The 56,719-nt window shown below is 71.6% G+C and carries 53 protein-coding genes and 2 rRNA genes (1 of these 55 cut by a window edge); 39 read left to right on the forward strand and 16 right to left on the reverse strand.

The window, feature by feature from the left end:
* Positions 1-591, forward strand: a 23S ribosomal RNA gene (locus AB0D85_RS10280); the annotation flags it as partial.
* A gap of 90 nt (positions 592-681) precedes the next feature.
* Positions 682-798, forward strand: a 5S ribosomal RNA gene (rrf, locus tag AB0D85_RS10285).
* Positions 799-828: 30 nt separating this feature from the next.
* Here the strand turns inward: rrf and AB0D85_RS10290 are convergent.
* Positions 829-1,878 carry a hypothetical protein gene (locus AB0D85_RS10290; protein WP_362318023.1) on the reverse strand — a complete coding sequence of 350 codons (1,050 nt, stop codon included), beginning with the start codon at positions 1,876-1,878 and terminating at the stop codon, positions 829-831.
* 216 nt (positions 1,879-2,094) lie between these two features.
* On the opposite strand from AB0D85_RS10290, the gene AB0D85_RS10295 reads away from it, so the two are divergent.
* Positions 2,095-2,940 carry a hypothetical protein gene (locus AB0D85_RS10295; RefSeq protein WP_362317965.1) on the forward strand — a complete coding sequence of 282 codons (846 nt, stop codon included), beginning with the start codon at positions 2,095-2,097 and terminating at the stop codon, positions 2,938-2,940.
* Between the two features lie 87 nt (positions 2,941-3,027).
* On the opposite strand, the gene AB0D85_RS10300 is transcribed toward AB0D85_RS10295, so the two are convergent.
* Positions 3,028-4,311, reverse strand: a complete 1,284-nt coding sequence (locus AB0D85_RS10300) for a DUF1015 domain-containing protein (RefSeq protein ID WP_362316642.1) — start codon at positions 4,309-4,311, stop codon at positions 3,028-3,030.
* An 85-nt stretch (positions 4,312-4,396) separates the two neighbouring features.
* Between AB0D85_RS10300 and AB0D85_RS10305 the strand changes: the two genes are divergently transcribed.
* The 4 genes from AB0D85_RS10305 (at position 4,397) to AB0D85_RS10320 (ending at position 8,481) form a co-directional block, all read left to right on the forward strand.
* Positions 4,397-5,425 carry an HAD-IIA family hydrolase gene (locus AB0D85_RS10305; RefSeq protein ID WP_362316645.1) on the forward strand — a complete coding sequence of 343 codons (1,029 nt, stop codon included), beginning with the start codon at positions 4,397-4,399 and terminating at the stop codon, positions 5,423-5,425.
* Positions 5,426-5,519: 94 nt separating this feature from the next.
* Complete coding sequence (locus AB0D85_RS10310; protein WP_362316647.1) at positions 5,520-6,563, forward strand: iron chelate uptake ABC transporter family permease subunit; 1,044 nt, start codon at positions 5,520-5,522, stop codon at positions 6,561-6,563.
* On the forward strand, positions 6,560-7,597 hold the full coding sequence (locus AB0D85_RS10315) for an iron chelate uptake ABC transporter family permease subunit (RefSeq protein WP_362316649.1): 1,038 nt from the start codon (positions 6,560-6,562) through the stop codon (positions 7,595-7,597). Before AB0D85_RS10310 ends, AB0D85_RS10315 begins: the two co-directional genes overlap by 4 nt.
* Positions 7,594-8,481 (forward strand): ABC transporter ATP-binding protein, encoded by an 888-nt coding sequence (locus tag AB0D85_RS10320; protein ID WP_362316652.1) that lies wholly within the window; start codon positions 7,594-7,596, stop codon positions 8,479-8,481. Before AB0D85_RS10315 ends, AB0D85_RS10320 begins: the two co-directional genes overlap by 4 nt.
* Here AB0D85_RS10320 and AB0D85_RS10325 read toward each other — a convergent pair.
* On the reverse strand, positions 8,465-8,812 hold the full coding sequence (locus tag AB0D85_RS10325) for an SCP2 sterol-binding domain-containing protein (protein ID WP_362316655.1): 348 nt from the start codon (positions 8,810-8,812) through the stop codon (positions 8,465-8,467). The two genes, AB0D85_RS10320 and AB0D85_RS10325, sit on opposite strands and share 17 nt — an antisense overlap.
* 42 nt (positions 8,813-8,854) lie before the next feature.
* Between AB0D85_RS10325 and AB0D85_RS10330 the strand changes: the two genes are divergently transcribed.
* The 5 genes from AB0D85_RS10330 to AB0D85_RS10350 all read left to right on the forward strand — a co-directional run bounded on the left by AB0D85_RS10330 (position 8,855) and on the right by AB0D85_RS10350 (position 14,238).
* Positions 8,855-9,178, forward strand: a complete 324-nt coding sequence (locus tag AB0D85_RS10330) for a hypothetical protein (RefSeq protein ID WP_362316658.1) — start codon at positions 8,855-8,857, stop codon at positions 9,176-9,178.
* Positions 9,179-9,185: 7 nt separating this feature from the next.
* Positions 9,186-10,001 (forward strand): TlyA family RNA methyltransferase, encoded by an 816-nt coding sequence (locus tag AB0D85_RS10335; RefSeq protein WP_362316662.1) that lies wholly within the window; start codon positions 9,186-9,188, stop codon positions 9,999-10,001.
* Positions 9,998-10,903, forward strand: coding sequence for an NAD kinase (locus AB0D85_RS10340; RefSeq protein ID WP_362316665.1), 906 nt, complete (start codon positions 9,998-10,000; stop codon positions 10,901-10,903). The genes AB0D85_RS10335 and AB0D85_RS10340 overlap by 4 nt, the downstream gene beginning before the upstream one ends.
* A 204-nt stretch (positions 10,904-11,107) precedes the next feature.
* Positions 11,108-12,835: a DNA repair protein RecN gene (recN, locus tag AB0D85_RS10345; RefSeq protein ID WP_362317968.1), complete on the forward strand. Its 1,728-nt coding sequence runs from the start codon at positions 11,108-11,110 to the stop codon at positions 12,833-12,835.
* 266 nt (positions 12,836-13,101) lie between these two features.
* Entirely contained in the window at positions 13,102-14,238 is a 1,137-nt protein-coding gene (locus AB0D85_RS10350; protein WP_362316668.1) for a glycosyltransferase family 4 protein, read from the forward strand.
* Here the strand turns inward: AB0D85_RS10350 and AB0D85_RS10355 are convergent, their stop codons facing one another.
* The 4 genes from AB0D85_RS10355 to AB0D85_RS10370 form a co-directional block, all read right to left on the reverse strand.
* A complete protein-coding gene (locus AB0D85_RS10355) occupies positions 14,239-15,882 on the reverse strand; it encodes a PucR family transcriptional regulator (RefSeq protein ID WP_362316671.1) in 1,644 nt (547 codons plus the stop codon).
* A gap of 43 nt (positions 15,883-15,925) precedes the next feature.
* A complete protein-coding gene (locus AB0D85_RS10360) occupies positions 15,926-17,317 on the reverse strand; it encodes an FAD-binding oxidoreductase (RefSeq protein WP_362316673.1) in 1,392 nt (463 codons plus the stop codon).
* Between the two features lie 33 nt (positions 17,318-17,350).
* The gene (locus AB0D85_RS10365; RefSeq protein ID WP_362316676.1) at positions 17,351-18,319 is read right to left on the reverse strand and encodes an alpha/beta hydrolase; all 969 of its coding nucleotides are present in this window, start codon (positions 18,317-18,319) and stop codon (positions 17,351-17,353) included.
* Positions 18,320-18,480: 161 nt separating this feature from the next.
* Positions 18,481-20,283 (reverse strand): glycoside hydrolase family 15 protein, encoded by a 1,803-nt coding sequence (locus tag AB0D85_RS10370; RefSeq protein ID WP_362316679.1) that lies wholly within the window; start codon positions 20,281-20,283, stop codon positions 18,481-18,483.
* A gap of 518 nt (positions 20,284-20,801) precedes the next feature.
* Here AB0D85_RS10370 and AB0D85_RS10375 point away from each other — a divergent pair.
* The 12 genes from AB0D85_RS10375 (at position 20,802) to AB0D85_RS10430 (ending at position 34,299) form a co-directional block, all read left to right on the forward strand.
* Positions 20,802-22,448 carry a CTP synthase gene (locus AB0D85_RS10375; protein ID WP_362316682.1) on the forward strand — a complete coding sequence of 549 codons (1,647 nt, stop codon included), beginning with the start codon at positions 20,802-20,804 and terminating at the stop codon, positions 22,446-22,448.
* 110 nt (positions 22,449-22,558) lie between these two features.
* Complete coding sequence (locus AB0D85_RS10380; RefSeq protein ID WP_362316685.1) at positions 22,559-23,185, forward strand: NUDIX hydrolase; 627 nt, start codon at positions 22,559-22,561, stop codon at positions 23,183-23,185.
* A 173-nt stretch (positions 23,186-23,358) separates the two neighbouring features.
* Entirely contained in the window at positions 23,359-25,425 is a 2,067-nt protein-coding gene (locus AB0D85_RS10385; protein ID WP_362316687.1) for a tetratricopeptide repeat protein, read from the forward strand.
* A 134-nt stretch (positions 25,426-25,559) separates the two neighbouring features.
* A complete protein-coding gene (ald, locus tag AB0D85_RS10390; RefSeq protein ID WP_362316690.1) occupies positions 25,560-26,684 on the forward strand; it encodes an alanine dehydrogenase in 1,125 nt (374 codons plus the stop codon).
* Between the two features lie 392 nt (positions 26,685-27,076).
* Positions 27,077-28,204: a ParA family protein gene (locus tag AB0D85_RS10395; RefSeq protein WP_362316694.1), complete on the forward strand. Its 1,128-nt coding sequence runs from the start codon at positions 27,077-27,079 to the stop codon at positions 28,202-28,204.
* On the forward strand, positions 28,189-28,806 hold the full coding sequence (locus AB0D85_RS10400) for a hypothetical protein (RefSeq protein ID WP_362316697.1): 618 nt from the start codon (positions 28,189-28,191) through the stop codon (positions 28,804-28,806). Before AB0D85_RS10395 ends, AB0D85_RS10400 begins: the two co-directional genes overlap by 16 nt.
* An 18-nt stretch (positions 28,807-28,824) precedes the next feature.
* Entirely contained in the window at positions 28,825-29,826 is a 1,002-nt protein-coding gene (locus AB0D85_RS10405; protein WP_362316699.1) for a segregation/condensation protein A, read from the forward strand.
* Entirely contained in the window at positions 29,823-30,473 is a 651-nt protein-coding gene (gene scpB, locus AB0D85_RS10410; protein ID WP_362316702.1) for an SMC-Scp complex subunit ScpB, read from the forward strand. Before AB0D85_RS10405 ends, scpB begins: the two co-directional genes overlap by 4 nt.
* 11 nt (positions 30,474-30,484) lie before the next feature.
* Positions 30,485-31,609, forward strand: a complete 1,125-nt coding sequence (locus tag AB0D85_RS10415) for a pseudouridine synthase (RefSeq protein ID WP_362316704.1) — start codon at positions 30,485-30,487, stop codon at positions 31,607-31,609.
* Positions 31,610-31,785: 176 nt separating this feature from the next.
* Positions 31,786-32,505, forward strand: a complete 720-nt coding sequence (locus tag AB0D85_RS10420; RefSeq protein ID WP_362316707.1) for an NUDIX domain-containing protein — start codon at positions 31,786-31,788, stop codon at positions 32,503-32,505.
* Positions 32,502-33,524 (forward strand): ADP-ribosylglycohydrolase family protein, encoded by a 1,023-nt coding sequence (locus AB0D85_RS10425; RefSeq protein ID WP_362316709.1) that lies wholly within the window; start codon positions 32,502-32,504, stop codon positions 33,522-33,524. Before AB0D85_RS10420 ends, AB0D85_RS10425 begins: the two co-directional genes overlap by 4 nt.
* A 4-nt stretch (positions 33,525-33,528) precedes the next feature.
* Positions 33,529-34,299 (forward strand): nucleotidyltransferase domain-containing protein, encoded by a 771-nt coding sequence (locus AB0D85_RS10430; RefSeq protein WP_362316711.1) that lies wholly within the window; start codon positions 33,529-33,531, stop codon positions 34,297-34,299.
* Here the strand turns inward: AB0D85_RS10430 and AB0D85_RS10435 are convergent.
* Genes AB0D85_RS10435 through AB0D85_RS10450 form a run of 4 tightly spaced genes read right to left on the reverse strand, consistent with a single transcriptional unit; the run spans position 34,225 to position 36,701 of the window.
* Complete coding sequence (locus AB0D85_RS10435) at positions 34,225-34,968, reverse strand: nucleotidyltransferase domain-containing protein (protein ID WP_362316714.1); 744 nt, start codon at positions 34,966-34,968, stop codon at positions 34,225-34,227. The two genes, AB0D85_RS10430 and AB0D85_RS10435, sit on opposite strands and share 75 nt — an antisense overlap.
* Positions 34,969-34,990: 22 nt before the next feature.
* On the reverse strand, positions 34,991-35,425 hold the full coding sequence (locus AB0D85_RS10440; protein ID WP_362316717.1) for a Rieske (2Fe-2S) protein: 435 nt from the start codon (positions 35,423-35,425) through the stop codon (positions 34,991-34,993).
* A complete protein-coding gene (locus AB0D85_RS10445) occupies positions 35,422-36,006 on the reverse strand; it encodes a DUF6529 family protein (protein WP_362316720.1) in 585 nt (194 codons plus the stop codon). The genes AB0D85_RS10440 and AB0D85_RS10445 overlap by 4 nt, the downstream gene beginning before the upstream one ends.
* A gap of 29 nt (positions 36,007-36,035) precedes the next feature.
* Complete coding sequence (locus AB0D85_RS10450; RefSeq protein ID WP_362316723.1) at positions 36,036-36,701, reverse strand: hypothetical protein; 666 nt, start codon at positions 36,699-36,701, stop codon at positions 36,036-36,038.
* A gap of 126 nt (positions 36,702-36,827) precedes the next feature.
* Here AB0D85_RS10450 and AB0D85_RS10455 point away from each other — a divergent pair, with 126 nt between their 5' ends.
* From AB0D85_RS10455 to der, 6 genes are all read left to right on the forward strand, one after another.
* Entirely contained in the window at positions 36,828-37,235 is a 408-nt protein-coding gene (locus AB0D85_RS10455; protein ID WP_362316726.1) for a YidB family protein, read from the forward strand.
* A gap of 97 nt (positions 37,236-37,332) precedes the next feature.
* A complete protein-coding gene (aroH, locus tag AB0D85_RS10460) occupies positions 37,333-37,695 on the forward strand; it encodes a chorismate mutase (RefSeq protein ID WP_362316729.1) in 363 nt (120 codons plus the stop codon).
* Positions 37,692-38,777: a prephenate dehydrogenase gene (locus tag AB0D85_RS10465; protein WP_362316732.1), complete on the forward strand. Its 1,086-nt coding sequence runs from the start codon at positions 37,692-37,694 to the stop codon at positions 38,775-38,777. Before aroH ends, AB0D85_RS10465 begins: the two co-directional genes overlap by 4 nt.
* 96 nt (positions 38,778-38,873) lie before the next feature.
* Positions 38,874-39,560 carry a (d)CMP kinase gene (cmk, locus tag AB0D85_RS10470; RefSeq protein WP_362316734.1) on the forward strand — a complete coding sequence of 229 codons (687 nt, stop codon included), beginning with the start codon at positions 38,874-38,876 and terminating at the stop codon, positions 39,558-39,560.
* 53 nt (positions 39,561-39,613) lie between these two features.
* Complete coding sequence (locus AB0D85_RS10475) at positions 39,614-40,201, forward strand: lysophospholipid acyltransferase family protein (RefSeq protein ID WP_362317971.1); 588 nt, start codon at positions 39,614-39,616, stop codon at positions 40,199-40,201.
* A 76-nt stretch (positions 40,202-40,277) separates the two neighbouring features.
* Positions 40,278-41,762, forward strand: a complete 1,485-nt coding sequence (gene der / locus AB0D85_RS10480) for a ribosome biogenesis GTPase Der (RefSeq protein WP_362316737.1) — start codon at positions 40,278-40,280, stop codon at positions 41,760-41,762.
* Positions 41,763-41,815: 53 nt separating this feature from the next.
* Here der and AB0D85_RS10485 read toward each other — a convergent pair whose 3' ends face one another.
* Complete coding sequence (locus AB0D85_RS10485; RefSeq protein ID WP_362316739.1) at positions 41,816-42,220, reverse strand: hypothetical protein; 405 nt, start codon at positions 42,218-42,220, stop codon at positions 41,816-41,818.
* A 64-nt stretch (positions 42,221-42,284) separates the two neighbouring features.
* Positions 42,285-43,067, reverse strand: a complete 783-nt coding sequence (locus tag AB0D85_RS10490) for a hypothetical protein (RefSeq protein WP_362316742.1) — start codon at positions 43,065-43,067, stop codon at positions 42,285-42,287.
* A gap of 542 nt (positions 43,068-43,609) precedes the next feature.
* Between AB0D85_RS10490 and AB0D85_RS10495 the strand changes: the two genes are divergently transcribed.
* A complete protein-coding gene (locus tag AB0D85_RS10495) occupies positions 43,610-44,287 on the forward strand; it encodes a transglycosylase family protein (RefSeq protein ID WP_362316745.1) in 678 nt (225 codons plus the stop codon).
* A 416-nt stretch (positions 44,288-44,703) separates the two neighbouring features.
* A complete protein-coding gene (locus AB0D85_RS10500) occupies positions 44,704-44,919 on the forward strand; it encodes an I78 family peptidase inhibitor (RefSeq protein WP_362316748.1) in 216 nt (71 codons plus the stop codon).
* Positions 44,920-45,035: 116 nt separating this feature from the next.
* On the opposite strand, the gene AB0D85_RS10505 is transcribed toward AB0D85_RS10500, so the two are convergent.
* Together AB0D85_RS10505 and AB0D85_RS10510 are read right to left on the reverse strand one after the other, a co-directional pair.
* Positions 45,036-46,058, reverse strand: coding sequence for a phosphatase PAP2 family protein (locus tag AB0D85_RS10505; protein ID WP_362316751.1), 1,023 nt, complete (start codon positions 46,056-46,058; stop codon positions 45,036-45,038).
* Positions 46,059-46,296: 238 nt separating this feature from the next.
* Positions 46,297-47,547 (reverse strand): mannosyltransferase family protein, encoded by a 1,251-nt coding sequence (locus AB0D85_RS10510; protein WP_362316754.1) that lies wholly within the window; start codon positions 47,545-47,547, stop codon positions 46,297-46,299.
* 260 nt (positions 47,548-47,807) lie between these two features.
* Between AB0D85_RS10510 and AB0D85_RS10515 the strand changes: the two genes are divergently transcribed.
* Together AB0D85_RS10515 and AB0D85_RS10520 are read left to right on the forward strand one after the other, a co-directional pair.
* Positions 47,808-49,415 (forward strand): MFS transporter, encoded by a 1,608-nt coding sequence (locus tag AB0D85_RS10515; protein ID WP_362316757.1) that lies wholly within the window; start codon positions 47,808-47,810, stop codon positions 49,413-49,415.
* 86 nt (positions 49,416-49,501) lie between these two features.
* A complete protein-coding gene (locus AB0D85_RS10520) occupies positions 49,502-50,695 on the forward strand; it encodes an acyl-CoA dehydrogenase family protein (RefSeq protein ID WP_362316760.1) in 1,194 nt (397 codons plus the stop codon).
* A gap of 36 nt (positions 50,696-50,731) precedes the next feature.
* Here the strand turns inward: AB0D85_RS10520 and AB0D85_RS10525 are convergent, their stop codons facing one another.
* Complete coding sequence (locus AB0D85_RS10525) at positions 50,732-51,172, reverse strand: cell division protein SepF (protein ID WP_362316763.1); 441 nt, start codon at positions 51,170-51,172, stop codon at positions 50,732-50,734.
* 648 nt (positions 51,173-51,820) lie between these two features.
* Between AB0D85_RS10525 and AB0D85_RS10530 the strand changes: the two genes are divergently transcribed.
* From AB0D85_RS10530 to AB0D85_RS10550, 5 genes are all read left to right on the forward strand, one after another.
* Positions 51,821-54,130: a nitrate- and nitrite sensing domain-containing protein gene (locus AB0D85_RS10530; protein WP_362316766.1), complete on the forward strand. Its 2,310-nt coding sequence runs from the start codon at positions 51,821-51,823 to the stop codon at positions 54,128-54,130.
* Positions 54,127-54,555 (forward strand): roadblock/LC7 domain-containing protein, encoded by a 429-nt coding sequence (locus AB0D85_RS10535; RefSeq protein WP_352363571.1) that lies wholly within the window; start codon positions 54,127-54,129, stop codon positions 54,553-54,555. The genes AB0D85_RS10530 and AB0D85_RS10535 overlap by 4 nt, the downstream gene beginning before the upstream one ends.
* Entirely contained in the window at positions 54,552-54,911 is a 360-nt protein-coding gene (locus AB0D85_RS10540; RefSeq protein ID WP_362316770.1) for a DUF742 domain-containing protein, read from the forward strand. Before AB0D85_RS10535 ends, AB0D85_RS10540 begins: the two co-directional genes overlap by 4 nt.
* Entirely contained in the window at positions 54,895-55,491 is a 597-nt protein-coding gene (locus AB0D85_RS10545; protein ID WP_362316773.1) for an ATP/GTP-binding protein, read from the forward strand. The genes AB0D85_RS10540 and AB0D85_RS10545 overlap by 17 nt, the downstream gene beginning before the upstream one ends.
* A gap of 581 nt (positions 55,492-56,072) precedes the next feature.
* A protein-coding gene (locus tag AB0D85_RS10550; RefSeq protein WP_362316776.1) for an FAD/NAD(P)-binding protein crosses the window boundary here: on the forward strand, positions 56,073-56,719 show its 5' portion. The gene runs 1,111 nt beyond the window's last position; only the first 647 of its 1,758 coding nucleotides appear in the window; it begins with the start codon at positions 56,073-56,075; its stop codon lies off the right edge, out of view.

Genomic DNA, 56,719 nt, shown 5'->3' on the forward strand with positions numbered 1-56,719 from the left:
AATCAGGTGTTGAGTGTAAGTGCACAAGGGAGCTTGACTGTGAGACCGACGGGTCGAGCAGGGACGAAAGTCGGGACTAGTGATCCGGCGGTGGCTTGTGGAAGCGCCGTCGCTCAACGGATAAAAGGTACCCCGGGGATAACAGGCTGATCTTCCCCAAGAGTCCATATCGACGGGATGGTTTGGCACCTCGATGTCGGCTCGTCGCATCCTGGGGCTGGAGTCGGTCCCAAGGGTTGGGCTGTTCGCCCATTAAAGCGGTACGCGAGCTGGGTTTAGAACGTCGTGAGACAGTTCGGTCCCTATCCGCTGTGCGCGTAGGAGTCTTGAGAAGGGCTGTCCCTAGTACGAGAGGACCGGGACGGACGAACCTCTGGTGTGCCAGTTGTTCTGCCAAGGGCATGGCTGGTTGGCTACGTTCGGGAGGGATAACCGCTGAAAGCATCTAAGCGGGAAGCCTGCTTCGAGATGAGGACTCCCACCTCTATAAGAGGGTAAGGCTCCCAGTAGACGACTGGGTTGATAGGCCGGATCTGGAAGCCAGGTAACTGGTGGAGGTGACCGGTACTAATAGGCCGAGGGCTTGTCCTCAGTTGCTCGCGTCCACTGTGTTGGTTCTGAAACCACGAACAGCCCCATGCCATGGTCACGGTGTGGTGCGGCTGGACAGTTTCATAGTGTTTCGGTGGTCATAGCGTGAGGGAAACGCCCGGTTACATTCCGAACCCGGAAGCTAAGCCTCACAGCGCCGATGGTACTGCAGGGGGGACCCTGTGGGAGAGTAGGACGCCGCCGAACAATCTTTGGAGGACCCCTGGTCACCAGCGTTCAGCTGGGACCGGGGGTCCTTTTGTTTTTACAATGCTTGCGGTACCGAAGACAGGAGTCACCATGTCCACCAACTCTCCCGACGAGCGACCGGAGCGCGACCAGCGGCGACGGGACAGTGGTGACCGCGGTGATCGTGGCGGGTACCGCGGAGACCGCAACGACCGTGGAGACCGCGGCGGTTACGCCCGTCGCGACGACAACCGCGGCGGTGGCGGCGGCTACGGTCGCCGTGACGACCGCCGCGATGACAACCGCGGTGGTGGTTACGGCCGGCGTGACGACCGGCGCGATGACCGCCGCGATGACCGCCGTGACGACAACCGGCGTGATGACAGCCGTGGTGGCGGCTATGGCCGGCGTGACGACAACCGCGGCTCTCGCCCGTCGTTCCAGCGCGACGACCGCGGTGACCGCGGCGGTTACGGCCGTCGTGATGACAACCGCGGCGGTGGCGGCGGCTACGGTCGCCGCGATGACCGTGGCGGTGACCGTCCTCCCTTCCGTCGTGACGACCGCCGTGACGACAACCGCGACAACCGCACCGGCGGCGGCTACGGCCGTCGTGACGACAACCGTGCTGGTGGTGGCGGCTACGGTCGCCGCGATGACCGCGGTGGCGACCGTCCTCCCTTCCGCCGCGATGACCGCCGCGACGATCGTGGCGGTGACCGTCCCCCGTTCCGTCGCGACGACCGCCGTGACGATCGTGGCGGTGACCGTCCTCCCTTCCGCCGCGACGACCGTCGTGATGACCGCCGTGACGACAGCCGTGGCGGCGACCGTCCCCCGTTCCGCCGTGACGACAGCCGTGGTGGCGACCGTCCCTCCTTCCGGCGTGACGACAGCCGTGGTGGGGACCGTCCTCCCTTCCGCCGTGACGACCGGGGTGACCGTCCCGCTTTCCGTCGCGACGATCGTGACGACCGCGGCGGGTACGGCCGCCGTGACGACAACCGGCGTGATGACAGCCGTGGTGGCGGCTACGGCCGACGCGACGACAGCCGTGGCGGCGACCGCGACACCCGCGGCGGCGGCTTCCGCGGTCACGACGACCGTGGCCGTGGCCCCCGGCGCGACGACCGGCGTGATGACCGCCCCGGCTTCCGTCGGGACGACAGCCGGGGTGGCGGTTACCGAGGCCGTGACGACCGGCGCGACGACCGGCGTGATGACCGCGGTGGCTACCGTCGGGACGACAACCGCGGCGGCGGCCGCTTCCGTGACGAGCGGGAGCGCGACCGCGACCGCGAGCCGATCAAGCGGCTGCCGATCCCGGAGGACGTCACGGGCGACGAGATCGACAAGGACGTACGGCAGGAGCTGCAGAGCCTGCCCAAGACGCTCGCCGAGGACGTCGCCAAGAACCTGGTGATGGTCGCCCGGCTCATCGACGAGGACCCCGAGGGTGCCTACGGCTACTCCAGGGTGGCCCTGCGGCTGGCGTCCCGTGTCGCCGCCGTACGAGAGGCCGCCGGGTTCGCCGCCTACGCGAACCAGAAGTACTCCGAGGCACTCGCCGAGTTCCGTGCCGCGCGGCGGATGACCGGCACGGTCGAGCTGTGGCCGGTGATGGCCGACTGCGAGCGCGGTCTCGGCCGTCCGGAGAAGGCGCTGGACATGGCCGGCGCCCCCGAGGTGCACAAGCTGGACAAGGCCGGCCAGGTCGAGATGCGGCTGGTCGCCGCCGGCGCCCGGCGTGACATGGGGCAGCTGGACGCGGCGATCGTGACGCTGCAGAGCCCCGAGCTGGCGTCCAGCTCCGTACAGCCGTGGACCGCGCGGCTGCGGTACGCCTACGCCGACGCCCTGCTGGCCGCGGACCGTACCGGCGAGGCGCGGGAGTGGTTCGCGAAGGCCGTCGAGGCCGACCGGGACGGCAGCACCGACGCCTCCGACCGGCTGGCCGAGCTGGACGGGGTCGAGTTCGTCGACGCCCTGGACGAGGACGAGGCCGGGGACGAGAACCAGGTTCAGGACCAGGTCCAGGTCCGAGACCAGGTCGACGTTGAGGACGACGGCGACGACCAGGACGAGGACGAGGAGGACGAGGTCGAGGAGACCTCCGACGAGGCTGCGGCCGCGGCCGAGGCCGACTCCGAGAAGGACTGATCTCGGCGGGTGACACAGAGGGCAGGCTCCGACCGGGGCCTGCCCTCTTCCTTTTGGGCCCTTCCTTTTCGGCCCTTCGCAGGGTGTTCAGACGTCCAGCGCCCGCAGCACCAGCCCTGACGCCGGCTTCGGGCCGAAGGACGTCGACTTGCGGGGCATCGTCACACCCTGGCGGGCCAGGTCGAGGACGACCTCCTCGCGGACCGGGTGCAGCAGGACGGCCGTGCCGCCATGCCGTTCGGCCTTGGCGACCGTCGCCGCCGTGTCGTGGATGTACGCGATGTGCGCGGGCGAGTCCTCGGGGATGCGCCAGACGTGGTCGAGGAGGGTGGCGTGCAGGACGGTGGCGTCCAGGGTGCGCCAGGCGGCCGGGCGGTCGGCGGGGATCGTGCGGGCCAGCAGGTCCGGGTCCGGGCGGTCGATGAGGTGGAAGGTGCCGTCGCCGGCCAGCAGGAAGGCGTTGCCGGCGCAGGCCGCGTCCGCGAGCGCCTCCTGGGCCTTGGGCAGGGGGACGTCGAGCCGTCGTACCCGGAACTGGCCCTCGACGGCCCTCAGGGCGTCCGCGACCGGCAGGCCGTGCAGCAGGCGGTGGATGGCGCGGACACGCAGCGGGTAGCGGGCGGTGTCGACCAGGAGGACCAGACCGTAGTCCCAGGGGCTGGGGGAGGCGTGCTCCGCGCGTAGACGCAAGTAGGTGGCCCAGCGGTGGTGGCCGTCGGCGATCAGGGCCTGGCGGTGGGCCAGGTCGGACTGGACACGTGCCACCTCCGCCGGGTCGGTGATCGACCAGAGGCGGTGGTGGAAGCCGTCCTCCGTGGTGGTGGCGAGGAGCGGGGGGCGGCCGGCGGTCGCTTCGACGACCTCGGCGGCCGTGCCGTTGCCCCGGTAGGTGAGCAGGAGGGGTTCGAGGTTCGCGGCGGTGGCGCGCATCAGGGCCGCGCGGTCGGCGACGACCGGAGGCATGACCTCCTCGTGCGGCAGCACCACGCCCTCCGACGGCTCCGAGACCCGCAGGGCGCCGATGACCCCGCGCTGGAGCATGCCGTTGCCGTCGTGCTGCTCGTAGACGTACAGGCCGGGTTCGGGATCCGCGGCGAGGATGCCCTCGGCCTGCCAGCGGTGCAGGGTGTCGGCGGCCTGTTCGGTGCCGGCGCTGGGGGTGCCGGCCTGGGGCAGGATCAGGCGGACGATGTTGTGCGGGTCGGCGGACTGGAGGTGGTGTACGCCGTCGGGGCGTACCACGACGTCGTACGGCGGGGAGGTGACGGCGGCCAGACTGCCGACCCGGTCGGGGTCGTAGCGAAGGCCTCGGAACGGGGTGAGTTCCAGGCCCCGGCGCTCCGTTGCTTCCGAGTGACCTGCAGTGTTCATCCAGGCATCGTACGTGTGTCAGTGGCGTGCGGGATGATCGGTGGGGAAAGGCGGGTCAACAAAGAGTGACGAGGAGCGATGGGGAATGAGCCAGGGCGCCAGGACTGGTCCCGAGGGCAGCGGACAGGCCCTGAGCACGGCGTACGACACGGCGCTGCTCGATCTGGACGGGGTGGTGTACGCGGGCGGCAGTGCCATTGCGCACGCCGTGGAGTCACTGGAGGTGGCGCGCGCGGGTGGCATGCATCTGGCGTACGTCACCAACAACGCGCTGCGGACGCCGGACGCGGTGGCCGAGCATCTCACGGAGCTGGGGATCCCGACGGGCGCCGGTGATGTCATCACCTCGGCGCAGGCGGTCGCGCGGCTGATCAGCGAGCAGGTGCCGGAGGGGGCCCGGGTGCTCGTCATCGGCGGGGAGGGGCTGCGGGTCGCGCTGCGGGAGCGCGGGCTCGAGCCGGTGGAGTCCGCCGACGACGATCCGGCGGCCGTGGTGCAGGGGTTCGGCGGCCCGGATCTGACGTGGGGGCGGTTCGCCGAGGCGTCGTACGCCGTCGCGCGCGGGGTGCCGTGGTTCGCGTCCAACACCGATCTGACGATTCCCAGCGGGCGCGGGATCGCGCCGGGCAACGGCGCGGCGGTGGAGGTGGTCCGGATCGCGACGGGGGCCGAGCCGCAGGTGGCCGGCAAGCCGCTGCCGCCGATGCACAAGGAGACGATCCTGCGGACGGGCGCGAAGCGGCCGTTGGTGGTCGGGGACCGGCTGGACACCGACATCGAGGGCGCGTTCAACGGCGGGGTCGACTCGCTGCTCGTGCTGACCGGTGTCACCGACGGGCGTCAGCTGCTCGCCGCGCCGCCGCAGCACCGGCCGACCTATGTCGACGCCGATCTGCGCGGGCTGCTCACCGGCCAGCCGGAGGTCACGCCGGACGGGGCCGGGTTCCGGTGCGGTGGCTGGACGGCGACGGCGGGTGCGGACCGGCTGGAACTCAACGGCGAAGGAGAACCGCTGGACGGGCTGCGGGCGCTGTGCGCGGCGGCCTGGACGGCGGCCGGGGAGGGCTCCTGCGAGCTGGACGGGGGCAAGGCGCTGGCGCGGCTCGGACTCTGAATCGCCGAGTTCTCCGAATCCGTGGGGCTGATGGAGAGCGGTTCACAGGGACAGGGCATCGAGATCGAATGCGAGGGTAGGCTAACCTAACCTCGTGTTGGTCGACAGTCCTCCCGAACAGCGCGCGGAGACCGCCCCCGCGCCCCCAACCCGCCGGGCGATACGGGCCCTTGGGCTCCTCGGCTCCGTCGTGATCCTGGTGCTCGTCGCTCTGGCGAGCATCGCGATCGGGGCGAAAGAGCTGCCGTTGGACCAGGTCTGGCACGGTCTGTTCCACGACACGGGGACCTACGGCGACGTGGTCGTCGGGGAGCGGCTGTCGCGGACCGTCCTCGGACTGCTCGCCGGGGCCGCCCTCGGCCTGTCCGGAGCGGTGCTCCAGGCGCTCACCCGCAACCCGCTGGCCGACCCCGGCCTGCTCGGCATCAACGCGGGCGCGTCGGCCGCCGTCGTCACCGCCATCACCTTCTTCGGCGTCACGACCCTCGACGGCTATGTGTGGTTCGCCTTCTTCGGCGCGGCCGCGGTGGGCGCGCTGGTGTGGTTCCTGGGCGGCAGCCGGGGCGCCACGCCGGTGCGGCTCGCGCTGGCCGGTACGGCGATCAGCGCCGCGCTCTACGGCTACCTCCAGGCCGTGATGATCACGGACGACGCGGCGCTCGGCAAGATGCGTTTCTGGACGGTCGGTTCGCTGGCCTCGGCCTCCAACTCCACGATCCTCCAAGTGCTGCCCTTCCTCGCGGTCGGCACCCTGCTCGCCCTGGGCCTCGCCCGGCCGCTGAACGCGGTGGCGATGGGTGACGACACCGCCCGCGCCCTCGGCGCGAACCTCACCCGCACCCGGGGCCTGGCCATGCTCGCCGCCACCGTGCTGTGCGGCGCGGCCACCGCCGCCTGCGGCCCGATCGCCTTCGTCGGCCTCATGGTCCCGCACGTCGTGCGCTCCTTCACCGGCCCCGACCTGCGCTGGATCCTGCCGTACGCGACGGTCCTGTCACCCGTGCTGCTGCTCGGCGCCGATGTCATCGGCCGGGTCGTCGCCCGCCCCTCGGAGCTCCAGGTCGGCATCGTCACCGCGGTCATCGGCGGGCCGGTCTTCATTCTTCTCGTACGACGGCGGAGGACGGCCCAGCTGTGAGGAACACGCGTACCCTGCGCACCCCCGGCGGGCTCTCCCTGCGGACCGACGTGCGCGCGCTGACCGTCGTGGCCGTGCTGCTGCTGGCCGCGTCCGCCGCGAGCGTGGTGCTGATCGGTACCGGCGACTTCCCGATCTCCTTCGGAGACGTGCTGAAGACCCTGGCCGGCAACGGCACGGCCGGTCAGGACTTCATCGTCAACGAACTGCGGCTGCCGCGCGTCCTGGTCGGCCTGCTGGTCGGCGCCTCGCTGGGCCTCGGCGGCGCCCTGTTCCAGGCCATCTCCCGCAACCCGCTGGGCAGCCCGGACGTGCTGGGTCTCTCGCAGGGCTCGACCTCGGGCGCGCTCGTCGTCATCGTGCTGATGTCCGGGAGCGCCACCCAGGTCACCGTCGGCGCGTTGATCGGCGGCCTGCTGACCGGCCTGGCCATCTACCTCCTCGCCTGGAAGCAGGGCGTGCACGGCTATCGCCTGGTCCTCGCCGGTATCGGCGTCTCCGCGATCGTCACCGCCGTCAACGGCTATCTGCTCACCAAGGCCGATCTGGTCGACGCGACCCGCGCGGTCGTCTGGATGACCGGCTCCCTCAACGGCCGTGACTGGAGCCAGGTCTGGCCGCTGCTCGCGCTGTGCGCCGTCCTCGTGCCGTTGGTCCTCGCCAACGCCCGCGGCCTGCGCATGATGGAGATGGGCGACGACGTGTCGTACGCGCTCGGGGTACGCGTGGAGCGGGTGCGGATGCTGCTCATGGTGTCCGCTGTCCTGCTGACCGCGGCCGCCACCGCCGCCGCGGGACCCGTCAGTTTCGTGGCGCTCACCGCCCCCCAGCTGGCCCGGCGCCTCACCCGCTCGCCCGGCCCCAACCTGGTGCCCTCCCTCTGCATGGGCGCCACCCTGCTCGTCACCGCCGACTGGGCCTCGCAGCGTGCCTTCGGCGCCGACCAGCTGCCCGTGGGCGTGGTCACCGGCGTGCTCGGCGGTGTCTATCTGCTGTGGCTGCTCGTCACCGAGCGCAAGGCGGGCCGGATATGACACCGCGAAGCGGGCCGGACACGACCACGACCGCCACCGGCGCGACGAACAACCCGAGGAGCACTGTGAACCGCCTGTCCGCCGAGAACGTCACCCTCGCCTACGACCAGCGGGTCATCGCCGAGCAGCTGTCGGTGGAGATCCCCGACAACTCCTTCACGGTGATCGTCGGCCCCAACGCCTGCGGCAAGTCGACGCTCCTGCGCGCGCTGTCCCGGATGCTCAGGCCCAGCCAGGGCCGGGTGCTGCTCGACGGGCAGGTCATCCAGTCGATGCCCGCGAAGAAGGTCGCCCGCGTCCTCGGCCTGCTGCCCCAGTCGTCCATCGCGCCCGACGGCATCACCGTCGGCGACCTGGTCGGCCGCGGCCGCTACCCGCACCAGGGCATCCTGCGCCAGTGGTCCGCCGAGGACGAGCGGGTCGTCCAGGAGTCGATGGCGCGGACCGGGGTCGCGGAGCTCGCCGAGCGGTACGTCGACGAGCTGTCCGGCGGTCAGCGGCAGCGCGTCTGGATCGCCATGGCGCTCGCCCAGCAGACCCCGCTGCTGCTCCTCGACGAGCCGACCACCTACCTGGACATCCAGCACCAGATAGACGTCCTCGACCTGTGCGCCGAACTCCACGAGGAGCAGGGGCGCACGCTGGTCGCCGTGCTGCACGACCTCAACCACGCGGCCCGGTACGCCACTCACCTGATCGCGCTCAAGGGCGGCCGGGTCATCGCCGAGGGCGCCCCGAACGACATCGTCACCGCAGAGCTGGTCGAGGAGGTGTTCGGGCTGCGCTGCCAGGTCATCGACGATCCGGAGACGGGCACTCCGCTGGTGGTGCCGGCCGCCCGGAAGGCACGGGTCGCAACGACGGTGGTCACAACAGCTTCCTGAGCCGGAACAGGTCCAGCAGGTTCGCCTCCAGCCTCACCCTGCCCTGGCCCCAGGCCCCGGCGAAGTTCAGCTCGCCGTCGACCAGCGCCACCAGGTCGTCGCCGGCCATCGCCAGTCTGATCTGCGCCTTCTCCCGAGGCGGTCCGGGAAACGTCTCCTCCACCTCGATCCGGCCGCCGGTGAGACGGCCGGCGAAGGTGACCTCCAGGTCGGTGATGTGGCAGCTCACCGTGCGGTCCATCGCGGCGGCCGCGCGGACGTCGCCCTCGGCGCCGCCCATGGTGTGCGAGAGCTTGTCGAGTGCGGCGCGGCACTCCTCGGTCGTGGCCATCGCGATCGACGGTACCCCAGTGGTTCGGGGTAGCGTCGGGGCATGACCGACTCCGTACCCGCGGGCCCGGCGGCGGAGGCGCAGGAAAACGCCGAGGTCGAACCCGAGTACGACCCCGCCGCCCCCGCCCCGATCGACGCCCCCCGCACCCCCACCGGCAATGCCGACGTCGACGCCCAGCTCGACCGCCTCGCCGACGCCGACCACCTCGCCACGGACGGCCATCTGGAGGTGTACGAGGATGTACACAGGGGGCTGCGCGACGCGCTGACCGCGCTCGACGCCCGCCCCGGACCTCCGGCGCCCGCACCGCCGCCGTACGGCGACAGGACGCCGTCACCGTCGTACCACCAGAGCAGGAGCTGAACCCACCGTGGCAGGAGTCGCACGTCGCCGTCTGGACGCGGAGCTGGTCCGCCGGAAGCTCGCGCGCTCGCGCGAGCACGCCAGCCAGCTGATCGCCGACGGGCGGGTCTCCGTCGGCAAGACCGTCGCGACCAAACCGGCCACCCAGGTGGAGACCGCCGCGGCCATCGTCGTGCAGGCCGACGAGGGCGATCCCGAGTACGTGTCGCGGGGCGGGCACAAGCTCGCCGGCGCGCTCGCGGCCTTCGTACCGCAGGGGCTGGTGGTCGAGGGGCGGCGGGCGCTGGACGCCGGGGCGTCCACCGGCGGCTTCACCGATGTGCTGCTGCGCGCGGGGGCCGCGCACGTCGTCGCCGTCGACGTCGGATACGGCCAACTCGCGTGGTCTCTGCAGAGCGATGAACGCGTCACCGTCAAGGACCGTACGAACGTACGCGAGTTGACGCTTGAAGCGATCGATGGGGAGCCTGTGGATCTTGTCGTGGGTGATCTGTCCTTCATCCCGCTCGGGCTGGTGCTGCCGGCCCTGGCGCGGTGTGTGAAGCCGGACGCCGACCTGGTGATGATGGTCAAGCCGCAGTTCGAGGTGGGCAAGGAACGACTGGGCAGTGGTGGTGTCGTACGGAGTCCGCAGCTGCGGGCGGAGGCCGTGCGGGGGGTTGCCGGGAAGGCGTGGGAGCTGGGACTCGGGGTGAAGGATGTCACCGCCAGTCCGCTGCCCGGGCCGTCCGGCAATGTCGAGTACTTTCTGTGGCTGCGGGCCGGCGCACCCGAGTTGGATCCGGCCGACGTTGACCGTGCAGTGGCGGAGGGGCCGCGTTGACACAGAACCGAGCTCGTACTGTTTTCCTCCTCGCTCACACCGGGCGGCCTGCCGCGATCCGCAGCGCCGAGCTCGTGGTGAAGGGGCTGCTGGCGGCGGGGGTCGGGGTCCGGGTCCTGGACTTCGAGGCCCGCGACCTGCCGCTGCCCGACGAGGTCGAGCTGGTCGAGGAGGCCTCGCCGCACAGCCTCGACGGCTGCGAGCTGCTGATCGTCCTCGGCGGTGACGGCACGCTGCTGCGCGGCGCCGAGTTCGCGCGCGCCTCCGGGGTGCCGATGCTCGGCGTCAACCTCGGGAGCGTCGGGTTCCTCGCGGAGGCCGAGCGGGACGACCTCGACAAGGTCGTCGACCGGGTGGTGAGCAAGGCGTACGAGGTCGAGGAGCGGATGACCGTCGACGTCGTCGTGCACCGCAACGGGGACATCGTGCACACGGACTGGGCGCTGAACGAGGCGGCCGTGCAGAAGGCGGGCGCCGAGAAGCTCCTCGAAGTCGTGCTGGAGATCGACGGGCGGCCGGTGACGGGGTTCGGCTGCGACGGCATCGTGCTGTCGACGCCGACCGGGTCCACCGCCTACGCCTTCTCCGCCGGTGGGCCCGTGGTGTGGCCGGAGGTGGAGGCGCTGCTGATGGTGCCGATCTCCGCGCACGCGCTGTTCGCGAAGCCGCTGGTGACGTCGCCGGACTCGGTGCTGGCGGTGGAGGTGCTGCCGCACATCCAGCCGGGCGTCCTGTGGTGCGACGGGCGCCGGACCGTCGAGCTGCCGCCGGGGGCTCGGGTCGAGGTGCGGCGGGGGGCGGTGCCGGTGCGGCTGGCGCGGCTGCATCACGCGTCGTTCACGGACCGGCTGGTGGCGAAGTTCGCGCTGCCCGTTTCCGGATGGCGGGGGGCGCCGCACTAGCGGTTCGAAGGGGGTGGCGGGGAGCGTCGGCGAGTGCGGGTGGTTCGTGGCTTGTCGCGCAGTTCCCCGCGCCCCTTTGGGTAGGGACACTCGTCGGTGTATCGACGCGGCCGCGCGTCCCTGGGGAGGTCCACTCGCCCGGGTGACAGGGTGCCTCGCGCTTTTCCTGCCCTACCTCGTAAGGTCTTCCCCGTGCTGGAAGAAATGCGGATACGGTCCCTCGGAGTCATCGACGACGCCGTCGTCGAGTTGTCGCCGGGGTTCACGGCCGTCACCGGTGAGACCGGTGCGGGCAAGACCATGGTGGTCACCAGCCTGGGGCTGCTGCTCGGCGGGCGGGCCGATCCCGCGCTCGTGCGGATCGGCTCCGAGAAGGCGGTCGTCGAGGGACGGGTGACCGTGCCTCCGGGCACCTCCGCGGTCGTACGGGCCGAGGAGGCCGGTGCCGAGCTGGACGACGGGGCGCTGCTGATCAGCCGTACCGTTTCCGCCGAGGGGCGCTCCCGGGCGCACCTGGGCGGGCGGAGCGTGCCCGTGGGGCTGCTCGCCGAGCTCGCCGACGACCTGGTGGCCGTGCACGGGCAGACCGACCAGCAGGGCCTGCTGAAGCTGAACCGGCAGCGCCAGGCCCTCGACCGGTACGCGGGCGACGGGGTCGCCGTACCGCTCGCCAAGTACGGCGAGGCCTACCGGCGGCTGCGGGCCGTGGCGGTGGAGCTGGAGGAGATCGTCACCCGCGCGCGTGAACGGGCTCAGGAAGCCGACATGCTGCGCTACGGGCTCGACGAGATCGCGGGCGTGGAGCCGAGGGCCGGCGAGGACGTCGAGCTCGCCGAGGAGGCCGAGCGGCTCGGGCACGCCGAGGCGCTGTCGTCGGCCGCGACCGCCGCGCACTCCGCGCTCGCCGGCAACCCCGAGGACCCCGAGGGCATCGACGCGGTCACCCTCGTCGCGGGCGCGAACCGGGCCCTGGAGGCCGTACGGTCGCACGACCCGGCGCTGGCCGCGCTGGCCGACCGGATCGGCGAGGTCGGGATCCTGCTGGGCGATGTGGCGGGGGAACTGGCCGGGTACGCCGACGACCTGGACGCCGATCCGCTGCGGTTGGCGGCCGTGGAGGAGCGGCGCGCCGCGCTCACCGCGCTCACCCGCAAGTACGGCCAGTACGGCGACAGGATCGATGCCGTGCTGGCGTGGGCCGAGCAGGGTGCCGCCCGGCTCACCGAACTCGACGGCGACGACGAGCGGATCGACGAACTCACCGCCGAGCGGGATGCCCTCCGTACGGAACTGGGCGGGCTCGCCCAGGCGTTGACGGACGCGCGCACCGAGGCCGCCGACCGGTTCGCGGCCGCCGTCACCGCCGAGCTGGGCTCCCTCGCGATGCCGCACGCGCGCGTGTCCTTCGCCATCCGGCAGACCGAGGACCCGGAGGGCGTGGAGGTCGGCGGGCGGACGGTGGCGTACGGGCCGTCCGGCGCCGACGAGGTCGAGCTGCTGCTCGCACCCCACCCCGGTGCCCCGCCCCGCCCGATCGCCAAGGGCGCCTCCGGCGGTGAGCTGTCCCGTGTGATGCTCGCCGTGGAGGTGGTCTTCGCGGGCACCGACCCGGTCCCGACGTATCTCTTCGACGAGGTCGACGCGGGCGTGGGCGGCAAGGCGGCGGTCGAGATCGGGCGCCGGCTTGCCAAGCTCGCCAAGTCGGCCCAGGTGGTCGTCGTCACCCATCTTCCGCAGGTCGCCGCGTTCGCCGACCGTCAGTTGCTGGTCGAGAAGACCAACGACGGCACGGTCACACGGTCGGGCGTGAAGGTCCTGGAGGGCGAGGAACGGGTCCGCGAGCTGTCCCGGATGCTGGCGGGCCAGGAGGACTCGGAGACGGCACGGGCACACGCGGAAGAACTGCTGGCGGCTGCAAGAGCGGACGGCTGAACCACGCGCCCCGTCAGGGGCGCGGGGAACTGCGCGAGCGACCACGAATCACCCGCACCCGCCGACGCTCCGAAACCACCCCCCACGGCGGCCCCCCACCGCACTCATCTCAGCATTTTCATCACTCTCTCGGGTGACACACTCCGGCGCATGCCCCGCCCCGCCCCGGTATGCCCCACCCGGAGCTCCGCACTGCGCCCCTCGGCCCGATACCTTCTGTACGTACCCTCGTACCCATCCCGAAGCCGAACCAGGAGCCCGGCCGCGTGAGCCCCGTGAGCAGCACCGCACCGCTCGGTCAGTCGCCCCTGCGCACCGTTCAGGTGCTCGGCGGCGGCAACGCCGGCAGCAGCGCGCACGTGCGTTCGCTCGCCGCCGGCCTCGTCGCGAGGGGCGTGCGCGTCACGGTGTGCGCCCCCGTTGAGGCCGACCGCGCCTACGACTTCTCCGGCGTCGGCGCCGACCATGTGCACGTGCCGCGCAGCAGCGACCCGGGGTCGGTCGCCGCGCTGCGGGCGGCCTGCACCGGCGCCGACCTGGTGCACGCCCACGGCCTGCACGCCTCCTTCCGCGCGGTGCTGGCCCTGAGCGGCCGCAGCACCCCGCTCATCGTCACCTGGCACGGCCGCGCGCAGGCCGAGGGCGCCCGGGCGCATCTGCTGAGGATGCTGGAGCGGCGGGTGGTGCGGACGGCCGCCGTGGTGCTGGGGACGACCTCCGACCTGGTGGACCGGGCCCGCCGTACCGGCGCCCGGGACGCCCGGCTCGCGGCGGTCGCGCTGCCCGGACTGCGGCGGCCCGCGGAGCAGGAGGAGGCGGAGCGGCTGCGGCCCAAGGTGCGGGCCGAACTCGGCGCCATGGGGCGGCCGTTGCTCATCGCCGTCGGCTCCCTCGACCGGCACCGGGGGTATGACGTCCTGCTGGACGCGGCGCGTACCTGGCGTCGGCTCGATCCGGTACCGCTGCTCGTCGTCGCGGGGGAGGGGCCGCTGCGCACGGAGTTGCAGCGGCGGATCGAGGACGAGGAGCTGCCCGTCCGGCTCATCGGGCGCCGCGACGACGTCGCCGAGTTGCTCGCCGCCGCCGATCTGGCGCTGCTGCCCAGCAGTTGGGAGTCCCGTTCGGTCCTCGCCCAGGAGGCCCTGCACGCGGGCGTGCCCCTTGTCGCGACCGCCGTCGGCGGTGTCCCCGACCTCGTCGGCGACGCGGCCGAACTCGTCCCGTACGGCGACGCGACCGCCCTCGCCGACACCGTCGTACGACTGCTCGGCGACCCCGAGCGCTGCGAGGAGCTGCGCGAGAGGGGCACCCGGCAGGCGGCGAGCTGGCCGACGGAGGACGAGACCGTGGCCCAAGTGCTCAGCGTGTACGACGAGTTGACCCAGCCCAGGCCGCTGCCGTAACTAGGGCGTGTGCCGGCGCGCCCGCAGTGCCAGGCTCAACGCCAGGACCACCTGCGGGTCGTCGAGGTCGGTGCCCAGCAACTCCCCGATGCGGGCGAGGCGGTTGTAGAGGGTCTGGCGGTTGAGATGGAGTTCCCGGGCCGTCTCCGCCTTGCGGCCGGCGTGGGCCAGGTAGGTCTCCAGGGTGGGTAGCAGCGGCGGCTTGGAGCGGTTGTCGTGGTCGCGGAGCGGGCCGATCGCGCGCTCGACGAAGGCCGCGAGGTCGGGGTGGTCGCGCAGCCGCCACAGGAGGAGGTCGATGTCGAGGCGGCGGGCGTCGTACCAGGGGCGGTCGGAGAGGCCCTGGGCGGCCGTCGCCGTCTCGGCCGCGTGCCGCAGCCCTGCCGAGGCCGCCGCCCAGCCGCCCGCCATGCCGACCACCACCACGGGCGGCGCGGATCCGGGGCGCTGCATCCCGGCGCGCTCCACCCCCGACCGCAGCGTCGCCGCGACCCGGTCCGCGACCGTCGCCCGCTCCGCCTCCGAACGCAGGCCCAGCAGGAGGGGAACGCGGCCCTCGACCGGTCGTACGCCCAGCAGGACCGGGACGCCCACGGCCGCCAGCTCCTCGCCGACCGCGCGGGCCAGCACCGCCCAACCCCCGCCCGGGGAAAGGGAGTCGCCCACCCGCATGACCACCGGCAGCAGCGGGCTGTTGCCGGGCTTGAAGCCGAGGACACGGGCCTGGGCCGGGGCGTCCTCCGCGCTGATGCGGCCCTCGGCGAGGTCGGTCAGGAAGTCACCGCGTCCGCGGGCCGCCAGCTCCTCCTCCTGGCGGGCCTGCATCAGGACGACGGCCAGGATGCCCGCGGCCCGCTCGGCGGCGATGCGGTGGACGGGGGCGAGGGGACCGCGCACGGGAAGCAGAACCAACCGGGCGCGCACGGAACCCGTGCCCGGCCCGCCGCCCGGCACGTCCACCAGGACCGCCCCGGTCGGCGGCGGCGCGTCCCCCCGCTGGCCGCGCAGCCCCTCCCACACCTGGAGCGGATCCGCGCCCTCGGGCCCCGACCCGGCGGCGTACAGCAGCTGGCCGTCGGTCGTCTCCAGGAAGACCGGGTTGCCGCTGAAGTCGGCCAGGATGGCGAGCACCTGGGGGACCCCGCCGCCGCCCAGCAGGGCCTCGGTACAGCGGCGGTGCACTTCCTCGGCGCGCTGCAGAAGCGCGAAGTGGTGGTTGACGATCTCGGTGTGGATCTCCTCCGTCACCGTCACGAAGGGCACCTCGCGGTGCAGCACGACGAGCGGCAGCCCGGTCGTCCGGGCGGTGTCGACGAGGGTGGCGGGCAGCCGGGAGAAACGCGCGCCCAGCTCCACCACCAGGGCGGCGATGCCCCGTTCGGCGAGCGTGCGCACGAACGCCCGCTGGTCGGAGGGCCGGGTGCCCAGGCCGTAGCCGGTGGTGAGCAGCAGCTCGCCGCCCTTCAGCAGCGAGGCGATGTTCGGCACCTCGCCCGCGTGCACCCAGCGCACGGTCCGGCCCAGCCGGTCGGCGCCCGCCAGGATCTCCGGGAGCCCGCTGCGCAGCCCGGGCAGCTCCAGCGCCCGCTGCACGGTGATCCCGGCGCCCTGAGAGTCGAATCCGCTGCCCGTACCGCTGTCCATGGGGCGGACGCTACCTGGGCGGACGCCTTCACGGCACCTTCGGTCACAGCGGTTCGATGTTGTGGTTGAAACGGAACACGTTGTCCGGGTCGTACCGCCGCTTCACCTTGGCGAGCCGCAGCGCGTTCTCCGCGCCCAGCCCGGCCCGCACCCGCTCGGGGCCCTCGTCGCCGATGTAGTTGAGGTAGACCGCGCCGGTGGACCAGGGCCGGACACCGGCGCGGACGCCCCGCACCCAGGCGATCGCCCGCTCGTCGTCGGCCGGGTCCGCCCAGATGCCGAAGGGGTGCACCACCCAGGACGCGCCCCGGTACGGCACCGGGTACCCCGAGGACGCGGCCGGTTCCGAGGCGATCGCGCCGCCCTGCGGGAACAGCACATGCTGGCTGCCGGACGGCAGCGGCATGCCCTCCGCGTGGCCGCAGTAGGCGTCCACCGCCTCGTCGGGCAGCGCGGTCAGGTACTCGGCCGACCAGTAGTTCCGCAGCCCGGCCGGCAGGTCGAGCATGCACTGCACCTCGCTGTACGGCATCGGGCCGACGACCTCCGCCTCGTGCGGCAGCGCGAGCATCGGCCCGGCGGTCCCGCGCAGGTCCTCCGCGCCGCCCACGTAGGTCACCAGCGCGGCGCACACCGGCCGGCCCACCAGGTGCCCGGGCACGAACGGCAGCGGCGGGCCGGTCAGGTACAGCACCGCGCCGCTCGCCTCGTCGGGGCCGGCGCGGATCACCTCGCGGAAGGCGCGGACCGCGTCCGGGCCGAACCGCGGCAGGTACAGCAGCAGCGCGACGCAGAACTCCGGCAGTTCGTGCAGGGCGAGGGTGAGCGAGGTGGCGACGCCGAAGTTCCCGCCGCCGCCGTGCAGGGCCCAGAACAGCTCCGGGTTCTCGTCGGCGTTGGCGTGGACGCGCTCGCCGTCGGCGGTGACCAGCTCGACGGCGATCAGGTTGTCGACGGCCAGCCCGAAGACGCGGTCCAGCCAGCCCGAGCCACCGCCCAGCACGAACCCGCCGACTCCGGTGGTGGAGGCCCGGCCACCGGTGGTGGCGAGGCCGTAGGGCTGGGTCGCCCGGTCCAGATGGCCCATGGTGGCCCCGCCCTGCACCCGTACCGCCTCCGCCGCCGGGTCGACGGTCACCTCGTGCATCCGGCGCAGGTCCACCACGAGCGCGCCGTCGGCGGTCGCCGAGCCCGCCACGCCGTGGCCGCCGCCGCGCACCGCGATCTTCAGGTCCAGCTCCCGGCCGAACCGCACGGCGCGGACCACGTCGGCGTCGTCCGCGCACCGGGCGATCACGGCCGGACGCCGGTCGATCCTGCCGTTGAAGACGGCGCGGGCCTCGTCGTACCCCGCGTCCCCCGGGGCGAACACCTCGCCGACGAGATCCTCGCGGAGCGCGGCGAGGGCCGCGCCCGCCTTCGAGGAGGGAGCCATGGCCGCCCCTTCCGCCAAGGCGGACCTGCTCCGTCAGTCCTGACCGGTTCCCAGGGCGTTGCGCAGGAACAGGGTGGCCTGGTCGATGGCTCCACGGGCGGCCTTGGACTGGCTGAGCGAGTTGAGCATCATGAAGTCGTGGACCGTGCCGTCGTAGCGCACCGTGGTCACCGGAACGCCGGCCGCCCGGAGCTTGGCGGCGTAGGCCTCACCCTCGTCGCGCAGGACGTCGGCCTCGTCGACGATCAGCAGGGCGGGCGGCAGGCCGGCGAGCTGCTCGACGGTGGCCTGGTTGGGGGACGCGGTGATCTCCGCGCGCTGGTCCGGGTCGGTCGTGTAGGCGTCCCAGAACCACTCCATCAGCTTGCGGCTCAGGTAGTAGCCGGTGGCGAACTCGTCGTAGGAACCGGTGTTCATCGCCGCGTCGGTGACCGGGTAGTACATCGACTGCTGGACGAACTCGACGTCACCGCGCTCCTTGGCCATGAGGGCGAGCGCGGCGGTCATGTTCCCGCCGACCGATTCGCCGGCCACCGCCATGCGCCGCGCGTCCAGTCCCCTGGACGCTCCCTCGCGGGCGATCCACTGGGCGGTGGCATAGCCCTGCTCGATGGCCACGGGGTAGTGCGCCTCGGGCGACGGCGTGTACTCCACGAAGGCCACTGCCGTCTGCGCGCCGACCGCCAGCTCCCGTACCAGGCGGTCGTGGGTGCCGGCGTTGCCCAGCACCCAGCCGCCGCCGTGCATGTACAGCACCACGGGCAACGTCCCGGTGGCGCCCTGCGGCCGGACGATGCGTACCCGTACATCGCCCACGGCGGCCGGTACGGTGACCCACTCCTCGTCGACCGGCAGCTTGTCGACCGGGGCGGCCTGGAGGTCGTCGAGGACCTTGCGCGCCGCGGTCGGATCCAGCTCGTACAGGAACGGGTGGTGCGAGGTCGCCTCGGCCAGTTCCTGTGCCTCGGACTCAAGGACGATTGACGCGGTCTGAGCAGCCATGGGAATGCTCCCTGGAAAGTGCGAGAAGGGTGCGCCCTGGTCAAAGCCCCCGAGGAACAGGCATATCCAGGATAGTCACGCAACCGCCGCCGCTGCATGCCAGGCGGCGCCCCGCCCTTCTCGCCGCCGGTGCGGAAGGGCGGGACGCCGCGGGCCTTGGCCTACCCTCCGTACGCCCCCGACGCCGTCAGCCGCAGCGCCGTGTCGATCAGCGGCACATGGCTGAACGCCTGCGGGAAGTTCCCCACCTGCCGCTTCAGCCGCGGGTCCCACTCCTCGGCGAGCAGCCCGAGGTCGTTCCGCAGTGCGAGCAGCTTCTCGAACAGCTTGCGGGCCTCGTCGACACGGCCGATCATCGCCAGGTCGTCGGCCATCCAGAACGAACAGGCCAGGAAGGCCCCCTCGTCGCCGGGCAGGCCGTCCACGCCCTCGTCGCCGCCCGAGGTCGGGTAGCGCAGGATGAAGCCGTCCGGCGTGGACAGCTCGCGCTGGATCGCCTCGATGGTGCCGATGACCCGCTTGTCGTCCGGCGGCAGGAAGCCCATCTGGGGGATCAGCAGCAGCGACGCGTCCAGCTCCTGCGAGCCGTAGGACTGCGTGAAGGTGTTGCGTTCCTTGTCGTAGCCCTTCTCGCAGACGTCCCGGTGGATGTCGTCGCGCAGTTCCTTCCAGCGCTCCAGCGGGCCGTCCGCGTCCCCGGACTCGATCAGCTTGATGGTGCGGTCCACCGCGACCCAGGCCATCACCTTGGAGTGGACGAAGTGCCGGCGCGGGCCGCGGACCTCCCAGATGCCCTCGTCGGGCTCGTCCCAGTGGTCCTCCAGATAGCGGATGAGCTTGAGCTGGAGCAGGGAGGCGTAGTCGTTGCGGGCGAGGCCGGTCATATGGGCCAGGTGCAGGGCCTCGGTGACCTCGCCGTAGACGTCCAGCTGGAGCTGGTGGGCCGCGCCGTTGCCGACCCGGACCGGCGCGGAGTTCTCGTAGCCGGGCAGCCAGTCCAGCTCGGCCTCGCCCAGCTCGCGCTCGCCCGCGATGCCGTACATGATCTGCAGGTTCTCGGGGTCGCCGGCCACCGCGCGCAGCAGCCACTCGCGCCAGGCGCGGGCCTCCTCGCGGTAGCCGGTGCGCAGCAGCGAGGAGAGGGTGATCGCGGCGTCGCGGAGCCAGGTGTAGCGGTAGTCCCAGTTGCGGACGCCGCCGATGTCCTCCGGGAGGGAGGTGGTGGGGGCCGCGACGATCCCGCCGGTCGGGGCGTACGTCAGCGCCTTCAGCGTGATCAGGGAGCGGATCACCGCCTCGCGGTACGGGCCGTGGTACGTGCAGTGCTCGACCCACTCCCGCCAGAACTCCTCCGTCGCCTCCAGCGACTGCTCCGGCTCCGGCAGCGGCGGCGGCTCCTTGTGCGAGGGCTGCCAGGAGATGGTGAACGCGATGCGGTCGCCGGGGGCCACCGTGAAGTCCGCGTAGGTGGTCAGCGACTTGCCGTAGGTCTCCGCCGAGGTGTCGAACCACACCGAGTCGGGGCCCGCGACGGCGACCGTGCGGCCGTCGTGCTTGTGCACCCAGGGGACCACCCGGCCGTAGGAGAACCGCATCCGCAGGACCGAGCGCATCGGCACCCGGCCGGTGACGCCCTCGACGATGCGGATCAGCTGGGGGGCGCCGTCACGCGGCGGCATGAAGTCGGTGACCCGGACCGTGCCGCGCGGGGTGTCCCACTCCGACTCCAGGATGAGCGAGTCGCCCCGGTAGGTGCGGCGGGCCGCGGTCGGCGGCTGGGAGTCGGCCGCGTGCGCCGGGCCCAGCCGCCAGAAACCGTGTTCCTCGGTGCCGAGCAGACCGGCGAAGATGGCATGCGAGTCGAAGCGGGGCAGGCACAGCCAGTCGACTGTGCCGTCCCGGCAGACCAGCGCAGCAGTCTGCATGTCTCCGATGAGTGCGTAATCTTCGATGCGCCCGGCCACGTGCAACTCCAGTCGAACGGCCACGTCACCCCCCAGGCAAAAAAGGGGGGCTGTCGCTAGTGCGGTCAAGGGGGGTTGTTGTTGTACGTCGTTGAGCGGTGAAGCAAAGCAGCCCGCCGTGCCCTGAGGCAAAACGACAGTCATAGCTCAACGAACTGCCTAGCTCTCGTTGTTCCGGTAAGTGACGGGCGGGGGTGTGCCGTGTTTCCGGCCGGGCTCGGCAGCGAGTGTCCGAGCAGGATACGACGCACGTAGATGATCTGCGTGCCGCTCCGGGCAACCCGTGTGGGCCGAACGAGTGAGCTGTGAGTGAGATCCACGTAAAGCGTGAGCGTCTGTGTGCCGATATGTGCACGGAGCGTGGCCGGGAGCCATCTCTCCGGGGCGCTGATACCCTGGTAGCCCGTGGACCGGTGGGCACGAAACCCCCGAACCGCAGCGACGGCACCACCCCGGAAACTCCAGGACGGGAGCCGTACCGCACGACAGATCGCGACCACGGGAGCCCCCTCTTGGCCATGCCGCCGAAAGCCACGACGACCAAGCACATCTTCGTCACCGGGGGTGTCGCCTCCTCGCTCGGCAAGGGCCTGACGGCCTCCAGCCTGGGCATGCTGCTCAAGGCCCGGGGTCTGCGCGTCGTGATGCAGAAGCTCGACCCGTACCTGAACGTCGACCCGGGCACGATGAACCCCTTCCAGCACGGTGAGGTGTTCGTCACCAACGACGGCGCCGAGACCGACCTGGACATCGGCCACTACGAGCGTTTCCTCGACCGCGACCTGGACGGCTCCGCCAACGTCACCACAGGTCAGGTCTACTCCACGGTGATCGCCAAGGAACGGCGTGGCGAGTACCTGGGCGACACCGTCCAGGTCATCCCGCACATCACCAACGAGATCAAGCACCGCATCCGGCGGATGGCCACCGACGAGGTCGACGTCGTCATCACCGAGGTCGGCGGTACGGTCGGCGACATCGAGTCGCTGCCGTTCCTGGAGACGGTCCGCCAGGTCCGGCACGAGGTCGGCCGGGACAACGTCTTCGTGGTGCACATCTCGCTCCTGCCGTACATCGGCCCGTCCGGCGAGCTGAAGACCAAGCCCACCCAGCACTCCGTGGCCGCCCTGCGGAACATCGGTATCCAGCCCGACGCGATCGTGCTGCGCTGCGACCGCGAGGTCCCCACCGCCATCAAGCGCAAGATCTCGCTGATGTGCGACGTCGACGAGGCCGCGGTCGTGGCCTGCCCCGACGCCCGCTCGATCTACGACATCCCGAAGACCGTGCACGGCGAGGGCCTGGACGCCTATGTCGTCCGCAAGCTGGACCTGCCGTTCCGCGATGTGGACTGGCGGACCTGGGACGACCTGCTCGACCGCGTCCACAACCCCGACCACGAGATCACCCTCGCGCTGGTCGGCAAGTACATCGACCTGCCCGACGCCTACCTCTCGGTCACCGAGGCGCTGCGCGCCGGCGGCTTCGCCAACAAGGCCCGCGTGAAGATCAAGTGGGTGACGTCGGACGACTGCAGGACCCCGGCCGGTGCCGCCGCCCAGCTCGGTGACGTCGACGGCATCTGCATCCCCGGCGGCTTCGGCGACCGCGGGGTGCTCGGCAAGGTCGGCGCCATCCGTTTCGCCCGTGAGAACCGGATCCCGCTGCTCGGCCTCTGCCTGGGCCTGCAGTGCATCGTGATCGAGGCCGCGCGCAACCTGGCCGACATCCCGGACGCCAACTCCACCGAGTTCGACTCCGCCACCGGCCACCCGGTCATCTCCACCATGGCCGAGCAGCTCGACATCGTGGCCGGCGAGGGCGACATGGGCGGCACCATGCGGCTCGGCATGTACCCGGCGAAGCTGGCCGAGGGCTCCATCGTGCGCGAGGTCTACGACGGCAAGGAGTACGTCGAGGAGCGGCACCGCCACCGCTACGAGGTCAACAACGCGTACCGCGCGGAGCTGGAGAAGAAGGCCGGCATCCAGTTCTCCGGCACCTCCCCGGACGGCAAGCTCGTCGAGTACGTCGAGTACCCCCGTGACGTCCACCCCTACCTGGTCGCCACCCAGGCCCACCCGGAGCTGCGCTCCCGCCCGACCCGCCCGCACCCGCTGTTCGCGGGCCTGGTGAAGGCGGCGGTCGCGCGTCAGCAGGCCTAGGTCGAGCAGACGAATTCGAAGTAACACACCAGTTGTACGGTGGCCGGGGTGCATACCTTCAAAGGGTGGGCACCCCGGTTTCATCTGTGCACGTGGAAGGGCGGCAGGGCATGACGATCAAGGACACCCCCGAGGAGTGGGAGATCCGGGCCACGGAGACCCCCTTCGTGGGCAACAAGACCTCCGTCCGCACCGACGAGGTGGTCATGCCCGACGGCACGGTGGTCCGCCGCGACTACCAGGTCCACCCCGGCTCGGTCGCCGTCCTCGCCCTCGACGAGGAGGACCGCGTGCTGCTCATCCGCCAGTACCGGCACCCGGTCCGCCAGAAGCTCTGGGAGATCCCCGCCGGCCTGCTCGACATCCCCGGCGAGAACCCGCTGCACGCCGCCCAGCGCGAGCTGTACGAGGAGGCGCACGTCAAGGCCGAGGACTGGCGGGTGCTGACCGACCTGTACACCACCCCCGGCGGCTGCGACGAGGCCGTACGGATCTTCCTCGCCCGCGATCTGTCCGAGGCCGAGGGCGAGCGCTTCGAGACGGAGCACGAGGAGATCGACCTGGAGTACGCGCGCGTGCCGGTCGGCGAACTGGTGCGCCTGGTCCTCGCCGGCGATGTGCACAACAACTGCCTGGTGACCGGCGTCCTCTCCCTGGTCGCCGCCCGCACCGGCGACGGCATCGACGCGCTGCGCCCGGCCGACGCACCGTGGCCGGCCCGGCCCTTCGAGTCCTGAACCACCGATCGGGCGACCCGGTGTGACCATCGCCTGATCCGATCGGGCGATGTGCCCGCCGTGCTCCGCCCGGAACGTCCTCGCACGTGAACTAGGCTCGACGCGATTGAGCCGAAACGCCCGAACCGGAGTCCCGGCGGGCATGCGTGTGCGGTGGGACGGGAGTGTGGCCCGTGACGGATCAGGCGGTGGACACAGGCGGTGCACGACTCGCGGCGCCCGCGGCCACGGAGGACCAGTTCCTGGGCCGTACAAGGGAGTTGAAGGAACTGCGCGCCGACATCGAGCGCGCGGGCCTGGACACCATCGCCGGCCGCAAGGCCCCCCGCGCCCGGGTCCTGCTGATCGCGGGCAGACCCGGATCCGGACGCACCGCCCTCGCCGGGGAACTCGTCCGGCGGGTCGCCGCCGACTACCCCGACGGGGTGCTGCGCGCCCGCCTCGCCGAGCCCGACGGCACCCCCGTCCCCGTCGAGCGCACCGCCCGCGACCTCCTCGCCGCCCTGCGCCTGCCCACCCCGGCCGGCGCCGCCGAGGACGACCTCACCCACGCCCTGCGCACCGCCCTCGCCGAGCGCCGGATGCTGCTCCTGCTGGACGACGCACCCGGCGCCGAAGAGGTCGACGCGCTGCTCCCGGACACCCCCGACTGCCTGGCCGTGGCCGTCTCCGCCCGCCCGCTCACCGGGATCCCGGACGTCCGCCCCTGCACCCTGGGCGGCCTCGACACCAAGTCGGCCGTGGAACTGCTGACCCGCTACACCGGCTCGGTCCGCATCACCGTGGACCCGCGGTCCGCCGAGTCGCTGGTCGAGGTGTGCCAGGCGCATCCCGCCGCGCTCACCCTGGCCGGTGGCTGGCTCGCCGCCCGCCCCCAGATGGCCGTCTCCGACCTCGCGAAACGCCTGCACGCCGACACCGAGGACGGCTCCGCCCTGTCCCGGGTCTTCCGGTTCGTGCACGACCAGCTGCCCGGCCGGGCGGCCCGGATACTGCGACTCCTGTGCCTGGCCCCGGCCGGCCTGGTCGACCCGCACACCGCCTCGTCCCTCGCCGGCTGCTCGGTCGACACCGCCCGCACCACCCTGGACGAATTGGTCCGCCTCGGCCTGCTGCGCCCCGTGGACTCCCCGCTGCCCCAGTACGAGCTCCCCGGCTGCCTCCACCCGCTGCTCCGGGCGCTGGCCGAGTCCCAGGAACGGGCCGGAGAGCTCCAACTGGCCCGCGCCCGGATGCTGGAGCGCACGGTACGGCTGCTGCAGTCGTGCCGCGCGATCACCGAGACCGACAACCCGCAGGCCCGCGAGAAGCTCCAGGCCCTGCCCCGCGAGCTGCGCTTCCCCACCCCCCGGGCCGCCGCCGACTGGCTGAGCATCCGGCGCCCGGCCCTGCTGGCCGCCGCCCGCGCGGCCGTCGCCGACGGCGAGCTCGACACGCTGGCCAGGCGCCTGATGTCCCAGCTGGTCAAGGCCATGGTGGCGCACTTCGGTACCCGGGCCGCGGCCCCCGACCTGTACGGCATCCACCGGCTCGTCCTCGACGTGGCCGAGCGCCGCCGGCTGCCCCGCGAGCAGGCCGCCGCGCTGCTGAACCTGGGCGACCTGGACGCGCAGACCGGGCGTACGGCGGACGCGCTGGTGCGCTATCGGGCCGCGCTGGACGCCGGACGCATCGCAAATGACCCGTACGCGACCGGTCGCGCAATGGAATCCGTAGGCGGTGCGCACCAGGAGCTGGGGGACTACGACCGGGCCGCCGACTGGTTCGGCCGCGCCCTCGCCCAGCGGCTGGCCCGCGACGAGCGCGCCGAGGCCGCCCGGCTCTACGGCCGTATCGCGGGGGCGCACACCTACGCGGGCCGCTACGGCGAGGCGCTCAGGGCCTGGCGGGCGGCTGTTTCCGGCCACCGCAAGAACGGCGATGTGCCCGCACAGGCACGGGCGTTGAGCGAGCTGGCGCGGGTCCAGGAGTACGCCGGGCGGCCCGAGGAATCACTGCGCACCTGCCAGGAGGCGGTCGAGTGGGCGCGCCGCGCCGACGACACGCGACTGCAGGCCGCGCTCCAGCTGCGCCTCGCCGACACGCTGGAGCGGCTCGGCGACTCCACCGCCGCGAGCCTGCACCGTTCCGCCGCCGAGCGCATGCTGAGTGAGGAGCCGCAGGACGCCTCGGACCCCGACTCCGACCCGGAACATGGCGCTAACACCTGCGAAATCCGTAGCGCATCCAGCGAAGATTGATGCAATGAAAGGCTAGACAGCCGGAACGCCTTCATTAAACTGGCTCTGCCGTCGGTTCTCCTGCGGTGTCTCCTGGTGTATCCCATATGCCGGGTATGTGCAGCTATGCCCCCACACCCTCTGAGCCAAGGACCGTGATCGACGTGAAGGTCGGCATCCCCCGCGAGGTCAAGAACAACGAGTTCCGGGTGGCCATCACCCCCGCCGGCGTGCACGAGCTGGTGCGTAACGGCCACCAGGTCGTCATCGAGCGCGGCGCCGGTGTCGGCTCGTCGATCCCGGACGACGAGTACGTCGCCGCCGGTGCCACGATCCTGGACACCGCCGACGAGGTGTGGGCCACCGCCGACCTGCTGCTGAAGGTCAAGGAGCCGATCGCGGAGGAGTACCACCGCCTCCGCAAGGACCAGACCCTCTTCACGTACCTGCACCTGGCCGCGTCCAAGGAGTGCACCGACGCCCTCCTGGAGTCCGGCACCACGGCCATCGCCTACGAGACCGTCGAGCTGCCCAACCGCGCCCTCCCGCTGCTCGCCCCGATGTCCGAGGTCGCCGGCCGCCTCGCCCCGCAGGTCGGCGCCTACCACCTGATGCGCGCCAACGGCGGCCGCGGTGTGCTGCCCGGCGGTGTCCCGGGCGTGCTGGCCGCCAAGGCCGTCGTCATCGGCGGTGGCGTCTCCGGCTGGAACGCCGCCCAGATCGCCATCGGCATGGGCTTCCATGTGACCCTGCTCGACAAGGACATCAACAAGCTCAAGGAGGCCGACAAGGTCTTCGGCACCAAGATCCAGACCGTCGTCTCCAACTCCTTCGAGCTGGAGAAGGCCTGCCTGGAGGCCGACCTCGTGATCGGCGCGGTGCTCATCCCGGGCGCCAAGGCCCCCAAGCTCGTCACCAACGAGCTGGTCTCCCGCATGAAGCAGGGAAGTGTCCTTGTCGACATCGCGATCGACCAGGGCGGCTGCTTCGAGGACTCCCGCCCCACCACGCACGCCGAGCCGACCTTCAAGGTCCACGAGTCGGTCTTCTACTGCGTCGCCAACATGCCCGGCGCGGTGCCCAACACCTCCACCTACGCGCTCACCAACGCCACGCTGCCCTACATCGTGTCGCTCGCGAACAACGGCTGGGCCGAGGCGCTGCGCCGCGACGCCGCGCTCGCCAAGGGTCTCAACACCCATGACGGCAAGGTTGTTTACCGGGAGGTCGCCGAGGCGCACGGCCTGGAGCACCTGGACATCGCCACGCTGATCGGCTGAGCTAAGTCACCTTTTCGTAAAGGCGATACGTCAACAAGCCGCGTCAATCGCCTGCACCCGGCCGGACCTTGCCCCACAAGGTCCGGCCAGATGTGTGTATGGTCACTTTGCGACTCTCGGTCAACTCGCCTCGAACGTAACCCTTCGACCGATTCGCACACCCGTGAAACCTGCCGTGCGACGGCCGTACGCCCTTGACAGCGAGATGTTTCATTGCCGACACATCCTGCCGGGTCCGGCGGATTGTGTTGCTGCGGACGCCCGACACGCCATAGAGTCGCCAACCGTCGGCATGGTGCCACGCCGACCTGTCTAGAAGTTTCCTGGTCACCAAGGAGGTAAGACGACTTGTGAATGAGTCGACATTTTCTCCCGGGGGTGGTCAACCAGGAATGCCGGTACGGGACCAGGGTCCCGCGGGGTTCGAGGCTGTCGGCTCCGTCGCGGTGCGCACCTTCACAGCAGCCCGGAGTCCGCGGACCACGCGGACAGCACACCAGAGCATGGATGGCCATCACGTGAACGCCCTGGCCGGCGACGGAAGTGGCGCGCCCCACAACCAATTCGCCGTCTACGACGAACTGCCCGACGGGCACTTCTACGACCCCGACGCCGAGTACGAGCCGGATCCGGAGTACGCGGCCACGCTCGCGCCCGACGCGGCCCGCCAGCGCCGTGAGCGCGTCGGTCCGACCGGGCGCCCGCTGCCGTACTTCCCGATCCCGGGCCCGCTGACCGACCACGGCCCCGCGAAGATCATCGCGATGTGCAACCAGAAGGGCGGCGTCGGCAAGACGACGTCCACCATCAACCTGGGTGCCGCGCTCGCGGAGTACGGCCGGCGTGTGCTGCTCGTGGACTTCGACCCGCAGGGCGCGCTGTCGGTGGGTCTCGGCGTCAACCCGATGGAGCTCGACCTCACCGTCTACAACCTGCTCATGGAGCGGGGCATGTCGGCCGACGAGGTCCTCCTGAAGACCGCGGTCCCCAACATGGACCTGCTGCCCTCCAACATCGACCTGTCGGCCGCCGAGGTCCAGCTGGTCTCCGAGGTCGCCCGCGAGTCGACCCTGCAGCGGGCGCTGAAGCCGCTGATGGACGACTACGACTACATCGTGATCGACTGCCAGCCCTCGCTCGGCCTGCTCACGGTCAACGCGCTGACGGCCGCTCACAAGGTGATCGTGCCCCTGGAGTGCGAGTTCTTCGCCCTGCGCGGTGTCGCCCTGCTGACCGAGACCATCGAGAAGGTCCAGGAGCGGCTCAACCCGGAGCTGGAGCTCGACGGCATCCTCGCCACGATGTACGACTCCCGCACCGTGCACAGCCGTGAGGTGCTCGCGCGTGTCGTCGAGGCGTTCGACGACCACGTCTACCACACGGTCATCGGCCGCACGGTCCGCTTCCCGGAGACCACGGTCGCCGGCGAGCCGATCACCACGTACGCCTCGAACTCCGTCGGTGCCGCCGCCTATCGCCAGCTCGCCAGGGAGGTGCTCGCCCGGTGTCACGCCGAGTGAGTCTGCCGGGGGCCGACGAACTGTTCCGTACGACCGGGGGGATGGCGCTGCAGCCGTCCACTCCCAGGCGCCCGGCCAACGGCGAGGCCCGGGTGCCGTCCCCCGCGACTCCCGCGGGGGAGAACGACGACCGGGCGGCCGAGGCCGCCGAGGACGCGCCGCACGCGGTGCCCGTGCAGGGCGGCGACGGCGAGGGCGCGGAGCACGTGGCGGCGGACGCCGAGCCGACCGACGCCGGGGAGTCCCGCAACCGCGCCGTGCAGTCCGCCACGATCGCGCCGTCGGCCGAGCGGGTCGCGCGGCAGCAGGCGGCGCAGGAAGGTTCTGGCGGGTCCGCCGCACAGGCCCAGCCCCGTAAGCGCGGTGGCAGGGCGCCCGCCCGGCGGCCCAGCGGACGCGAGCGGCACGACGAGAAGATCACCGTCTATGTCTCCGCCGAGGAACTGATGGACCTGGAGCACGCACGGCTCGTGCTCCGCGGCGAACACGGACTGGCCGTCGACCGGGGCCGGATCGTCCGCGAGGCGGTCGCCGTGGTGCTGGCGGACCTGGAGTCCCGGGGAGACGCGAGCATCCTCGTACGACGGCTGCGCGGCCGGTAGAGGTAGCCTGCGGGGGCTATGACCTCGACCGACGCTCCCCACCCCGGTGCCTCCGGCGGCCGTCGCCGTGTGCTGGGGCGGGGACCGGGCGCGGCGCCGCCGGCGGTTGCGCCGGAGCCGGAGCCCGAGGTCGTCGTACCGGAGCCGGAGCCGGTTTCTCACGAACCTGTTCCTCAAGAACCTGCTCCTGTGCCCCAGGACATTCCCGACGGTGTGTTCAAGGTCCGTCTCGCCAACTTCGAGGGGCCCTTCGACCTCCTCCTCCAGCTGATCTCCAAGCACAAGCTGGACGTCACCGAGGTCGCCCTCTCCAAGGTCACCGACGAGTTCATGGCGCACATCCGGGCCATGGGGCCGGACTGGGACCTGGACCAGACGACCGAGTTCCTCGTCGTGGCCGCCACGCTGCTCGACCTGAAGGCCGCCCGGCTGCTGCCCGCCGCCGAGGTCGAGGACGAGGCCGACCTGGCGCTCCTCGAAGCCCGTGACCTCCTCTTCGCGCGGCTGCTGCAGTACCGCGCGTACAAACAGATCGCCGACATCTTCAACCGGCGCCTGGACGACGAGGCCCGCCGCTGGCCCCGTACCGTCGGCCTCGAACCGCACCTCGCCGAGCTGCTGCCCGAGGTCGTCATCAGCATCGGGCCGGAAGGATTCGCCAGGCTCGCGGTCAAGGCGATGCAGCCCAGGCCCAAGCCGCAGGTGTACGTCGACCACATCCACGCCCCGCTGGTCAGCGTGCAGGAGCAGGCCGGGATCGTGGTGGCGCGGCTGCGGGAGCTGGGGGAGGCCAGCTTCCAGGTGCTGGTGGCGGACACCGAGGACACGCTCACCGTCGTGGCCCGGTTCCTGGCTCTCCTGGAGCTGTACCGGGAGAAGGCCGTCGCCCTGGACCAGGAGACCGCGCTCGGCGACCTGATCGTGCGCTGGACCGGCGGGGACGGCGCGGCCCGGCCGATGGTGACCGACGAGTTCGACCGACCGCCCGAGCCGCCCAAGGGCAAGGAGGACAAGGCGTGAGCGAGGACACCACGGAGCTCCCGGCCGGGCTGCGCCCGGTCGCCGAACTCGACCTCAAGCCGGCCCTGGAAGCGGTCCTCATGGTCGTCGACGAGCCCGCCACCGCGGAGCACCTGTCCAAGATCCTGGAGCGGCCCAAGCGGACGATCACGAAGGCGCTGCGCGAGCTGGCCGACGAGTACACCGTGCAGGGCCGCGGCTTCGAGCTGCGGTTCGTCGCGGGCGGCTGGCGTTTCTACACCCGCGGCGAGTTCGCGCCCGCCGTCGAGCGGCTGGTCCTGGAGGGCCAGACCGCGCGGCTCACCCAGGCCGCCCTGGAGACCCTCGCGGTCGTCGCGTACCGCCAGCCGGTGAGCCGCAGCCGCGTCTCGGTCGTCCGCGGAGTCAACTGCGACGGTGTGATGCGCACCCTGCTCCAGCGCGGTCTGGTCGAGGAGGCGGGCGCGGAACCCGAAACAGGTGCGATCCTGTACAGGACGACGAACTACTTCCTGGAGCGGATGGGCCTGCGCGGCCTGGACGAGCTCCCGGAGCTCGCGCCCTTCCTCCCGGAGGCCGAGGCGATCGAGGCCGAGACCCAGGAGGGCGTGCCGTCGTTCGATCCGGACGCACCCGATGCGCCGGATTCCGAGGACGCAGACGACTAGACGGAAATTTGATGCGAAGCAGCAGCGGCAGGAACAGCAGCGGAAACAACGGCGGGAGCCGTGGTGGCAACAGCGGCGGCCGCGGCGGGAGCAGCGGTGGGCGCGGTAACTACCGCGGCGCCGGCAACGCCCGCGACGACAAGCAGGGCGCCGGCCGGCCGAAGAAGCCGCGCCCGGAGGAGCGGCGCTACGACGTAGGACCGGGCGCCACCCAGGACGGTCCGAAGTCGGGCCGCGGCGCCTCGGCGCGCGGCGGCGCCAAGGGCGGGCCCCGGCAGGGGCAGGGCACCGGGCGCGGCCGTACGGCCCCGGCCAGTTCCCGTGAGTACGACGCCCGCGCGGAGGAGCGCAACCGGGAGCGGTACGCCGGCAAGCCGGACGTGAAGCTCCCCAAGACCTTCCCGGGCGCCGAGCAGGAGGGCGAGCGGCTGCAGAAGGTCCTCGCCCGCGCGGGCTACGGCTCCCGGCGCGCCTGCGAGGAGCTGATCGAGCAGGCCCGGGTCGAGGTCAACGGCGAGATCGTGCTGGAGCAGGGCAAGCGGGTCGACCCGGAGAAGGACGAGGTCAGGGTCGACGGGCTGACCGTGGCCACGCAGTCGTACCAGTTCTTCTCGCTGAACAAGCCGGCCGGTGTCGTCTCCACGATGGAGGACCCGGACGGGCGGCAGTGCCTCGGCGACTACGTCACCAACCGGGAGACCCGGCTCTTCCACGTGGGGCGCCTGGACACCGAGACCGAGGGTGTGATCCTGCTCACCAACCACGGAGAGCTGGCGCACCGGCTGACCCACCCCAAGTACGGCGTGAAGAAGACCTACCTCGCGCACATCGTGGGCCCCATCCCGCGCGACCTCGGCAAGAAGCTCAAGGACGGCATCCAGCTGGAGGACGGCTACGCCCGCGCCGACCACTTCCGGGTCGTCGAGCAGACCGGCAAGAACTACCTCGTCGAGGTCACCCTGCACGAGGGCCGCAAGCACATCGTGCGCCGCATGCTGGCCGAGGCGGGCTTCCCGGTCGACAAGCTGGTGCGGGTCGCCTTCGGCCCGATCACCCTCGGCGACCAGAAGTCGGGCTGGCTGCGCCGCCTGTCCAACACCGAGGTCGGGATGCTCATGAAGGAAGTCGACCTCTAAGACCCCGCAAACCCCGCGAAGGGGCTTGTACGGCTTCGTGACGGCCGGTTCCGGGCACTCCGGGACCGGCCGCCGTCGTCCCCGGGAAAAGGGCCCCAGCGGCCACTGAGGGGCTTGCGCGGCCGGACGCGCACTCTTTATAGTCGTAACGACTATTAGTAAGGGGGTGGCCGGTCATGCAGGGCTACGACAAGTACGCCTACGAACCCTTCGCCGTCACCGTCGACCTCGCCGTCCTCACCCTCCGCGCGGGGGCCCTGCACGTGCTGCTCGTGGAGCGCGGACAGGAGCCGTTCGCCGGCCGGTGGGCGCTGCCGGGCGGCTTCGTGCTGCCCCGGGAGTCGGCCGAGACGGCGGCCCGGCGTGAACTCGCCGAGGAGACCGGTCTGTCGGACGTGTCCGGGCTGCACCTGGAGCAGCTGCGCACCTACAGCGACCCGGACCGCGACCCGAGGATGCGGGTCGTCTCCGTCGCCTTCACCGCGCTGCTGCCCGACCCGCCCGAACCGCACGGCGGCGGTGACGCGGCGCAGGCGCGCTGGCTGCCGTACGACACGGCCCGGCCGCTCGCCTTCGACCACGACCGGATCCTCGCCGACGCGCACGAACGCGTGGGCGCGAAGCTGGAGTACAGCTGCCTCGCCACTGCCTTCTGCCCGCCCGAGTTCACGCTCGGCGAGCTGCAGAACGTCTACGAGACCGTCTGGGGCGTCGAGCTGGACCGCCCCAACTTCCGCCGCAAGGTGCTCGCCACGCCCGGCTTCGTCGAACCCGTCCCCGGCGCCGCCCGGTTGACCGGCGGCCGCGGCAAACCCGCCGCGCTCCACCGCGCGGGCACCGCCACCGCGCTCCACCCGCCCCTGCTCCGCCCGTCCCGGGAAGGACGCCCCGCATGACCATGACCAGAGTGCAGAAGCGCGCCGCCACCGGCTCCCTGATCGGACTCGCCCTCGGGGACGCGCTCGGCTTCCCGACCGAGTTCAACGACGTGCCCTCGATCCTCGCCAAGTGCGGGCCGTGGCGGGAGATGGAGCTGCCCGCGCGTGCCTTCGTCTCCGACGACACGCAGATGACGATCGCGGTCGGACGCGGGCTGCGGACCGCCATGGACCGCGGGGTGCTCGCGCCCGAGCGGCTGGCGCGGCCGCTGCGGGCGGAGTTCGTGGACTGGTACCGGTCGCCCGAGAACAACCGGGCGCCGGGCCGGACCTGTCTGCGGGCGTGCGAGCTGCTGGAGGAGGAGGGGCGGGTCTGGCAGGACGCCAGCCAGATCGGCTCCAAGGGGTGCGGGGCCAACATGCGGGTCGCGCCCGTCGGACTCGCACCCGGGCTGAGCGACGAACAGCGCGCCGGAGCCGCCCAGTTGCAGTCCGCCCTCACCCACGGCCACCCCACCGCCCTCGCCGCCTCCGACCTCACCGCGCACGCCGTACGGCTGCTCGCGCAGGGGACCGAACCGGCGGACCTGGTCGGCCGGCTGAGGTCGTACGCCGTCGAGAACCGCACCCGCTACCACCGCACCTGGCTCGGCGACCTGTGGACCCGCAGCCAGGACCCCGACCCCGAGCACTTCATCGCACGCGGCTGGGACGAGTGCCTGGCTATCCTCGACCGCCTCCGGGACGCCGTGCGGAACGCCTCCCCGGAGGCCGACCCCTGCCTGGCCACCGGCGCCGGCTGGATCGCCGAGGAGGCCCTGGCGACCGGTCTGCTCTGCTTCCTGCTCTTCCCCGACGAGCCGCTGCTCGCCCTGCGCCGGGCCGCCTGCTCCTCCGGCGACTCGGACTCCGTCGCCTGCCTGGCCGGGGCCTTCGCGGGGGCCCGGCTGGGCGAGGACGCCTGGCCGGCCGAGTGGGCCGACCGGATCGAATACCGGGGGGACCTGATGACCCTGGGCGCGCTCTGGGACGCTTAGCCCCATGATCGACGAGCCGGACATCGACCTGACACCCGTAATCGACCTGACGCCCATAGTCGAGGAACAGCCCTACCCCCTGCTGTTCGCGACCGTCTCCGGGGCGCACCTGTACGGCTTCCCGTCCCGGGACTCCGACGTGGACCTGCGGGGCGTCCATCTGCTGCCCGCCGCCGACCTGCTGGGGCTGCGCGAGCCCGAGGAGACCCGCTCGCGGATCTGGGTGCACTACGGCGTCGAGATGGACCTCGTCACCCACGACCTGCGCAAGTTCGTCCGGCTGATGCTGCGCCGCAACGGCTATGTGCTGGAACAGCTCCTGTCGCCGCTCGTCGCGCACACCAGCGACACGCACCGCGAACTGGCCGCGCTCGCCCCGGGCGTCCTCACCAGCCACCACGCCCACCACTACCGGGGCTTCGCGGTCACCCAGTGGCGGCTGTTCGAGAAGACCGGCGAACTCAAACCGCTGCTGTACACGTTCCGCGTGCTGCTCACCGGCATCCGGCTGATGCGCGCCGGCGAGGTACAGGCCCATCTGCCCACCCTCGTCGGCGAGGTCGCCGAGGCGCCCTCCTACCTGCCCGAGCTGATCGCCGCCAAGGCCGAGCGGGAGCACGGCAGCGCAGATGTCGAGCACGCGTGCGTGGCGGCCGACGTGGAGCGGCTGCACGCCCTGCTCGACGACGCGCAGAACACCTCAGTGCTGCCCGAGGCCCCCTCCGCGTACGACGCCCTGCACGACCTCGTGGTCCGGGCGCGCCTCAAGGGCTGAGGCGCGGCGGACCCGGAACAGGAAGTCGGCCACGCGCGCGTGGTCCGGCTCCGCCGGCAGGGGGCTGCCGCGCAGGGCCAGGTCGGTCTCCTCGCCGAGCCGGGCCATCCGGGACTCGATCTCCGCCCAGGAGACCTCGCCCCGCTTCACCGCCAGGAACTCCGCGCGCCGGTCGCCGACGTCGACCGTCAGCTCACCGGTGCGCAGCAGATCGCGGGCGCTCGTCAGCAGCCGCAGCAGATGCATCGCGTGCTTCCAGCGCGGGGCGCCGTGCGTACGGACGTCGGCGTCGAGCTTCCTGCGCTGGCCGAGGGCGTAGCGGGTGAAGGTGCCGTACGTCTGCCGGGAGAGGAAGGCGCCGCGCAGCGAGAGGAGCTCGCGGCCCGTGTCGTCGACGTGCTCGACCAGGGGCGAGTGCAGGCACTCCAGGATGTTCGGGTTGCCCCGCAGCGCCAGCTCGCAGAACCGCTCCAGCTCCCAGGAGAACCGCTCCTCGCCCGGTCCCTCCACATGCGTCGGCGGCTTCTCGAAGCTCCAGAACAGGGGAGTGGGGGCGAGGAACACCCCCCGGCGGTCGGTGTCGCTGTCCTCCGTGGCCAGACCGAAGGCCCGCGACCCCATGACACAGGCGTAGATCGTGTGGTCGCGTACCAGGTCCTCGGGCTGCATGCCCGGGAGCGTACGCGGCGGCTCACGTCAGGGTGATCGAATTTCCGCTCACGCTGATGGACTTGGGCGGCAGCGGCTTCGTCGCCGGGCCGTGCGCCACCGAGCCGTCGGCGATGTGGTACTTGCTGCCGTGGCAGGGGCAGTCGATGGTGCCGTCCGCCACCTGGTTCACCGTGCAGCCCATGTGGGTGCAGATCGCCGAGAAAGCCTTGAACTCGCCGGACTTCGGCTGCGTCACCACGACCTTCTGCTCCTTGAAGATCGTGCCGCCGCCCTCGGGAATCTCGCTCGTCTTCGCCAGCGCCTGTCCGCCGGCGGCGGTCGGCGACTCGGACGTCGGCCCGGTCGTCGACCCCGAGCTGCTGTTGCTGGAGTAGTTGCTGCATCCCGCGCAGCCCACGGCGAGCGCCGCCGCGCCCGTCGCGAGAACCGTGCGCCGAGTGGAGCCGTCGGTCATGTCGTCACTCCGAACGTGCGGAAGAACCAGAAGGCGGACGTCAGCCAGATGAGCGTGAGCACGGCGAACACCAGTCCACCGATGAACGGCAGCAACCAGCCTGGGAGTCGCTCCGAGCGGAGCAGAAGCATCTTGGCACTGAAAACACCGAAGAAGAAGCAACCCAGGACGGAATGCCACAAAACGCGTGTCTCGTACGTCTGAAAGCCAAACGCATACAAGCAGTGCACCGCAACCGGAACGGCGACGAGGAAGGCGATCCGCCCCGACCAGCGGTGCAGCGCCGACGCCCAGCGCGGCCCGGGCAGCCTGCCGTACATCATCAGAGCGGAGAGCAGCTGGACGAGCGCGAAGAAGAACGCCGTCGAGGCGAGCCAGGACTTCACCGCGCCCGTGCTGCTGAAACCGGCCAGGTCGAAGGCGGTCCCGGTCGGATGGTGGACCCTGCCGTACACGCCGAGGGCGACCGCCACGGCGGCCGCCACCAGGGCGGGGACCAGATAGCGGGCGGGGTGCGGACGGTTTCGGTCCGGCTCGGGCGACGGCCAGCTCTGGGTGGCGGCGTTCGGGTCGACGGGCATGGTCGGCTCCCTCGGGTCACGGCCGGGTGTCAGGGGACGACTGGGTTCGCCGTCAGGTGCTCTCCGTCGACCGTCACGGCGCCGGTCGCCGGGTCGATGCGGGGTGCGGCCGAGGGACTGCCGTCGCGGTCGACGACGCCGACCTGGCTGCCGTCGGCCAGCACGATCCAGCCGCCGTCGATCCTCGCGCCGCGCACGGTCGCCGTGGCCCGGTACAGGGCCGTCCCCGTGACGGCCTTCCGGGCGGTGAAGGCGTAGTGGCCGCCGTCCAGGTCGACGGTGCCGCGGATCCGCTCGGCGTCCTCCAACGTGCCGTTCAGCACGGCACCGTGGCCGCCGGTCAGCTTCATGCCGCCGTCGGCCTTCACATCGCCCTTCAGCCAGGACTCCTTGCTGTGCCCGTCGCAGAAGTACGCGATCGCCCTGCCGTCACGGACCGAGACGGCGACGGCGGAGGAGCCGTCGTCGGTCCGGCCGGAGTAGGAGGCGTCGGGGATCCGCGACGAGGTCGGGGACGCCGTGGTCCCCGTCGCGGTGGGGGCCGGGGACGCCGTGGCCCCCGTCGGCGTCGGGCTCGGTGACTTCCGGTACGTGGACGAGCCCGTCTTCGTGCCCGTCGTCATGTTGAGCGTCAGCATGAACAGGCCGAGCAGCAGACCCGCGAGCAGGGTCAGCAAGGGACCGGGACGTTTCATGGTGGGGCCTCCCCCGAGGCGGGTCTGCCTGTCATCAGAGCGGACCGGCGGGTCCGGCGTAAAGAGGCGCACCGGGGTGTTCCGCTCCAAGTAGCGGAATGGGGTCATACGCATGACATTGGGGCCATGGCAGGCAACGATCTCGAAAGCATGCTCGGCAGCCTCCTCGGCGACGAGGGCAAGGACGAGGGCAAGGGGGCCGGACTCCTCACCGCGCTGATCGGCGCGATGAGCCACGGCCAGGGCGGCGGCTCGCTCGGCGGGCTCCTGGAGACCCTCGCGAGGTCCGGCCTGACCGCGCAGCAGGACTCCTGGGTCGGCACCGGTGCCAACCAGCCCGTCACCGGCGACCAGCTCCGGCAGGCCCTGCCCGACGACGCCCTCCAGCAGGTCGCCGAGGAGACCGGGACGACCCCGCAGAAGGCCGCGGACCAGCTCGCCCGGGTGCTGCCCGACGCCGTCGACAGGCTCACCCCCCAGGGGCAGGTGCCGCAGGCCCCGATCGAGGACCTGGTCCGGCGGCAGACCCCGTGACGCGCCGTCTCAGCGGGCGGGCGCCGCGCACGGGGCGAGGTCCGGTCTGACTAGGCTGGACGGAGCAAGAGACCGACATCAGAACAGGAGCAGCGCCGTGGCGGTACGAGCGGTCCGGGGAGCCGTCCAACTGGAACGGGACGATGCCGGTCACATGGACGAGCAGGTCGGAGCGCTGCTCACCGCCGTCCTGGAGCGGAACGACCTGACCGCCGACGACCTGATCAGCATCTGGTTCACGGCCACGCCCGACCTGCACAGCGACTTCCCGGCGGCCGCCGCGCGCAAGCTCGGCATCGTCGACGTACCGCTGATCTGCGCCCAGGAGCTGGACATCGCGGGCGCCATGCCCCGGGTCGTGCGGATCCTCGCGCACATCGAGTCGGACCGCCCCCGCGCCGAGATCACCCATGTCTACCTCGGCGCCGCGGCCGCCCTGCGCAAGGACATCGCCCAGTGAGAACCGCGCTCGTCATCGGTACCGGTCTCATCGGCACGTCCGCCGCGCTCGCCCTCTCCCAGCGGGGCGTCGTCGTCCACCTCGCCGACCACGACCCGGAGCAGGCCCGCACCGCGGCCGCGCTCGGCGCCGGCACCGACCAGGCCCCCGAGGGCCCGGTCGACCTGGCGCTCGTCGCCGCCCCGCCCGCCCATGTGGCGTCCGTGCTCGCGGACGCGATGAACAGGCGCCTGGCGCGTGGCTACGCCGACGTGGCCAGCGTCAAGGGCGGCCCGCGCCGCGAGCTGGAGGCGCGCGGCCTGGACCTGTCCTCGTACATCGGCACGCATCCCATGTCCGGCCGGGAGAAGTCCGGGCCGCTGGCGGCCACCGCCGACCTCTTCGAGGGCCGCCCCTGGGTGCTCACCCCGACCCGGGACACCGACACCGAGGTGCTGAACCTCGCCCTGGAGCTGGTCTCGCACTGCCGGGCCGTCCCGGTGGTCATGGACGCCGACGCCCACGACCGCGCGGTCGCCTTGGTCTCCCACATGCCCCACCTGGTCTCCAGCATGGTCGCCGCCCGCCTGGAGCACGCCGAGGAGGCCGCCGTACGACTGTGCGGGCAGGGCATCCGGGACGTCACCCGGATCGCCGCCTCCGACCCCGGGATGTGGATCGACATCCTCTCCGCCAACCCCGGCCCGGTCGCCGACCTGCTCGCGGACGTCTCCGCCGACCTCGACGAGACGGTCAGCGCGCTGCGCGCCCTGCAGTCCTCCGACGAGGACAAGCGCCGCGAGGGCGGGGCAGGCATCGAGGACGTGCTGCGGCGCGGCAACGCCGGTCAGGTCCGGGTACCCGGCAAGCACGGGTCGGCGCCCCGGGTGTACGAGGTCGTGGCGGTGCTCATCGACGACCAGCCCGGCCAGCTGGCCCGGATCTTCGCGGACGCCGGCGCGGCCGGGGTCAACATCGAGGACGTGCGCATCGAGCACGCGACCGGGCAGCAGGCCGGTCTCGTCCAGCTGTGGGTGGAGCCGAAGGCGGTGCCGGTCCTGACGTCGGCGCTGCGGGACCGGGGCTGGGCGCTGCGGCAATAGCGCTGAATCCGGCGGTCCCGGGGGCCGGTAACCTTGTGCGGGGCGCGTCGGCGTCCCGCACACCACTCCCACCCTGCACCCGGAAGGTGTCCCCCCGTGGAAAACGGCGCCGCAAAGCCCGTGATTGTCGCCATCGACGGCCCCTCGGGCACCGGCAAGTCGAGCACCTCCAAGGCCGTGGCCGGCCAGCTCGGCCTCAGCTACCTGGACACCGGTGCCCAGTACCGGGCGATCACCTGGTGGATGGTGAACAACGGCATCGACCTCACCGACCCGACCGCGATCGCGGCGGTCGCCGGCAAGCCGGAGATCGTCTCCGGGACCGACCCGGTCAACCCGACGATCACGGTCGACGGGGTCGACGTGGCCGGCCCGATCCGCACCCAGGACGTCACCTCCAAGGTCAGCGCCGTGAGCGCGGTCCCCGAGGTCCGGGAGCGGATCACCGAGCTGCAGCGGTCGCTGGCCTCCGCCACCGAGGTCGGGATCGTCGTGGAGGGCCGGGACATCGGTACCACCGTGCTGCCCGACGCCGACCTCAAGATCTTCCTCACCGCCTCGCCGGAGGCCCGCGCGGCCCGGCGCAGCGGTGAGCTCAAGGGCGTCGACGTCAACGCCACCCGCGAGGCCCTGATCAAGCGGGACGCGGCCGACTCCTCCCGCAAGACCTCGCCGCTCGCCAAGGCGGACGACGCGGTCGAGGTGGACACCACCGAGCTGACCCTCGCGCAGGTCATCGAGTGCGTCGTCACCCTCGTCGAGGAGAAGCGGGCCGGGAAGTGAGCCTTCCGTCGCAGCGGGGCGCCGAGACCGGACGGCGTATCGGGGTCGGCCTGATGTACGGGCTGTGGAAGCCGCGCGTGCTCGGTTCCTGGAAGGTGCCCGCGCACGGCCCGGCGATCCTCGCCGTGAACCACTCCCACAACATCGACGGCCCGATGGTCATGGGCGTGTCGCCCCGGCCGACGCACTTCCTCATCAAGAAGGAGGCGTTCGTCGGGCCCCTCGACCCGTTCCTGACCCGGATCGGCCAGCTGAAGGTGGACCGCCAGTCCGCCGACCGCACGGCGATCACCCGGGCGCTCGGCGTCCTGGAGGCCGGGGGAGTGCTCGGCATCTTCCCGGAGGGCAGCCGGGGCGACGGCGACTTCGCCGCGCTGCGCGCCGGGCTCGCCTACTTCGCGGTGCGCTCCGGGGCGCCGATCGTCCCGGTGGCCGTACTGGGAAGCTCCGAGCGGCAGGGACGGTTGATAAAGGGGCTGCCTCCGCTGCGCTCCCGCGTCGACGTCGTCTTCGGCGACCCCTTCGAGGCGGGCGACGGCAGCGGCCGGCGCACCCGCAGGGCCCTGGACGAGGCCACCGAACGCATCCAGAAGCAGCTCAGCGGCCACCTGGAAAACGCCAGGCGTCTGACCGGACGCTAGGCGACACTAAGTAGTGGATCGGCCCAAATGCGGCTGATCCACCGATCACCACGATGAACGACGAGGTACGGACTTCATGAACGACCACAGCCAGCCCGGCGACTCGGCTGAGCACGAGTACGACCACGGGGCGCTCGGTGACACCGAGTACGCGGAGTTCATGGAGCTCGCCGCCGAAGAGGGCTTCGACATCGAGGACGTCGAGGGCGCCATCGAGGCGGCGGGCCACGGCCCGCTGCCCGTCCTCGCCGTCGTCGGCCGCCCGAACGTCGGCAAGTCGACTCTCGTGAACCGCATCATCGGCCGGCGCGAGGCCGTCGTCGAGGACAAGCCCGGCGTCACCCGCGACCGCGTGACCTACGAGGCCGAGTGGGCGGGCCGCCGCTTCAAGGTCGTCGACACCGGTGGCTGGGAGCAGGACGTCCTCGGCATCGACGCCTCCGTGGCCGCCCAGGCCGAGTACGCGATCGAGGCCGCCGACGCGGTCGTCTTCGTCGTCGACGCCAAGGTCGGCGCCACCGACACCGACGAGGCGGTCGTACGCCTGCTGCGCAAGGCCGGCAAGCCGGTCGTGCTGGCCGCCAACAAGGTCGACGGCCCCAGCGGCGAGGCCGACGCCTCCTACCTCTGGTCCCTCGGCCTCGGCGAGCCGCACCCGGTCTCCGCCCTGCACGGCCGCGGCACCGGCGACATGCTCGACGCCGTCCTGGAGGCCCTCCCCGAGGCCCCCGAGCAGACCTTCGGCGGCCCCGGCGTCGGCGGCCCCCGCCGGATCGCCCTCATCGGCCGCCCGAACGTCGGCAAGTCCTCCCTCCTCAACAAGGTGGCGAACGAGGAGCGGGTCGTCGTCAACGAGCTCGCCGGCACCACCCGCGACCCGGTCGACGAGCTCATCGAGCTCGGCGGTGTCACCTGGAAGTTCGTCGACACGGCCGGTATCCGCAAGCGCGTCCACCTCCAGCAGGGCGCCGACTACTACGCCTCGCTGCGCACCGCGGCCGCCGTCGAGAAGGCCGAGGTGGCGGTCATCCTGATCGACGCCTCCGAGTCCATCTCGGTCCAGGACCAGCGGATCGTCACCATGGCCGTCGAGGCGGGCCGCGCGGTCGTCATGGCCTTCAACAAGTGGGACACCCTCGACGAGGAGCGCCGCTACTACCTGGAGCGCGAGATCGAGACCGAGCTCGGCCAGGTCGCCTGGGCGCCCCGGGTCAACGTCTCCGCGCGCACCGGCCGCCACATGGAGAAGCTGGTCCCCGCCATCGAGACCGCCCTCGCCGGCTGGGAGACCCGCGTCCCCACGGGTCGCCTCAACGCCTTCCTCGGCGAGCTGGTCTCGGCCCACCCGCACCCGGTCCGGGGCGGCAAGCAGCCGCGCATCCTGTTCGGCACCCAGGCCGGCACCAAGCCGCCGCGGTTCGTCCTCTTCGCCTCCGGCTTCATCGAGGCCGGCTACCGCCGCTTCATCGAGCGCCGGCTGCGTGAGGAGTTCGGCTTCGAGGGCACCCCGATCCATATCTCCGTGCGGGTCCGCGAGAAGCGCGGCGCGAAGAAGAAGTAGGCGCACGCCCGAGGGGCGGCCACCGTCCGCGGTGGCCGCCCCTCGGGCGTGTGTCACATACCCCGCCGCGGGCCCGGCGGAAGCGCCGCCGGGACGGGGGCCATCCCGGCGTCCTGGGACCGCCCGAGCGTCCCGATCCGCTGCCACTGCGGCGGTTGCGGCTGCTCGCCGCCGTTCCGGGCGCTGTAGGCGCCCGCGCTGTACGCGCTGTACGAACTCCCCCCGTACGCCCCCAGACCGTAGGTACCGGTACTGAACGGGGTGTTCCCGAAGGCGACGAACCCCAGCTCCTCCTCACCGGCGCGGTCACCCGGCAGCGTACGGAAGGTCTTGACCCACTCCGCGTAGAGCGAGTCGTAGATCGGCGTGGCCGAGTGCCCACCGGGGCCCTCCTGAGCCACCCGAGCGGATGGAACGGAGAAGGACGGCCGGCGAGGAGGAAGGTCGTATGCGTGCACGTATGTCCAAACGACCGGATTCGTGAAGAGATGCGGTCGTTATGCGCCCCTTTGGGGGCGCCTCTCAAACCCCCGCAAGAGGCAACGCCGCCGCCACCAGCTTCCCGTTCGCCGCGGCCTTGTCGATCGCGTCCCGCAGCAGATCCTCCCGGGGCTGCCGCCCGATGGACCCCACCGGCGCCGCGAACATGAGCACCTGCTGGTGCTTGTTCGCCGCCGCCCGCCACCCGTCGGTCACCTGCAACGGCTGATGCGCCTGCCACCAGGCGACCGGCTGCCCGCCGTTCGGCCCCGGCTGCAGCACCGCGTGCAGCTGACCCACCGCCAGCAGCACCGACCACCCGTGCAGCACCGGCGGCACCGCGGCCAGCTGTGTCATCGGCATGAAACCCTGTTCGATGAGGAGCGGCAGGAAGTCGTCGCCGACCCCGTCCGTGCCCGGCCGCGCGATCGGCGAGGTCGGCTCGACCACGAGCGCGGGGTGCAACTCCCCGGCGATCAGGACGAGTCCGCTGGTCACCCCGAGCACCGCCTGCTCGGGGACGGACTTCCGCGGCCCGCCGGGCGCGCTGTCGCCGCTGATGGAGCGGACCGCGCCCTGCAGCTGCTCCTCGGTGACCTGGACGACCTGCGAGGGCAGGCAGCTGGCGTGGGCGAAGGCGAGGACGGCGGTCTCGTCCCCGATGAACAGGACGGTGCTGGTGCGCTCCTGTTCGGAGTCGCCCGGGGTGCGGCACGACGTGCAGTCGTAACTGCCGGGGGCGTTGTCTCCGGCGAGCAGCCGGTCGGCTTCTTCGTCGCCGATCTCGGCGCGTACCTCGTCGCTGACGTCGAGCATGCGCGGCACGGTGGCTCCCTCGGGATGCGGTGCGGGTAGGCCCGGGTGGCTCCCGGTCCGTGAGCCCCAGGGGGTTGCGGGCTCATGAAGAAGACAACGGGTGATCTGTGGTGGGGGTCACGCACCGAGGGGGTCGGGATCGAACCATCCGCTGCGCAGGGTCACGTTCGGTGCGGAATTCGGCACTCATCGTCAACTCTTTGCAAGCCAAAGGGATTTGACGCGGTGAAGTGAATCACAGATCCATCGAACCCATGGTCGACAAATCATGAAATCAGGGAATGAAGTGGGTGGCCGAAAAACGATGCTACCGCTGGTAACGCGGAACTGGCCTGGCCTGACGGGCAGTTGGTTGATTTCGGGCGTTCCCGATCTCTAGATTCCTCCGCCGTGTGCAACGAGCACCGCTCGGGTACGTCCGCCGGCCGACACCAGGCAGAGCACCACCGCAGGCATCGGCCGCGGCGGACGGGGCGAGCGCGACCGACCGCGTCCATGCGCGGGGGCCGCGGCTCGCCCGGGGGAGCCCGGGTACGTGGAGAGGGAAATACATGTCCGAGTGTGCCGATACCACCCGTGAGACCGCCGCGAAGAACGGCTCCCGCAAGGGCCGTACGACGGCCGCCCTGGCCGGAGCGGCGCTGCTCGCCCCGCTGGGCCTGCTGGCCGCGACCGGCAGCGCCGCGGCGGCGGACAACGGAGTGTGGGACCGCATCGCCCAGTGCGAGAGCGGCGGCAACTGGCATATCAACACCGGCAACGGCTACTACGGCGGACTCCAGTTCTCCGCCTCCACCTGGCGCGCGTACGGCGGCACCGCCTACGCGGCGACGGCCGACCAGGCCTCCAGGGAAGCGCAGATAGCCGTCGCCACCAAGGTCCAGCACGCCCAGGGCTGGGGCGCGTGGCCGGTCTGCTCGGGGCGGGCCGGAGCGACCGGCTCGGCGCCCGAGAGCGCGTCGGTGACCACGAAGAGCAGCACGGAGTCGGCGACGAGGTCGACGACGACCACCAGGAAGTCGACCCCCGCGGCGAAGGCGCCGCAGCGCTCGACGACCCCCACCGGCCGCGCCTCCGCCAAGGGCGACTACACCGTCCGCGAGGGCGACACCCTCAGCGAGATCGCCGAGCGGCACGGCACCACCTGGCAGCGCCTCTACGCCGCCAACAAGGCCGTCATCGGCGACGACCCGAACCTCATCGTGCCCGGGCAGCGCCTCGCGCTCTGACGCGCGCCCCTGCCCGGCGTCACGACGCACCACCACGCCCCGCCCGGTCCGACCGGGCGGGGCGCGGTGCGTTTCGGGGCATGTGCATGCCCGCATCGGAGGGCCGGCGTCGAGATGTGATGCCGATTCACGGGGGGTTCTGTGGCGAAGCGGTGAACTCTTATGCGGTGTCAGGTTCCGTGGAAGCCTGCGGATTCGGAAAGGAATGGGGGGTTCCCGCGGGGGCCCTTGAAGCCTGCTTCAGGTGCTTTCCGGCGGGCTTTTCCGAAGACCCTGCCGCAGTGGGGAATTGCGTTCGAATGCGCCAGGAAGGCGTACGGAACCGCTCGTACGTGTGACTCGGTTCGGCACAAACGCGTGTCGTGATTCTGTGACAGAAGTGTGACCGAGGCCGGAACTCGGGATAGCGTGGCCGCATGGCACCGAATCCCACTCCGCCGGCGGAGCCCCAGGACAGCCCGCAAGGGTACGTAGGCCTCGACGCGGGCGATGCGGAACGGCTCGCCCGGGCGCGGGGGTGGACGACGGTGCGCTCACTGCCGCCGGGCGCGATCATCACCATGGAGTACCGGGCGGGGCGGCTCAACTTCGAGGTGCGGGACGGCGTCGTGGCGCGCGCCTGGAAGGGCTGACCGCACCGCGGACTTCGTCCCGTACGACGGCGAAGGCCCCGGTTCCCGCAGAGGGGAACCGGGGCCTTTCGCTGTGCGGGGGTCGGCTGTGCGTACCGGACCCCGCCGTGGTGCCGTCAGCCGCCCGTCAGCGGGCGGGCCGCCGGGGTGGCGGTGCCGCGCGGCAGGCGGTCGGAGTGCGGCGGGCGACGGCTGCCCACCGGGGTCACCGGGGTGCGCTCCGAGCGGGCCGTGTGCGGGCCGGGCGCGAGATGGATCGGGGCCCGGGGCTGGCGGCCCGAGGCGACCGGCTCGCGCTCCGGAGCCGGTGTGTCCCCGGCGGGCGCCGTACGCGGCTTGAGCGGCACCGGTACCGGGACCGGCGCGGGCAGCGGGCGGCCACGGCGGTCGCGCAGCCGGTCGCGCAGGTCGAAGAGCCAGGTCTCGGCGCGGGCGATGAACGGCTCGCACCACGGCAGCGCCAGCAGGATCAGCAGCCCCGCGGCCCAGCCCAGCAACACGTCGCTCAGCCAGTGCGTACCGAGGTAGACGGTGGACATGCCGACGCCGAGGGAGGTGACCGCCGATGCGGCGGAGAGCCAGCGGCGGGCTCTCGGGGTGGAGGCCAGATACGCCAGAATTCCCCAGGTCACGACCGCGTTGGCGGTGTGGCCGCTGGGGAATATATCGCCGCCAAGGCCCATCTCGTTCGAGCCGATCACGGTCGCGTAGTGCGGTCCGAGGCGCCCCATGCCGAGCTTGGCGGCGCCGACCGTGATGTTGAGCAGCAGCAGGGAGGCGCCGAGCGTGAGCAACGGGCGCAGGGTGTGCTGCCGCCACGAACGCCAGCCCAGCCAGGCCGCGACCATCACGGCGGTCGGGCCGCGCTGGCCGAGGACCACGTAGTAGTCGACGAACCAGTGGATTCCCGCCCACTGCTGGTACGGCCGGAAGAACATGACCTGCCAGTCGAGCCGGACCAGCCACGACGTGATCACGACGGCCCACACGATCGCCAGGTAGAAGGCGAGGGTCGCGGTGAACAACACGACCCGGTGCCGGCTCATCTTCGGCACATCAATGTGGGCCGGCCGTTCCGGCTCACGGTCCAGCCTGGCGAACACCCGGTCCAGACGGGTGAGGTTTCGTTCGGTACGCACCCAATCGACGTTACAGCGAGTGAGCTCTGTTCCCGGTCGAAACAGCGGCTTTGTGATGACGATGTGATGTGGGAAACCTCTCAGGAGGTCCCAGAATTCTAAGGATTCCGTAATCCGCGGTGTGTCTGCCCTTCAATTCCTTTGATCATGCTAGGCGGCTGTTTTATGCCGCTTATGAATTCGTTAACCAAAGCATGGGGTGGAATTCTCCGGCCGCTCACCGTCCCGACTGAGATGATCATGGTGGCCCGGAACCGTTCAGCCAGAACGCGCCATACACGGCCGACGTCACCGCGACACCGGCTGTGACCAGCAACGATCTTCCGGTGCGGGTCCGCGCGAGGGCCCGGGCGAGCGGCAGCAGCACCGGGAAGGCCGGCAGCAGCAGCCGCGGCTTGGATCCGAAGTAGCTCGACGCGCACAGCGCGAGCGCGACGACGACACCCGTGTAGACCAGCAGCGGAAGCGGCTGCCGCTGCCGGACGCCGATCACGTAGAGCCACAGCAGCAGGCCGACGCCCACGACCAAACCCGCTCCGGCCAGAGCGGACGGAAATGACGTGAACTTGTCGGCGACGAAGCGCGCGAACGCATAGCCGCCGTCGAACCCGTTGCGCCAGCCCGCCTGGACGTCCAGATAACCGAGCGGACCCCTGCCGGTGTGGCGGCCGACCCACAGCACATAGGCGGCGGCGCCGAGGGGGGCGAGGAGCATGCCGAGGGCGCGCCGCCAGGGCGGTGCGCCGGGAGTGGCGATCCGAGGGGCGTGGGTCGCGTGGTGCGCGCCGCACGCATCATCCGCACCCGGGTCTCGCGCGCCCCCGCTCCGGTCTCGCGCGCCCCTGCTCCGGTCTCGCACGAACGAGACCGCTCCCGCCGTCCACACCGCCACCACCACGGCGAGCCCCACCGGCCGGGTCAGCCCCGCCAGTGCGGCCAGCGCGCCCGCGGTCACCCAGCGGCCGGTCAGCACGGCGTACAGCGACCACGCGGCCAGCGCCGTGAACAGCGACTCGCTGTACGCCATCGACTGGACGATCCCGACGGGCAGGACGGCCCACAGCAGCACCGCGCACACGCCCACCCGACGGCCGTACACGAGGTCCCCGACCGCGAAGATCCCCCAGGCCGCGGCGAGGGAGGCGAGCAGGCTGACGACGAACCCAGCGCCGGCGTACGACAGGGGCGTGAGCGCGTGCAGCAGGCGCTCCAGCCAGGGCAGCAGCGGGAAGAAGGCCAGGTCGGAGTGGATGTCGCCGTTCGGCAGCCGCACCTGGTAGCCGTATCCGAGCTCGGCGACCCGCACGTACCACAGCGAGTCCCAGCGCGCCGTCAGCAAGGTGTAGGCGCTCTTGCCGCGCGCCGCGCTCCACACGGCCAGCACGACCAGGCCCAGGGCGCGCACGGCCGCGTATCCGAGCAGGGCGGGCGCCGCCCGGCGCAGGACCGGGGCGCACGGTCCCGCCACAGGCGTTTCAAGATCGGTCACGGGCTCGATTATCGACGGGACGCGGAACCGGAGGCCTCCCCGGGACGTGGTGCACAGCGGGACCAGTGGCGTACGCCACATGAGTTCTGTGGAGAGTGTGAGAGGTCCGCCACGTGCCCCGTGAACGAACTCGCGTACGCTGACATGTCACTCGCGTTCGTATGCGCGGGCCGGAGACCCCGCTCCTCTCCGGCCGTACGACGGGGAGTCCCCACCCCGTCCGTCCGCCGCACGCGAGGGACCATCTGGGAGGTACGTACATGTCCGGGACGACCACGGCTGCCGTAGGGCCGCACCGTCGGGCGTCCGGTACCGGTGCCGGTGCCAACCGCTGGGTCGTCCTCGTCGTCCTCTGCGTCAGCCTGCTGCTGGTCGCCCTCGACGCGACCGTGCTGCATGTCGCGGTGCCCGCCGTCACCGAGGACCTCAAGCCCGGTGCCGTGGAGCTGCTCTGGATCGTCGACGTCTACCCGCTGGTCTGCGCCTCGCTGCTGATCCTCTTCGGCACGCTCGGCGACCGCGTGGGCCGGCGGCGCGTCCTGCTCCTCGGATACGCCCTGTTCGGCGTCGCCTCCGCGGCGGCCGCGGTCGCGCCGAGCGCCGCCGCGCTGATCCTGGCGCGGGCGCTGCTCGGCGTCGGCGGTGCGATGATCATGCCCGCGACGCTGTCGATCCTCCGGCAGGTCTTCCCCGGCCGGCGTGAGCGGGCCCTGGCCATCGGCATCTGGAGCGCGGTGGCGGCGGTCGGCGCGGCCGTCGGCCCCCTCCTCGGCGGTTTCCTCCTCGAACACTTCTGGTGGGGCTCCGTCTTCCTGGTCAACATCCCGCTGATGCTGATCAGCCTCCCGGTGGGCCGCCTGCTCCTCCCCGAGTCCCGCGGCGACCGCGACGGGCCCTGGGACGTGGTCGGCGCGCTGATGGCGGCGGCCGGTCTGTTCGGCGTGGTCTTCGCGGTGAAGCGGCTGGGCGGCGGCGAGCCGGCCGGCAGTGCGCTGACGGTGGTGCCGCTGCTGCTGGGCGCGCTGCTCCTGATCCTCTTCGTACGACGGCAACGGCGTCGTGCGTTCCCGCTGGTGGACCTGAAGATGTTCGCGCGGCCGGCGTTCAGTACGGCGGTGGGCTGCATCGTGCTGGCGATGCTCGCGCTGGTGGGGCTCGAGCTGATCGCCGCGCAGTATCTGCAACTGGTGCTGGGCCTGTCCCCGCTGCAGACGGGCCTGCGACTGCTGCCGCTGACGCTGGCCGCGATGGCGGCGGGGCTGGCCGGGGCGCGGATGCTGCGGCGCTTCGGGCCGCGCCGCATGGTGTGCTTCGGGTTCTGCCTCACCGCGGCGGCGGTGCTGACACTGACGGCGATGGGCGGCGCGGACAACGCGCCGCTCCTGCTGATCGGCTTCCTGCTGCTCGGCTTCGGCCTGGAGACCACGCTCTTCGGGGCGTACGAGTCGATGCTGAGCGAGGCGCCGGCGGCGCAGGCCGGCGGGGCGGCGGCGATCGGCGAGACGTCGTACCAGCTGGGGGCGGGGATCGGGATCGCGCTCCTCGGCAGTGTGATGAACGCGGCGTACGCGCCGGGGCTGGCCGGGGTGCCGGGCGTACCCGAGTCGGCGTCGGCCGCGGCGGGGCACTCGCTGGGCGAGGCCTACCAGGTGGCCGGCCGGCTGGGCGGAGCCGCGGGCTCGGCGCTGCGCCGGGCGGCGCGGGATTCCTTCGTGCACGGTCTGCATGTGACGTTGCTGGTGAGCGCGGGTCTGCTGCTCCTGGGGGCGGTGATGGCACTGCGGCTGCCGCGGGCCATGCAGTGCGAGGAGGCACCGGTGGAGGTCCCCGCACCCCGGGAACCCCAGCGGTCCCGCGTCTCGGCCTGACGCGACACCCCGGGGCGTGGGTGGGAGAACGGGGAGACTGCGCGTAGCCTGTTCTAACTAGCGGTGCTAGTTTTGGGAGGGTTCTCATGTCCGCGTCCGTGAAGTTGCCTCCGTTCGATCCCGGGGACCCCCTCGGCATCGACGATCTCCTGGAGCCGGAGGATCTCGCCGTACGGGACACCGTGCGGCGCTGGGCGGCGGATCGTGTGCTGCCGTACGTCGCCGAGTGGTACGAGAGCGGGGAGCTGCCCGGCATCAGGGAGCTCGCCAAGGAGCTCGGGTCGATCGGGGCCCTCGGGATGTCGCTCGACGGGTACGGCTGCGCCGGCGCGTCCGCCGTGCAGTACGGGCTCGCCTGTCTGGAGCTGGAGGCCGCCGACTCGGGCATCCGGTCGCTCGTCTCCGTACAGGGGTCGCTCGCCATGTACGCCATCCACCGGTTCGGGAGCGAGGCGCAGAAGCAGCGGTGGCTGCCGGGGATGGCCGCGGGTGACGTCATCGGCTGCTTCGGGCTCACCGAACCCGACCACGGTTCCGACCCGGCCGCCATGCGGACGTACGCCAAGCGCGACGCCGGCGGCGACTGGGTGCTCAGCGGGCGGAAGATGTGGATCACCAACGGGTCGGTGGCGGGCGTCGCCGTCGTGTGGGCGCAGACCGACAACGGGATCCGGGGATTCGTCGTACCCACCGACACGCCCGGGTTCTCGGCGCCCGAGATCAAGCACAAGTGGTCGCTGCGGGCGAGTGTGACGAGCGAACTGGTGCTCGACGACGTGCGGTTGCCCGCCGATGCCGTACTGCCGGAGGTCACCGGGCTCAAGGGGCCGCTCAGCTGCCTGTCGCACGCCCGGTACGGGATCGTGTGGGGTGCCATGGGCGCCGCGCGCAGCTGCTTCGACGCCGCCGTCGACTACGCGAAGTCGCGGGAGCAGTTCGGTCGGCCCATCGGCGGCTTCCAGCTCACCCAGGCCAAACTCGCCGACATGGCGGTCGAACTGCACAAGGGGATCCTGCTCGCCCATCACCTGGGGCGGCGGATGGATGCCGGCCGCCTGCGTCCCGAGCAGGTCAGCTTCGGCAAGCTCAACAACGTACGGGAGGCGATCGAGATCTGCCGTACGGCGCGGACGATCCTCGGGGCGAACGGAATCTCGCTGGAGTACCCCGTGATGCGGCACGCGACGAACCTCGAGTCGGTGCTCACCTACGAGGGCACCGTCGAGATGCACCAGCTCGTGCTGGGCAAGGCGCTCACCGGACTCGACGCCTTCCGGTGAACCCTGCGCGGGGCAGGGCCGGTGAGCGGCCCTGCCTCAGCTCTGGTTGAAGAACCCGTCCTCCCGGCGCGAGGCCGGCTCACCGCTGATGATCTCCGTGTTGGCGGGCGTCAGCAGGAAGACCCTGGTGGCGACCCGCTCGATGGTGCCGCGCAGGCCGAAGGTCAGCCCGGCCGCGAAGTCGACGACACGCTTGGCGTCGCCCGGCTCCATGGCCGTGAGGTTCACGATGACCGGCACGCCCTCGCGGAACAGCTCGCCGATCGCACGGGCGTCCCGGAAGCTGGCCGGGGTGACCGTGCCGATCCGGCGGCCCTTCTCCTCGGCGGTGTCCGAGGCCACCTTGACCCGAGGGTCGGTGACCCAGGCATCCCCGGGCTGCTCGGTCCCTTCGGAGTAGTCGTCGTCGTAGTAGCGCTCGTCATCGTTGTCGTCGACGAGGCCAAGCCAGGCACTCGCCTTGCGTACCGATCCCATGGACGCCTCCTCTCACAGCGGTCTTTCATGCTTCCGCATCCCTATGGTCGTCCATGATGCGGATGGCGCGCCAAGTGGATAGACGCCGCGCGGGGGGTTTGTGACGGTACTGGTGCAGAGCGAATACGTCGAGAGCCCAGGTGTGCCAAGGGCCGTAGCTCACACGTCTGCTGACTGGGAGTGAAATATGATTGTTCCGGGCGTATGGGTGACGAACCGTACGTCCGGGTGAACGGATCGGGGGGAATCCGAGTCCGTCCGGGGCGGCCGGACCGTGTGGTCATCGGCTCGGCGAGGGGGTCAGGGACCAGTGGCCGGCGTACCCGTGCGGGCTGTGTCCCGCATCGCGCGGCGACCACGGACAGTGGGCACGGCTCGTCACCGGCCACGACAGGCCGCCGACCTCCGTTTTGACGGAGACTCAGGCACCACGGCCGGGGGCGTCAACCCGCGGACGCCCCGGTCACCGTATACGGGGAGGGCGGGCGCGACGGTTCACCTCGGGATTCTCCGGGATCCTGTTTCCGGGACGTAAAACAAAAACATGATCGGGTGACCGCTGCCCCGAGAGGTTCGTTGGCCGGGCGCAGAACCATTTCGCCTCGGCTCTGCGTTTCCGCCAACTCGCCTCCTCATTAAGGCACTTCCGTGCACGCAGCCACCATTCGAACAAGGCTTCTGAGGATTCTGGTCCTCGCCCTCGCCGTCCTGCTGACGCTGCTGGGCGTCGCCGCCGCCGAGCAGGTCTCCGCCTACAGCAACGCCTCCGCCACCGCGGACAACGCCCGCCTGGAGATCACCCTCCAGGGCCTCATCCACGAACTCCAGAAGGAGCGCGGTCTCACCACCGGATACGTCGGCGGGGTGAAGGAGTTCGCCGGCAAGCTGCCCGCACAGCGCAAGGCCACCGACACCGCCCGTACCGCACTGGACAAGGCGCTCCAGGGACGCGACGACACGGCCGCCGGCTCCGTGCGCGAGTCCCTCGGACGGCTCGACGGGCTCGCCGGGATCCGCAAGCAGGCGGACGACCACACCGGCGTGGTGAAGGACACCTTCGACTACTTCACCACCACCATCACCGTCCTCGACCGGCTCGACCTCGGCCTGAGCGACGTCCACGACGCCACCCTGCGCGACGCCTACCAGGCGCTGCAGATCCTCGGCAACGCCAAGGAGTTCACCGGCGAGGAGCGCGCCATCGTGCTCGGCTCGGTGCGCGCCGGGCAGTTCAAGGACGACGACTACAGCCGGTTCATGGAGATCCGGGCCGGCCGCCTCGCCGCCCTCGACGCCTTCCCCCGCTCGGCCACCGACGCCCAGCAGCGGCGCCTGGACGCGGCCATGAGCACCCCGGACGCGGAGCGCATGCTGGCGTACGAGAGCACGGCCGTACAGGGCGGCGGCAGGCTGAAGTGGAACGACATCCCGCCCATGCAGTGGTGGGACGCGACGACCTCCACCATCAACGGGCTGCGGGACGTCCAGGTCTCCCTCGGCGCCGACGTCGAGAACCGGGCCGCCGCCCTGGAGGGCACCGCCCAGCGCGACCTGCTCCTCTTCCTGCTGCTCGCGCTCGGCACCGTCGCCGCGCTCGGCGCCCTCGCCCTCGACTGCGTACGGTCCGTCTCCGCACCGCTCGCCGAACTCGCCCAGCAGGCCCGGGAGACCGCCGGGAAGCGGCTGCCCGAGGCCGTCGCCGCCGTCCAGGACGGCTCCTCGGGCGAGAGCCCCGAGCCGCCCGCCCCGCTCGCCGTCTCCACCCGGGCGGGCGCCGAGGTCAAGGAGGTCGCCGAGGCCTTCGACCGGGTGCAGCGCGCCGCCTACGACCTCGCCACCGAGCAGGCCGTGCTGCGCCGCAACGCCACCGACTCGCTGGTCAGCCTCGGCCGCCGCAACCAGAACCTGGTGCGCCGCCAGATCGGCTTCATCAACAAGCTGGAGCACGAGGACGCCGACCCCGCGACCCTCGCCAACCTCTTCGAACTGGATCACCTCGCCACCCGTATGCGCCGCAACGCCGAGAGCCTCCTCGTCCTCGCCGGGGAGTCCAGCCCCCGCCCCTGGTCCACCCCGCTGACCATCACGGACGTCCTGCGCGCCTCGCTCGCCGAGGTCGAGGAGTACCGCCGGGTCACCCTGCGCCGGGTCGAGCCGGCCCACCTCACCGGCTCGGTCGTCGCCGAGATCGCCCACCTCCTCGCCGAGCTGATCGAGAACGCGCTCAGCTTCTCGCCGCCGGACTCGGACGTGGAGATCGAGGGCCGCCGCACCAGCGCCGGCTACCTGGTCGCCATCGTCGACCACGGCCTGGGCATGGACGCGCAGTCGATCGCCGAGGCCAACGTACGGCTCTCCGGCACCGCCAGCTTCATGGCCGAACCCACCCGGTTCCTCGGCCACTTCGTGGTCGGCGCGCTCGCCCGCAAGTGCGGGATCGAGGTACGGCTGGGCGAGGCACCGGCCGCCGGTGTGGTCGCCCGGGTCCTCATCCCGGTCAACCTGCTCACGGAGCCCACGGCGACCCCCAAGCAGGCCGCCGCCGTCGCCGAGCAGCGGGCCGTACCCGCCCCGCGCAAGGAGCCCGACGAGGCACAGCTCGTCGCCGTCGCCACCGAGGCCAGGCCCGAGCAGCAGCAGAAGAAGGGGACCTCGGCCGCCCGCACCCGCAACGGGCTCGTCAAACGGCCCCAGCGCAGCGCGATCTCGGAGGCCGTCAGCGAGACCGACCGGACCGGCCGGCCCGCGCCCGCCGACCCCATGCCCCAGCGCAGCCCCGAGGAGATCTCCGGAATGCTCTCCACACTGCGCAGCGCGCACATGCGGGGCGGGATCAGCGTGGAGAAGGAGAAAGAGAAAGAGAAAGAGAGGGAGAAGGAGAAGGAGAAGGGGAAGGGGAAACGGGAGACGAGGACGGACCACGAGGGTGATGTGACGGGAGAGGGTGACGCCAAGTGACCACCGTCGACACCCCCAACGACTCGCGGACCTTCAACTGGCTGCTCGCGAACTTCGTCAAGTCCACCGACGGGGTACGGGACGCCGTCGCCGTCTCCTCCGACGGGCTGCTCATCGCCGTGTCGGACGGGCTCGGGCGCACCGAGGCCGACCATCTCGCGGCGATCGTCTCCGGCCTGTCGTCGCTGGCGCGCAGCGCGTCCAAGCGGTACAGCTTCGACGGGGTCAAGCTCATCATGATCGAGATGGGGCGCGGCTTCCTGCTGGTCTCCGCGATCCGGGACGGCAGCTGTCTCGGCGTCCTCGCCGACTCCAGCGGCGAACTCGGCCTCGTCGGCTACGAGATGGCCGTGCTCGCCGAACGGGCCGGGGACCTGCTGACGCCGACGCTCATCGCCGATCTGCGGCAGGCGTTGCCACGATGAGTGCGCAGGAACCCGGCGACTCCCCCGAGCCCGTCGAGGACACGTCCTTCGTACGGCCGTTCATCATCACCGGCGGGCGGGCCGAGCCGCTCCAGGCCGATCTGCGGCTGGAGACGCTGGTGGTGGCCGTCGGCACGCCGGACGAGTCGCTCGCGTTCGAACGGCGGCACATCGTGGCGGTGTGCGCACAGCCGACGACGGTCGCCGAGGTGGCGCACCGGGTCGGCGTACCCCTCGGAGTCGCCAAGGTGCTGATCTCCGACCTCGTCGTCGCCGGGCAGCTCGCCTGCCGGCAACCCGCGGAGCTGCCGCTCCAGATGCTCGAAAGGATCAGGGACCATGTCCGGGCGCTCTGACAGGATCGTGCCGCTCGCCGTGAAGATCGTGGTGAGCGGGGGACTGGGCGTCGGCAAGACGACGTTCATCGGGGCGATCTCGGAGATCGAACCACTGGACACGGAGGCGGCGATCACCCAGGTGTCGGTGGGCGTCGACTCGCTCGTCGGCGTCGAGTCCAAGACGACGACCACCGTGGCCCTCGACTTCGGCCGGATCACGCTGGATCCGTCCCTCGCGCTGTACCTGTTCGGGACGCCCGGGCAGGACCGGTTCTCGTTCCTGTGGGACGACCTGGTGGAGGGCGCGCTGGGCACGGTGGTCCTCGCGGACACGCGCCGGATCGAGGACTGCTTTCCCGCGGTCGACTACTTCGAGGCGCACGGTGCGCCCTTCGTCCTCGCGGTGAACCGGTTCGACGGCGCCGAGCGGTTCGAACTGGAGGAGGTCCGGGAGGCGTTGGGGCTGGGGGCCGATGTTCCGGTGCTGGAGTGCGATGCGCGGGAGCGGGGGGCGGTGCGGGATGTGCTGGGTGCGTTGATGGACCGGGTGATCGGGGTGCGGTCCGTGCCGAGGAGGAGGGCGGTGGCGGTGCGCTAGTCGCCGTGGGGGTGTGGGGCGTGTCGCGAGTGCGGGTTGTGTGTGGGTTGCTCGCGCAGTTCCCCGCGCCCCTACGGGGCGCGTGAATCTGGCGTCGGTTTTGAGGGGAGGGGTGTGCGTGTGAAGGCTGAGGGTGGGGCGCGAGGGAGAACGCGAGAAGTCCCCGCCGGGGCGGGGCGCGCAGGGGGTCAGCTCAACAGGAACAGGACCACACGCGACCGAAGTCGATGTGGGAGCGGGTGACCAGCCACTGCTGCGGATGCATGGGCCAAGTGGAACAGGTCTCCGGTTTTCCGTCAACTGAGCTGAGACGCCCTGCTCACACTCTGGACACCCTTGACAGTGAGGGGAAACGGAGCCGTAGAGTCGGCGGACGGCCCTGCTGAGGGGCTCGGCCGTAAGAGCGCCGTACGGCGTTCCGTGTGAAGGCACCCGCCGCACCACCGTGTGCGCGTCCACCGTGTTCGATCTCTTCCGCCACGGAGCCTTCGCATGCCATCCGTCACCCTCGCCACAGCCCCCGCCGCCCCCGGCATACCCGAGCGCGCGGACGTCCTCGGGACCGCCCCGGAGACGGCCCGATGAAGCCTCAGCTCGTGATCGTCGGGGCCGGGCCGCGGGGGACCGGTCTCCTGGAGCGCATCGCCGCCAACGCGCCCGAGCTGTACGCCGGTTCGGGGCTCGACATCCATCTGGTCGACCCGCATCCGCCGGGCGCGGGACGCATCTGGCGGGCCGCCCAGTCGCCGCTGCTGTGGATGAACTCGCACGCCGAGGACGTCACCATGTTCACGGACGAGACCGTGGCCATGGACGGCCCGGTGCGCGAGGGTCCCACCCTGCACGAGTGGGCGGGCCTGGACGGCCGTACCTTCGTCGACCGCCAGATCCAGGGCCACTACCTGCGTCACGTATACGACCGCGCGCTCGCCGACCTGCCGGACGGCATCACCGTCCACCACCACCCGCGCCGCGCCCTGCGGGTGAGCGGGCCGCGCGAGGGACGCCAGCAGGTGTGGCTGGAGGGCCGTCCGCGCCCGCTCCTCGCCGACCTCGTCGTTCTCGCCCTCGGTCACCTGGACGCCGAACTCGACCCTGAGCAGGCCGAGTTGGCCGCGTACGCCGAGACGCACGGCCTGGTCCACCTGCCGCCCGACTTCACCGCGGACAGTGACCTGTCGGCCCTGCGGCCCGGCGAACCGGTGCTCGTCCGCGGCTTCGGACTCGC

It is taken from the genome of Streptomyces sp. NPDC048277 (assembly GCF_040652235.1).
Lineage (GTDB): Bacteria > Actinomycetota > Actinomycetes > Streptomycetales > Streptomycetaceae > Streptomyces.

Coding starts and splice junctions, on each gene's coding strand:
- AB0D85_RS10430 (WP_362316711.1), top strand. CDS start 33,529: ATGATCGACGAGCCGGACATCGACCTGACACCCGTAATCGACCTGACG.
- AB0D85_RS10405 (WP_362316699.1), top strand. CDS start 28,825: ATGACCTCGACCGACGCTCCCCACCCCGGTGCCTCCGGCGGCCGTCGC.
- AB0D85_RS10475 (WP_362317971.1), top strand. CDS start 39,614: ATGTACGGGCTGTGGAAGCCGCGCGTGCTCGGTTCCTGGAAGGTGCCC.
- der (WP_362316737.1), top strand. CDS start 40,278: ATGAACGACCACAGCCAGCCCGGCGACTCGGCTGAGCACGAGTACGAC.
- AB0D85_RS10360 (WP_362316673.1), bottom strand. CDS start 17,317: ATGGCTCCCTCCTCGAAGGCGGGCGCGGCCCTCGCCGCGCTCCGCGAG.
- AB0D85_RS10525 (WP_362316763.1), bottom strand. CDS start 51,172: ATGGGATCGGTACGCAAGGCGAGTGCCTGGCTTGGCCTCGTCGACGAC.
- AB0D85_RS10325 (WP_362316655.1), bottom strand. CDS start 8,812: ATGGCCACGACCGAGGAGTGCCGCGCCGCACTCGACAAGCTCTCGCAC.
- AB0D85_RS10375 (WP_362316682.1), top strand. CDS start 20,802: ATGCCGCCGAAAGCCACGACGACCAAGCACATCTTCGTCACCGGGGGT.
- AB0D85_RS10380 (WP_362316685.1), top strand. CDS start 22,559: ATGACGATCAAGGACACCCCCGAGGAGTGGGAGATCCGGGCCACGGAG.
- AB0D85_RS10420 (WP_362316707.1), top strand. CDS start 31,786: ATGCAGGGCTACGACAAGTACGCCTACGAACCCTTCGCCGTCACCGTC.
- AB0D85_RS10520 (WP_362316760.1), top strand. CDS start 49,502: ATGTCCGCGTCCGTGAAGTTGCCTCCGTTCGATCCCGGGGACCCCCTC.
- AB0D85_RS10305 (WP_362316645.1), top strand. CDS start 4,397: ATGAGCCAGGGCGCCAGGACTGGTCCCGAGGGCAGCGGACAGGCCCTG.
- AB0D85_RS10365 (WP_362316676.1), bottom strand. CDS start 18,319: ATGGCTGCTCAGACCGCGTCAATCGTCCTTGAGTCCGAGGCACAGGAA.
- AB0D85_RS10500 (WP_362316748.1), top strand. CDS start 44,704: ATGGCACCGAATCCCACTCCGCCGGCGGAGCCCCAGGACAGCCCGCAA.
- AB0D85_RS10495 (WP_362316745.1), top strand. CDS start 43,610: ATGTCCGAGTGTGCCGATACCACCCGTGAGACCGCCGCGAAGAACGGC.
- AB0D85_RS10320 (WP_362316652.1), top strand. CDS start 7,594: ATGACACCGCGAAGCGGGCCGGACACGACCACGACCGCCACCGGCGCG.
- AB0D85_RS10450 (WP_362316723.1), bottom strand. CDS start 36,701: ATGAAACGTCCCGGTCCCTTGCTGACCCTGCTCGCGGGTCTGCTGCTC.
- AB0D85_RS10415 (WP_362316704.1), top strand. CDS start 30,485: ATGCGAAGCAGCAGCGGCAGGAACAGCAGCGGAAACAACGGCGGGAGC.
- AB0D85_RS10355 (WP_362316671.1), bottom strand. CDS start 15,882: ATGGACAGCGGTACGGGCAGCGGATTCGACTCTCAGGGCGCCGGGATC.
- AB0D85_RS10445 (WP_362316720.1), bottom strand. CDS start 36,006: ATGCCCGTCGACCCGAACGCCGCCACCCAGAGCTGGCCGTCGCCCGAG.
- AB0D85_RS10300 (WP_362316642.1), bottom strand. CDS start 4,311: ATGAACACTGCAGGTCACTCGGAAGCAACGGAGCGCCGGGGCCTGGAA.
- AB0D85_RS10435 (WP_362316714.1), bottom strand. CDS start 34,968: ATGCAGCCCGAGGACCTGGTACGCGACCACACGATCTACGCCTGTGTC.
- AB0D85_RS10545 (WP_362316773.1), top strand. CDS start 54,895: ATGTCCGGGCGCTCTGACAGGATCGTGCCGCTCGCCGTGAAGATCGTG.
- AB0D85_RS10330 (WP_362316658.1), top strand. CDS start 8,855: ATGACCGACTCCGTACCCGCGGGCCCGGCGGCGGAGGCGCAGGAAAAC.
- AB0D85_RS10455 (WP_362316726.1), top strand. CDS start 36,828: ATGGCAGGCAACGATCTCGAAAGCATGCTCGGCAGCCTCCTCGGCGAC.
- AB0D85_RS10440 (WP_362316717.1), bottom strand. CDS start 35,425: ATGACCGACGGCTCCACTCGGCGCACGGTTCTCGCGACGGGCGCGGCG.
- AB0D85_RS10540 (WP_362316770.1), top strand. CDS start 54,552: ATGAGTGCGCAGGAACCCGGCGACTCCCCCGAGCCCGTCGAGGACACG.
- AB0D85_RS10515 (WP_362316757.1), top strand. CDS start 47,808: ATGTCCGGGACGACCACGGCTGCCGTAGGGCCGCACCGTCGGGCGTCC.
- recN (WP_362317968.1), top strand. CDS start 11,108: ATGCGGATACGGTCCCTCGGAGTCATCGACGACGCCGTCGTCGAGTTG.
- AB0D85_RS10395 (WP_362316694.1), top strand. CDS start 27,077: ATGCCGGTACGGGACCAGGGTCCCGCGGGGTTCGAGGCTGTCGGCTCC.
- AB0D85_RS10425 (WP_362316709.1), top strand. CDS start 32,502: ATGACCATGACCAGAGTGCAGAAGCGCGCCGCCACCGGCTCCCTGATC.